The following is a 57,671-nucleotide window of genomic DNA, read 5'->3' on the forward strand; positions in this document are numbered from 1 at the left end:
TCAAAGATGTGGCAAGAGAAGCAGGGGTGTCAATTGCAACCGTATCCAGAGTATTAAATGACGTGGATGTAGTTAATGAAGAAACCAAGAAAAAGGTTATTGAGGCTATAAATAAATTAGGATACAGACCAAATATAGTAGCTAGAAGTTTAAAAACTCAAAGAACAAAAACCATAGGAATTATTATTCCTGACATATCCATACCTGTTTATCCAGAAATAGTAAGAGGTGCAGAGGACGGAGCCAATATATACGATTACAATATAATGCTTTGCAACACTGATCTGGATCCAGAGAAGGAAAAGGAGTATTTAAGGGTTCTTAAGGAAAAGATGGTAGATGGCGTTTTATACATGAGTAATTCACTTGAACAAAGTGTTATTCAATTAATTAAGGAACTTCAGCTGCCAACAGTACTTGTTGAAACCAGGGACAAAGAAGAGGAATTTCCAAGTGTAAGTATAGACAACACAGGAGCAGCTTTAGATGCAGTACAGTATTTAATAAATAAGGGAAACAAGAGCATTGGATTCATTGGCTCCCATGAGGACGAATTAAATGCCTCAGCTTTAAGATATTTAGGCTATAAAAAAGCTTTGGGGGAAAATAATATAGATATAGATGATTCCATAGTTTCATTTGGCGGCTTAAAATCAATTGACGGCTATACCGGTGCTAATAAAATATTTGATAATAAGAAGGTTGATGCATTATTTTGTGCTAGTGACGAAATTGCAATGGGTGCAATTAATGCATTGAGGGACAGAAGAATAAAGGTCCCAGAAGAAGTAGATGTAATGGGCTTTGGCAATATAAATTCAGCTTCTGTTTTTTATCCTAAGATTACAACAATATCTCAGCCTATGTATGACATGGGATCCTTTGGAATGAGAATGCTGATAAAACTTATTAACAAACAGCCTGCTGAAACAAATAATTATGTTCTTGACTATGAACTGGTAGAAAGAGATTCATGCAAATAAACAAATAAAAAAAGTGATATGCCATTATTGCATATCACTTTTTTTTGCAAAAAATAGTCTAAAAATAATGTCATTAATAAATAAATATTGTATAACGATTTTTTTGAATATATGGAGCTATGATGGTATAATCTTACATAAAAGTAAATAGTATATAGGTTGGTGGTGGGACTATGGAAAATAGAAATAAAATTAAGGACATTTTTAATTATCTTTTGCAGATTAAAAGACTTAGCAATAAAAAAATAAGGAATGTTTCTGACTATGATAAAAGCTATTGGGAGTCCGACTTAAACCATATGGGAGGATGCATTGTATCAAGGGACAGCTCAAAAGAATGGTGGCTGAAAATAAATAAAAAGGCCAAGGGAATATATGATCAGTTTTTTAGAATATTACTGGATAAAGAAAAGAATGGTGAGAAAACCGAAATTATATGGGGACATGGACTGTTTGAATGGGACACAGGCGAACAAAAAATAATTCATCCATTTTTTATAACTAAAATGGAAATTACTTTTGATGAAAAGCTGGAAGCTTTGTTATTAACTCCAATTGGTAAAACAAAAATGGAAACCAACTTTTTAAGAGGTATTAATGAATTTCCCATGGATGAATTAATTAATATTGAAAAAGAGTTTAATTTTATGTGCATAGACCCAAGGAAATTTGATGAAATAAAGCCTGTTTTGGATGAAATCGTAAAGAAATGCAAGGCTTCAGATTTTAAAATATCATATAATGATAATTTTGCAGGGATAAGTAAGGTAAATGCAACAGATGAGCCTTATATTTATAATTCACCAGTAATTATTGTAAGAAAAAATAATATCAATTTATGGGAGAAAGAGTTAGAAGATACAATAAAGTATATAGATGATGATTATGATATACCTAAGCCCGTTGAAGCATTAGTGGAGGAGAAGGAGATTGTACAAAGCGATTATGATAAAAGTCAATGGAATGAAGTGAAAAAGAATATATTATTCCCATTACCTTCAAATGAAGAGCAGAGAGAAATTGTGAGAAGACTCTGTGACAATTACGGGGTTGTGGTTGAAGGGCCTCCTGGAACCGGCAAGAGCCATACTATAGCAAATCTAATATGTCATTTGTTAGCCCATGGGAAAAAAGTTCTGGTAACTAGTGAAACAGATAGAGCACTTAAAGTATTATCTGATAAAATACCAAAGGAAATAAGACCCCTCTGCATGAATGTAACCAGTAATGAAACTGGCTCCATAGAGAATATGGATTTAAGTGTAAGACAAATTGTAGATAATTTATCTGTTGATAGGGAAAGTCTATGTAATGATATAAAAGATCTGGAGGAGGAGTTAAGAGAAAATAAGAAACAACAAAGAGAATTGGAAGAAAAGCTTAGAAATTACAGTAAAGCCGAAGGTTCAGATATTAATGTTAACGGTAAAAACTATAAAATGGCAGATGTGGTTAAATGGATAAAAGACAACGAAAATGAATATTCTTATATAAAAGACAAAGTAAACATAAGCCAGGTGAATCCGTTATCAAATGAAGAATTTAATAGAATTATAGAATTATTAACTTTCTTAGGGAAAGATGATATTAAGCAGATAAATTTAATGAAGCCTCTATTAGATAAACTGCCATGTTATGAAGAAATATCTGATAAAATGCAAAATTTGAACAAGCTTGCAGCTGATGTGGACAAGTTTAAGGAGAACTTAACAGGATGGCAGATACCTAGAAGTACTAAATGCAATTTGGACAACCTTTGTGAATCGGCATACAATGCAATTAATTGTTTAAATAAATTTGAGAATTGTGGTATGGAAAACTTTATAAGGACATTTAGAAAAAGCAAAACTGTAAGAGATAATGTACGCAATATTTTGTATAAATGCAATAGCTATTTGCTGAAGATAAGCAGATTAGACGAAGAAACAGGTAAACATCTAATAGAAATCCCAAGTCAGGTGCCAATGGCAAAATTCACTGATGATTTTGACAAGGTATATGATAAATTTATATCTAAAGGTCATATTGGAGTGATTTTTAAAGCTATTAATAGAAATTGTATGTATATACTGAAGGATTGCAAAGTAGATACAGAAAGTATATGCACTACAGATCAGATTATTGCTGTGAGATTATATTTAGAAAGAAAGGAAATTCAGCAGCAGCTTATCTGCACATGGAATTTATTTGCAAGTCAATATGATATGGAAAAAGTTAAAGTAAATAATCATGAGCCAATTATTAAAATAGAGCAGTATATTGAAAACATCAGTATGCTTTGCAGCTGGGATACTGATGTAAAAAAAGATATCATAGACAGACTTCATGACATTAGAATTCCTGAAAATTTAAACTGGTACAGCATTAATACTTTTAATAAAATAATAAAAGCAGTTAACAGCATTAAGAATATGGATGAATATGAAAATCTAAAGGCATATTTCATTGTGCTAAAGAAATTAATAATGTCAGTGAGGGGATTAGAGGAGCTTTATACAGCCATTGAAACCAACGATTTAAACAAAATTAAACACTGCTATGACAATATTGAAAGATTAAGAATAAGAAAAGGAGATGTAATAGAGCTTGATAATATTTTGGACAAACTTAAAAAAGTCTGCCCTGAACTTACAGAGGAATTGTTAAATACTAATGACTATAGAAAATATAAACACTTTAATAAGGCATGGAAGTGGAAACAGCTGTACTGCTATATTAATAAAGTCAACAGTATTGATAATGAAGCTTTAATTGATGAATACAGACAAAAGAAAAACCTTGAAAGCTTTATTATAAATTCATTAATTGGAAAGAAAACATGGTTAAATCAGATAAAGGTTATTTCACAAACTGAACAAAGAAAATTAATTTCATGGATGGAGGCTGTTAAGAGAATTGGAAATGGCAAAGGAAAGCTTGTAACCACTTATAGAAGAATAGCACAGACTGAAATAGAAAACTGCAGAAATATTATACCTGTGTGGATAATGCCATTTAATAAGGTAATAGAAAATTTTAAATTATCTAAAGAGAAATTTGATGTAATAATATTTGATGAAAGCAGTCAAAGCGATATATTTTCAATATGCGCACTTATGAGGGCCAAAAAGGCAGTTATAGTTGGAGATGACAAGCAGATTGGTCCTGAAAATATAGGAATTGAGGAGATTTCAGTAAACAGATTAATAAAAGAATATTTAAATGAAATCCCTCAGGCTCAGTGGTTCGATTTAAGGGCAAGCTTATATGATACTGCATTAAGAGTATTTCCTAACAGACTTATGCTTAAGGAGCATTTTAGGTCCGTTCCTGAGATAATTCAATTCAGCAATAGTTTTTACTATAACAAAAGCATAATACCTCTTAGAAAAGTTGACAGCAAAAACTCTTTAAACCCTCCAATAGCAGCAGTAAAGGTTGAAAATGCATTAAGGGATGAAAAGAAATCAGTAAATATAAAGGAAGCCACAGAGCTGGTGGGAAAGGTTATAGAGTGCTGCAATAATAAAAATTACAGTGGTATGTCAATGGGAGTAATATCACTGCTTGGAGATGATCAAAGCCAGCTCATAGAAGATTTATTAAGAAATAGGCTAGGCGAAAAAGAACTCCTTAGAAGAAAATTAATCTGCGGAGATGCGTATTCTTTTCAAGGGGATGAAAGAGATGTTATGTTCCTGTCTATGGTAGTTGCAAATAATATGAAATTTGCTCCTTTAACTAAGGAAAGTGACAGGAGAAGATTTAATGTAGCTGGAAGCAGAGCAAGAAATCAAATGTGGGTATTTCATTCTATTGATTTAAAGGATTTAAACCCTAATTGTGCCAGATATGCACTTCTTAAATATTGTGAAAACTATGGAGAGTACAAATATGAATTTAATTTAAATTATATATTTAAATATAAGCTTCAAAGAGAAATATACAGCAGAATAAAAGAAATGGGCTATAAAATTATTCCCCAAATTAAAATTGGAGTTTATAACATTGATTTTATCATTGAAGGGGAAAGCAATAAGGCAGCTGTAATATGTGAAGGCGACAAGGATAATAATATGGATATAGCTAGTGCACTAATGCAGCAAATTAACCTGGAAAGGATAGGGTGGAATTTTATTAGAATAAAAGCCAGCGAATATTATTTAAATAAGGAGGATACACTGGAGAAAGTCTGTGATAAGCTTAATGAATTGGGAATAGAAAAATGTACCAGCAATGAGTCAGTTAAAAAACTTCAAATAATATAAATATAAATTGTTCCATTTTCACCTATTGGCCATGTTTTACATATGATAAGATATAGCATTTTTGGGAGTGAACATTGTTGTTATATGCACTAATTCTTGCAGGAGGAAAAGGAACAAGGTTATATCCACTATCAAGAACAGAAAATCCAAAACAATTTTTAAAGATAATAGATAATAAGAGCTTTCTAAGAGCAACTGTGGATAGAATAAAGCCAATTGTAAGTAAGGAAAATATATATGTTGTTACAAATGAGCAGTATATTGAAAAGATATACCAGGAGTTACCTGAAATTGATAGAAAGAATATATTTGCAGAACCTGAGAATAAAGAAACTGCAACATGTATTGGTCTTTCAGCTGTAAAGCTGTTAAAAAAGGATAATGATGCAACAATGATCGTTCTTCCTTCTGACCATTATATAGAAAATGAAAAAATGTATACTGATACCATAACTCAGGCAATTGATATAGTGGATAAAAGAAGGGGGCTTATTACCATAGGGGTTGTACCCACTAGAGCTGAGACTGGTTATGGATATATCGAAATGGGAGAGAGAACTATTGGTGAAATACCCACATACAAGGTAGAAAGATTCCTGGAAAAACCAAACATTGAAGTAGCAAAAGATTTGCTTTTAAAAGGAACCTATCTTTGGAACAGCGGAATGTTTATATGGAGAGCAGATGTATATTTACGGGAGATGGAAAGGTACCTTCCTAAAATGTACAAAAGCATGATGAATATTTATCAGGCACTGGATAGTGAAGAAGAAGAGCAGATAATTAGACAGGAATATTCACTTATCGATGGAATATCCGTGGATTTTGGAATCATGCAGAAGACAAGAAGGGCATATGTTATTAAATGTGAATTTGATTGGGATGATATAGGTAATTTCGACTCATTAAGCAGGTTTCTACAAAATTTCCGGGGAAATAATGTAGTAGGAAATACTTTTTTGGAACAAAGTGAGGATTGTATAGTATTTGCCGGGGAAAGACTTGTAATTGGGTTCGGAATAAAGGATATAGTAATAGTTGATGCCGGAGATGTGCTTTTAGTTATGAATAAAAGCAGAGATCAGGAGATAAAACATTTGATAAATGTTATGAAAGATAAGGATCTTAATAAATATTTATAAAGCTGGTGCTTCACCAGCTTTATAATTTTTTGATTAAGGTACCTGACCCTTAGTAAGAGTTGGAAACGGAGTTTACAATTTTTACTTTTTTATTAAAACTTAGAGGATATTAATTACCTTTGTGGAATATTTCATATGATAAAGTGATATTAATGAATATTTACGGTTCAGATGATGTCATTATATATGGCAGTTATAGATAAACTTTTTTAGAGAAGGGGGGAAAAATTTGTTTTGAATGAGAAAAACTTTTTTAAAACATTTCTATTATCTAAAAAAGGAATATGGTCAATAGTATGGCAATGCTGTTTTAGTCTCATAGAATCAGGCTTAGCAATTTTTTTAATTTATAAAATTGCTAGTCTTACTGATTTTGTTGTTAATCATGATTATGATAAATTTATAAATGCTTTGCCTATCTCTTTTTTTGCAATAATAATGCAGGTAATTAGCTATTATCTTGAACAATATATGAAAATTAAATGCAAAGCTGAATTTTCAAACAATGTGAGAAACTTAATAGGAGTAAAAATCATACATACTCCACTATCACTAAAAGAGAAGTATAGTTCAGCAAATATTCTTTCTGTTTTTAATAATGAAATTGAGTTAATACAAGATTATGTTGGTAATATAGCAGGTATAGCAGCTAACCCCATAATTGCTATAGTTAGTTGTATTTATTTTGCAAATATTAGTTACAAATTATTAATTGTTTCATGTGTGTTAATTCCTGTTTCAACTGTAGTTTACAATCATTTGTCTAAGCCAATTCAAAGAAAAACAAGAGGAATACTGGATGAAAAATCTAAATTAAATACAATTACAAAAGATGTAATCAGTGGTTTTTATGTAATGAAAGCATTCGGACTGCAGCCATATTTTTTAGATAAATATTCAAACCAAGTAAATACTATTGCTAATAAGGAAAAAGAAAAAGACAAAATGAATTCTATATTAGGCAGGATATTTATTTTGCTGAGGTATATTCCACAGTTAATTATTCCTCTTTATGGCGGTTATTTAAGTTTTTCCAGTGAAATAACATTAGGGCAGCTCATTGCTTCAAATGTGATTATTTGGTATATTATATCACCAATAGAATCATTTCTTGATATTATAAAAGGATTACGTGAAATAAAGCCTGCATTGCAAGACATTCATATAATAACCAAATTTGAGCAAGAAGAGAATATACAAGCTAATTTTGGACAAGCTAATAATGAGATAAAAGAGATAGAGATTCACCACCTTTCTTTTAAATATGATGATATGAAAGCTAATATACTGAATAATATTAATTTGGAATTGAATAGAAAAGATCATGTTAAAATAATTGGTGAAAGCGGCGCTGGGAAAAGTACTTTACTAAAAATAATATGTGGATTATACACTAAATTTCAAGGGAATATCAATGTTAGAGGCGTAATGCTGACATCAGAGAATGCTGCATCAATAAGAAAATTAATATCATATGTACCACAGCACCCATATATATTTCGAGGTACAATAGAAGAAAATATATCAATGGGTAAAAATGTAAGCAGGCAATATGTTATTAAAGCTGCTAAGTTAGCCTATGCAAATGAATTTATTGAAGCACTGCCTGATGGTTATGATACTTTGGTAGGAAGTGGAGGAGTGAAACTCTCTGGAGGACAATGCAAAAGGTTAGCCATAGCACGAGCAGTAATAAAAAATGGTTCAATATTCATATTTGATGAACCAACTTCTATGCTTGATTTGAAAAGTGAAGAGAAGGTCAAGGAAGGTTTTTATAAAATATGTAATGGAAAGTGCTCTATTATAGTTACACATAGAATGGGGATAGTTGATGATAAAGATAAAATTATGATATTGAACAGAGGGAATTTATATGAACAATAAAAATGGAATGAAGTACTTTAAAAAAATCATGCAGATTATGAATAAAAAAACTCCAATATACTTTATCTTTACAATAGCAGATAGTGCAATTATATCAATATGTTATAATATAGTACTAGCTTTTATACTTAAGGAGGTTATTGACGCCATTGCATATCATAATATTAAATTGATTCGAAAGGCCTTCTATATAGCAATTGTTTCATTTTTAATAGCATTTGTTTTTGAGCCCATTATAATGAAAATTAAAAATTATTGTGTAAGAAGTACTATTGGGGCGATTAAGAAGGATTCATTTGGTCATATAGAAAACATTAAAGTTGATACTTATGAAAAATATAGTTCAGGTGATATATTATCAAGGATGACTAAAGATATTGATACACTTGAAGATGTTTATTTAAAATACATTCCCAATTTATGTTTTGCAATCATTCATGGTGGGGTTGCCATGGTATCAATGATCTACATAAATTATTTTCTTGGAATTCTTGCAATTATGCTGGGGTTATTTTCTGTTTTAGTGAATTATTTTATCAGCAGAAAGGTAAATGCATATTCAGGTGAATATCAGAAAGAATATGGTAATCTGTATCAAAATATAATTGATATTTATGATGGATTTATTGATATTAAAATGAATGGCAGTGAGGGATATTTTTACAACAAATTCAAATCAGTTACAAAAAAATTACAACATGATTATGAAAAACGTGAAAAATACAATGCATTATTAGAAACAAATAATACTTTTTTTGAAAATATCAATAACATTGGTTTAATGGCAGTGGGATTGTTTATGGCACTAAAAGGATATACTACTATAGGAGCTGTTATATCAGTCATTAAGCTTCAAGGTAATGCAAGCTATTTGTTTTAAAACTTTTCAACTTTCTTAGGTGAAATACAGAAAGCATCTCCTTCTGTTGAAAGGCTATTTGAGATTTTCGAAATGAAAACTGAAAAAATTTCTAATACAAATTTATTATACAAGAATGAAACAAAAAAATATAAGGAATGTATTGGTATCAAAGACCTGGTTTTTAGTTATGATGGAATGAATAATGTAATAGATGGTATATCAATGAATATTGATTATGGTGATTTTGTTGAAATTACAGGGGAGAGCGGAGAAGGCAAAAGTACATTTATTAAAATCCTATTAGGATTTTATCATCCTGCTTCTGGTATATATAAATTGAATGGAAAGTATGTAGACGATACAGATATTTCGGGATTGAGAAACCAGATAGCTTATGTAGATCAGGATTGCCATTTATTTCAGCTGACTGTTAAGGAAAATATTAGGCTTGGGAATCAAAATGCAACGGAGGAAGATATTTTAGAAGCATGTAAATTGGCTAATGCTCATGATTTTATTATGAATCTTGAAAATGGTTATGATACAGTTATAAATGAAACTTGTGACAATATTTCTGGTGGACAACGTCAAAGAATAGCTATTGCAAGGGCATTAGTTAGTAAAAAAGAAATTTTGCTTATTGATGAGGGTACAGCAGAATTAGATTCAGAAACAGAAAAAATGATTGGCAATACAATTAGTAACTTAAAAGGAGAAAAAACTATTATAATTATTACGCACAAGCCATTCATTATAGATAATGCATATAATATAAATAATGCATATAAAAAGTATAAATTTGTTGCAGGAAAAATTGAATAAAAAGATTGTGTGAATATAAGTAAATTGTGCAAAAAATTTATATAGAAAGGCTCAAAAAATACTTCCTATGGGTGAGTAGATATGGGAAACTCTTTATGTGCTTAAAGTTTTCTACTGTGGGAGTTACTTCTTCTATTTTGATTGTCATCTCATCTATCCCTATTGTATTATGTGCTCCCACAAAAGGCTGTACCTCAACTGACCCTTCTTTTGGAGTATATTCATAAGGTAAGCCTAATTTTGCATCAGGTATTTGTTCAAAACCTTTTACTGGCAATTGAAAAGAAGGATTAATGCAATTATAATTAAAGAAGTTATTGAAAATCTTCTTCCCATAACGTAACCTCCAGCGCTTATTTTATATTAGTGTTCCCTGTGATACCAATAGTAATGTATTAATCAGCTATATATTAATTACTAATAGAAGAAAAAAACTGGATTGGAGTGAGAAAGAATGGATAAAAAATATACGGAAGTAAACTCTAAATTTTTTGATAAATGGATTAATGAAGGCTGGGAGTGAGGACAACCTATTAATCATAAAGTTTTTAAAAAAGCAAAAAATAATAATTGGTTTGTAATATTAACACCTACTAAACCCGTACCAAATGATTGGGAAATTCAATTTTCACATACCATTGAGAAACAAATTGGCGGACAATTACAAGCAGGGTTTGTTCTTACAGATATATTCCAGGATACAAACGGTACAGGTAAACTTCATGAATTCAATGTCCCGACTTTTTATGCTACAAGGGCAGTCAAACCGTTATAAACAAATGGCCGTAATCCTTAGTTAAGTATTCCAAAAAAGTTAAAGTCATCCATTCCTTTGCCTTGTGAGTTTGATATACCCATAAAATATGAAATTAAATTTTTGATATGAACTTAATTCTGCAATAATACTTTAGTTTGTAATTTTCAATTTATGACGAATTAGTTGAATATTGTTCACTAATTGTATTTTAAAATATAATTAAATTTCATAAATATGGAGGTTTGTATATGTCTAACAAAAGAAAATTAGTTTTATATATTGCAACAAGTTTAGATGGCTATATAGCAACAGAAAATGACTCCTTGGAATGGTTGTTTAAAACTGAAGGCGAAGGAGATAATGGATATTCTGAATTCTACAGCACAGTTGATACTATTCTAATTGGGAGAAGAACTTATGACTGGATTATTGAAAAAGAAAAAGGTGAATTTCCGTATAAGGATAAAAAGTGTTATGTATTTTCTAAATCAGAAAATGATAAAAATGAAAATGTAGAATTTATAAATCAAGATGTAGTTGAATTTACAAACAAAATAAAAAGCCTGGATGGAGGAAACATTTGGCTTGTTGGTGGAGGAAATCTTTTACACTCTTTTATTAAAGAAAAGTTAGTTGACGAATTTATCATTACGATTACACCTACACTAATAGGTAGTGGAATTTCTTTATTTAATAAAAATGATTTTGAGTTAGAATTAAAATTAACGGATATGAGGAGATTCAATCAATTTGCTGAACTTAATTACGAGATGAAATAAAAAAATCGATAGTTGGTTCGCAATCTTCTTCTTATCCGTTACAGCGGTAAGGTATGACGAAGTAAAAATTATTTAATTAATTGAATTAGGATGTGATATTATGAAAAAGCCAAAGCCATTAGTTAAAGGAGATAAAGTTGCACTTATAAGTTTATCAAGTGGTATGCTTGGTGAAGATTTTGCAAAACATGAATTAAATTTAGGACTAAAGAGATTAAAAGAGTTTGGATTAGTACCTGTTATTATGCCAAATGCATTAAAGGGAATAGAATATCTAAAAAATAACCCAGAAGCCAGAGCACAGGATCTAAAAGATGCCTTTCATGACACATCTATAAAAGGGATTATATGTGCCATTGGTGGAGATGATACATTTAGAACATTGCCATATCTAATGGAGGATAATGATTTTATAGATGATGTTCATAATAATCCTAAATTATTTACTGGATTTTCAGATACCACGATAAATCATTTAATGTTTTATAAACTTGGAATGGCTACTTTTTATGGACCTTGTCTTGTTTGTGATTTGGCTGAATTAGATAAAGAAATGCTGCCTTATACAAAAACTGAGTTTTTGAAATACTTTGAAAATCATAATGAAAATTGTATTGAATCCAGTAATGTATGGTATGAGGAACGGACAGATTTTTCTGAGGAGGCAGTTGGAACTGCCAGAGTAGAACACTTAGAAGAAAAAGGATATGAAGTTTTACAAGGAAAATGCAAGTTTAATGGAAGGCTTTTGGGCGGTTGTCTTGAAAGTTTATATGATATACTAACCAATACACGCTATGATAATGAAAAAGATACTTGTGAAAAGTATGGTTTGTTTCCAACTTTGGATGAATGGAAAAATAAAATATTGTTTATTGAAACTTGCGAGGAAAAACCCAAGCCAGAAGTATTTGAAAAAGAATTAATTACATTAAAGAGTACAGGAATTTTTGATGTAATTAATGGTATGATCATTGGAAAGCCTCAAGATGAACAATATTATGAAGAGTATAAAGAAATTTATCATAAGATTATTGAAAATAAAGATTTACCAATAATCTATAATGTAAACTTCGGACATGCATATCCAAGATGCATCATTCCGTATGGAATTGAAACGGAGGTGGATTTAAGCAGAAAATCCATTACGTTTAAAGAATCTTTTTTTGAGTGATATTATTGTGCCGTTATTATTATTAGCTGCATTAATAGAGGCTTTTATTACACCAAGGTTATCAATATTTGTAAAATAACTACTTTAATGAATGTTAATTTGATTGGTATGATATAGGTAATTTCGACTCATTAAGAAAATTGTGACTGGAGAACTCTCCAGTCACAATCAATTTTTTATTGTTCTTTCATTATTGATTTAATATGTGTTACCAGTGGATCAGCAGATGTACCCACAACAATCTGGAAATTGTTTTTACCCATCTTCATAACGCCGGTAGCTCCAAGTTTTTTAAGTTTATTTTCATTTACTAATCCAGGATCTTTAACGCTTAATCTAATTCTTGTAATGCATGCATCTATAGTATCAATATTTGATTTTGCACCAATTGCATCTAAGATATCTGCTGCTTTTTCACGAAGCTCTGAATTATTTAAGCTGGTAAATGAAGCTACCTCTTCATCTTCATCCATTCTGCCAGGTGTTGGTATGTCAAATGCTTTAATAGCAAATAGGAATACAAAATAGTATATAACTGCATAAGCTAAGCCAACAAATAATAACAGCAATGGTTTAGTTGAAATTCCCCAGTTTAGCGCATAATCAAATAAACCGGCGGAGAATCCAAATCCTGTCTTAATTCCTAAAAGTGAGGTTATTGCCATGGCAGATCCTGTTAATAATGCATGGATAACATATAATACTGGTGCTAAGAACATAAAAGTAAATTCTATAGGTTCTGTAATACCAGTTAAGAAAGATGTAAATGCTATACCAAGTAACATACCAGTAACAGCTTTTCTATTTTGCTTTTTAGCAGCGCTTATCATAGCTAAACAAGCTGCTGGAAGGCCAAACATCATAATTGGGAAGAAACCTGTCATATATGTTCCTGCACTTGGATCTAAAGCAAAGAATCTATTTAAGTCACCTGTAACTACTTTTCCAGCTGCATTTGTAAATGTACCAAACTGGAACCAGAATAATGAATTTAATACATGGTGAAGTCCCACTGGGATTAATAATCTATTAAAGAACCCAAATAGGAATGCACCAAATGCACCTGCACCTGCAATAGCATTACCAAATGCATTAATACCATTTTGAATTAGAGGCCATACATAACCTGCTGCTACACCTAATATCAGTGTAACAAATGAAGTTACTATTGGTACGAAACGTTTACCGCCAAAGAATCCTAAGAAATCCGGAACCTTGACTGCCTTATATTTATTATATAAATTACCTGCTAAAATACCTACTATGATACCAGCCAGAACACCCATATCAATGTCTTTGTTAAATGTGACTGCAACCTTTGTAAGTACAAAGTATCCTACAACAGCTGCCAAACCTGCAACACCGTTATTTTCATCTGCCAGACCTACAGCTATACCTATTGCAAAAATAAGTGCTAAATTATCAAATATTGCACTACCTGCAGCGGCCATCCATGGTAAATTTAATAAATCCGGCTGACCAAGTCTTAATAGAAGTGCAGCTGCTGGTAATACAGCTACAGGAGTCATAAGAGATTTACCAAGCCTTTGAGCTCCAGCTAAAACTTTATTATTACTAGCCATAAAAACCCCCTAAAAATTAATTTTATATTTAATTATAATAATTAATGCCGTACGCTCATCAAATTATTATAATTAAACTTACCAGGGACTTATTTTATATATTACTATATGATAAAATATATTCTGAAAATAAAAAAATAATTACTACAGGAGTTAAAAATGAAAATATTATATTATGATTGCTTTTCTGGAATAAGCGGAGATATGAATTTAGGTGCAATGATAGATCTTGGAGTTGATAAGGACTATATAAATAAGCAGCTGGCAAAATTAAACATTAATGAATTTGAATTAGATGTTAAGAAGGACTCTCGAAAGGGTATAAGCGGAACAAATTTAAATGTTTTAGTTAATCATAATCATGAGCATGATCATCATATGGGTCACCACCATCATAGAAATCTGGAGGATATTACAAATATTATTATGGGAAGCCAGCTTAATGATAATATAAAAAATATAAGTATGAAAATATTTATGCAGGTTGCAAAAGCTGAGGCTAAAGTTCATAACTGCGATATTAACAGCATTCACTTTCATGAAGTTGGTGCAGTGGATTCTATAGTGGATATAATAGGTGCTGCCATATGCTTTGATTATTTAAATGCAGATAAAATAATCAGCTCTCCAATTGAATTAGGAAGCGGTTTTGTAAAATGTGCTCATGGCCTGATGCCTGTACCAGCACCAGCCACTGCAGAAATACTTACAGGAATGCCTGTAACCACAGGTAAAGTAAGTTTTGAAGCTACTACTCCAACTGGGGCAGCTATTTTAAAAACAATGGTAAATGAGTTTTCAATGAGAAATCATTTTAAGACTATAAAGGTTGGCTATGGTATTGGGAATAAAGACATAGGGGATATTCCGAATGTTCTTAGGGTAATGCTTGCAGAAGATTATGAAAATGAAGAAAATGATTTTGAAAAAAGCCAGGCATATATAATTGAATGTAATTTAGATGATATGAATCCGGAAATTTATAATTATATAGTTGAAAAAATGTTTAATTTGGGTGCTTCAGATGTATACCTTACCCCAATTATAATGAAAAAGGGAAGACCTGGAACAAAGATTTCTGTACTCTGCAGTATAGAGAAAGAAGCTGTTATAAGCAGTACTATGCTAAGGGAAACGACTACCCTTGGTATAAGAAAATATAAAGTTACTAAGGATATGCTTCAAAGGAAATTTAAGAGTATAGAAACAAAGTATGGTGATATAAGTATAAAAGTTGGCTTGATTAATGGAAAAGAAATTAAGTATAAACCAGAATATAAGGACTGTAAAACTGCCTCTGAAAAGTTCAATGTGCCGATAAAGGACATTTATGATGAGGTAGAAAGAGAATTAATTAAGGTTAATATATATAACGAAACGGGGAAATCAAATGAATAGTGAGGAGTTAAAAAAGTTACTTCAGGATATAAAAGCGGGAAATATAACCATTGATGATGGAGTAGATGCATTAAAGGATCTTCCTTTTAAGGATTTGGGTTTTGCAAAAATAGATAACCACAGAGAACTTAGAGTTGGTTATCCTGAAGTTATATACTGCGCCGGGAAAACTATAGATCAGGTAAAGAAAATTGTAGAGTTCATGCTGACTAAAAACTGCAATATACTTGGCACAAGAGCATCGAAAGAAATGTATGAAGCTGTAAAGGCTTTATGCCCTGAAGCAGAATATAATGAATATGCCAGAACAATTGTGATAAAAAAGAAGAAAACAGAGGAAACAGATACATATATTGCTGTGGTTACAGCAGGAACTTCAGATATGCCTGTCAGCGAAGAGGCAGCAGTAACTGCAGAGATATTTGGAAACAAGGTTGAAAGAATATATGATGTTGGAGTAGCCGGTATACACAGACTTTTCAGCAGGCTTGATTTAATAAGAGGAGCAAAGGTAGTTATTGTAATTGCAGGAATGGAGGGCGCACTTGCCAGTGTAGTAGGCGGATTAGTTGATAAACCTGTAATTGCTGTGCCAACAAGCGTTGGGTACGGGGCCAATTTTTCAGGGCTTTCAGCGCTGCTGTCAATGCTCAACAGCTGTTCCAGCGGTGTTAGCGTAGTTAATATAGATAATGGATTTGGAGCAGGCTATATAGCAAGTATGATTAATAAATTATAGTTAAATAGTTAGAAAAATGTCATAATTCATACTATGGCATTTTTTTAATCGTCAAATTTAGACTGGTTAGCATAAAGTATTGGAATATTATTAAAACTTATTAAAACTTTGTTAACTATGGCCCAATTCTGTTGACAAAGGCATGTGGTGGAATATAATGTAATTATATTTTATATATCTAAATATATATAGAGTGTACTTATATTATAACTTTGTGCGAGGGGGAAGTTTTATGAATATTAAAGACAACTTAGAGAAATCAGCTAAGCAGACGGTAGTAAATACTATTGTTGGAATGCTTGAAAAAGACCCGGAAAAAAACGTAGATAGGATTTTTGCTGCAGTTAAGAAGTTAGCAAAAGATGAAACTCAGATGAAGCAGATAGAGGTAGTTCAGGATTACTATAATAAACAGGATGCTACACATGAACTAATCCAAAACATACTAACACAAACTGACAAGAATTGCCTAAAAAAATTCTTTGTCAACTTTTTTGCAAATGCTAACTGGTATGGCGGACCTAAAAGAAAAAAGTATTTGGAAACGGAAAATACAAAGATACCATTTGTCCTTCTTATAAGCCCATCTATGCAATGCAATTTAAGATGCAAGGGATGTTATGCTACAGATTTGCTTGATCAGCCTAAAATGCCAATTGAAGAGGTAGACAGAATAGTTGGTGAAGCAAGGGATTTGGGAATCTATTACATCATAGTGCTTGGAGGAGAACCATTTTTCTATAAAGAATTACTGGACATATACAAAAAATATGATGATGTAATGTTTACACCATTTACAAACTGCTCTTTAATTGATGATGAACTGGCAGATAAACTTAGGGATTTAGGAAACGTAGTACCAATGCTCTCAATTGAAGGTAATGAAGAAGCTACAGATGGAAGAAGAGGTATTGGCGCTTACACCAGAGTTATGAATGCCATGGATAAACTAAAAGAAAGAGGAGTACTGTTTGGTGTTTCTACAGCTGTTACTAAAATGAATATAGATTCAGTGCTTTCAGATGAATTTGTAGATAAACTTATTGAAAAAGGTTCTAAGATGAACTGGTATTTCTTATTTATGCCAGTAGGTGCAAGAAATCCTGATTTCAATATGATGCTGTCACCTGAACAAAGGGCATATTTAGGTAAGAGAACAAGAGAAATCAGAACTACTAAGCCATATTTTACAATTGACTTCTTTAATGATGCACCATATGTTGGAGGCTGCATAGCAGGTAAGTTTTATATGCATGTTAATGTTCATGAGGACTGTGAGCCATGTATTTTTGCTCATTTTGCTTCATCAAATCTAAAGGGAAAGCATCTTATAGATGTATTAAGAGAGCCTTTCTTTAAAGAATTAAGAAGCAGACAGCCTTATAATGAAAACATGTTAAGACCATGTATGATGATTGATAATCCAAATGTTGTAAGGGAAGTATGTGAAAAGACTGGTGCTAAACCAACTGATGAAGGCGGAGATGCAATGCTGCATGATAAGAAGTTTATAAATACATTAGAGCAGGTTGCTGAAGACTGGAGACCATATGCAGAAAGAGAATGGAAAAATGTATTCCATGAAAAAGGCAACGAAAAGTTTTCAAGAGGTTAGGCATTATAAGGGTATTTTAATTTAATAGATTATATTTTGGCTTCAGGCAATTAATCATGCCTGGAGCTTTATATTTTTAATTTAAGCCATAACATATACTTTTAAATTTATGTAGTATTGAAAGAAACCTATTTGTCTGATAACATAATATATAGCAATTATTAAAGTCTTTCTTTTATAGGAGATGATATCTTTTGAAGAGGTTCAGCAGAGCAATAGCAGTTTTTGCATCAGTCTGTTTAATTTCACTTATGGGGTGCGGTAAAAATGCAGAGGTTAAGAAACCAGATGAATTATCAGGAACTATTTCAATAGCCGCAGATACTAATAATGATCAAATCATTAAAACTGCTGCAGAAGATTTTAAAACCAGCAATCCAAAGGTGAATATAAATATTCAGCCCATGGATACAGCTTCATTATTGAGCTCTAAGGATGAAAAGTATAAAAAATATGATTTATATATAACCGGAGAAGAAAATATGCAGGAGATTTTGAATTTAAATTCAAAATTGTTTTATGATTTAGGAAGCAGCATAACTGATGGAAAAGGAAGCATTCTTAAAGGTTATATACCTAATAACAGTTATAATGGAAAGACTTATGGATATCCATGGTATACATATGCCTATGTGATTTATTACAGGCAGGATTTATTTAAAGAAGCAGGGGCCCCTGCAGAGGATATAAAAACCTGGCAGCAATTCATAGATGCAGCTGTAAAAGTAAATAAGAGCACTGGCAAAAGAATTGTAACACAGGAGAGTACCGGAAGGCTTTATTCCATATTACTTAATCAATTAAGGGGAGGCTATGTGGATAAGAACGGAAAAAGCTTAATTTCCTCTAATGTTTCGATAAATGCGATAGGTGTTTTAAACAGCTTATATTCAGAGGCACTATTGTATAATTCAAATAACATTAGTAACGAAATTAGAAATGATAAAGTTAGTGCAGTTATAGGAAATTCATCAAATATGACAGCAGTTTCTAAAAGCAGCCCCAATATGAAAGGCAAGTGGCAGATAATTCAGTTACCAGCTTTTGAGCCGGCAGGGAATAGATCTGTAACATTTGGGGGAAGCAGCCTTCTTTTAAATAAGGATTCAAAAAACTCTAAATTAGCATTAGATTTTTTGAAGTTTTTAAGTAATGATAAGGACGTAAATGTGAAGCTTTCTCAGAATTTTGGAACTGTGCCAATATGTATAGATGTGTCACAAAGTATTGATTTAAAGAAGGAAAATAACTTTTTTAATGGCAATGAATATAAATTATATGAGGCTATTGCAAGACTTTCTCCAGTAGTTAATTATACAAGCAGATATAGTACAATCAATGGTATACTTGAACAGAATTTAGATAAGCTGCATGGAAGTAATGCTGATATAGACTCCATTGTTATTGATATGGATGAGGAAATAAATGGGATATGATTTTAAATAAAAAAAGTATTTTAATTTTGGAAAAACGTTTACAAATTTGAAAAGAAGTACTATAATAATAAATGAAATAGGGATTAATCAAGGGAAATATAATATAAAGGAAAATCTCCAGATTGCATGGGCGTGTAGTTGCAATTTGGAGATTTTTCTATTGTTTTAAAATAGCTAAGACTATACAATTAAACAAATGAAGCTACAGTTTTATAAATTTCAAGAGTTTTTAATGCTGTTTTTTCCCAGGAGAATTCAGAGGCCCTTTTTAGGCCTTTTTCAATATAATCATCTTTTACCTTTGGATTGTTCAGCATAATAAGCAAAGCATTTATCAATTCATCAGTGCAGTAAGGATTAATTAATATTCCAGTATCCTGAACTACTTCAGGAATAGAAGTTAAATTTGAAGTTATAACTGGTGCTCCACAGCTCATAGCCTCCAGTGGAGGAAGACCAAAACCTTCGTAAAGCGATGGATATACAAATATCTCACATCCATTATATAGAATGGGAAGATGTTCTTCAGGTACATATCCGGTAAAAATAATATCAGAAAATATACCCAGTCTTTTACTTAATGATATTAAAGAATTGCTGTCATCTCTGGTAGCCCCCACAATTACCAGGGATATTTTATCATTGATTTTATTTTTTATTTCAGAAAAGGCAATAAGCAGGGATCTTACATTTTTCCTCTGGCTGAAGCCTCCAATGTAGAGTATAAATGGATTGCTTACAGCATATTTCTCCTTTAAAAAACCTCTGCACAAGTTTTTATCCAATGGTTTATATTTGGAATCCGCAGCAAGAGGAGTTACAAAAACTTTATCTTCATTTATTGGGAAAAATTTTAGTATATCTCTTTTTGAACATTCAGAAACTGTTATTATTCCATCTGAATTTTCTATTATTTCAGGAATATCCCTTAGAAAGTTTTTTAAATATCCACGTCCAACAGTTTCTGGCATTAAATAAGGAATTAAATCATGAATCGTTACAATTTTTCTGCATGTTATGTCATTATTAAGTCCTATACCATTTTGAGGTATATGATAGATATCTATATTTTCTTCTATTAAATTATTAGGGAAATAAATCTGTTCAAAGAATTTATGATGCTTTCTTGAAGACATAATAATTTTTGTATTTGAATCAGTTAAGTTCTCGTAATTGTTTCCTGACCAATATATATGAAAATAGTCCTGTTTATCTATTTTTAAAAGATTATTTAATAAATTACAGGTGTAAGTTCCAATTCCTGTACCCCTGTACCAATTAATGCCCCTGGCATCCAGTGCAATCCTCATGATAACTCCTCACAAATATTTCTTAATTATTATTATATTACTATTATGAAGAAAATGTGCTATTTAGCACATACATAAGAGATACGCATATAATACATATAGAATTAATATTTTTAGAGGATACAAATGGACATTAAAGCACTGTCCTCCTTAATAAAAGAGGAATATGATATTAATGCTTCCTCCATAGAAAAGCTTAAGAATGTATACAAAATAGAATCGGATTCAGGGAAGTATTGTCTTAAAGTAATAAAATATGACTATGGTCATTTTATTTTCATTTTAAATGCAATTAAGCATCTTCAGGATAATAATTTTAAAAAAACACCAGATATTATAAGTACAATTAAATCCAGTGATTTTATACAGTTAGGCAATAATTATGCATATCTTACAAAATGGATTGACAGCAGACAGTGTAATTATAATAACCCTATTGACATTGTTATAGCAGCAGGGAAGCTGGCAGAGCTTCATAAAAAAAGTGAAGGATTTCAAATTACTCCTGAAATGAATCCACGTATAGGATGGCTTAAATGGATTGATAATTTTAAAACCAGGAAAGATGAGATATATGATTTTAAAAAAAGAATTTTAAATAAACAAAAAAAGTCACAATTTGATTCTATGTATGAAAATTGTATTGATGAAGAGATTTTAAGGTGTGATAGTTCTATTAATAATTTAGTCAGCAGCGATTATATTGAGAAAGTTAAAAGTGAGATTGCATTAAGTGGTTTTTGTCATCATGATTTTGCTCATCACAATGTTCTCATAGAAAAAAACGGAGAAGTAAATATAATTGATTTTGATTACTGTATCCTGGATTCCCATCTTCATGATTTGTCAAGTCTTCTGCTGAGGATAATGAAGAACAACAAATGGGATATTGGCACTGCGTCATTTATATTGGATAGCTACAATAATGTAAAGACAGTTGAGAGTACAGATATACCTATAATCTCTGCATTTATGGAGTTCCCTCAAGACTTTTGGCAGATTGGAATACAGTACTACTGGGAAAAGCAGCCATGGGGAGAAGAGTTCTTTGTTAAAAAATTAGAGAAAATACTGGAGGATAGAGAGGATAAACAAAATTTTATAGATGAATTTAGATTTTTTAATTATAGACCATAATTTTAATAAAGCCTAAGGAGGGAATATAAAAATGAGCAAAGAGATACTGGAAACATCTGAAGAGTTTGATACTGCTAATTTAGAAGGATATAGAGAAGAGATAAAGAACCTGAAGGAATCTATTAAAAATATGAAAAAATTTAAAAAGGAAAGAGAAAAGATGGGAAAACTGAGACATAAACAAAGGAAAATAATGAAATCCATGAAGCATAAATAATATTTTAGGGGTGAAGTAATGCAGCAGGATTTTATAAACTATCTGGAATCTAACAAAATTGCAGTTGTAAAATATTTTGAAAATGACATGAGAAATTTAAAAAATATAAGCGATGAAATGGTAATAGAGCATATAGATATTATTGTGGAATTTCAAAACAGGGTGAGAGGTTACAATGGATATATGAATAACAGAATAAATAATAATACAGGTAAATTAATTGAAAAATATAAAGTTGATCTAAAAAAAGTAAAAAAAGCTGTAACCTCATTAAAGACATCAGCTGGGAAAAACCAAATTGAAAAATTAATTTTATCAAATTCAGATTATAATATTAAAAAAGCTGAAGAGAGTATAAATAATATACAAAAGCTTAATTATACAGGACTTTTGATGAGAAGTATGAAAAATGAGGAAGTATGTTTAGGCAGAACATATTTTGATAATTTGAGAAAAAATGAAACCATTGAAATAATTGATGCAGATAAGTGCTGTTACGATATGGTTGAAACAGATATTATATATTTATTTGAAAAGTTACTTAGAAAAAATATTGATTTAAACTATAGTACATTAATAAGATACTTTTGTGATAAAGCAGATTTAGGGCAAGACAGCTGCGAATTTATAAAATCATCTTTAGGATATCCTGAATATTACTTCAAATATTTGTTAAGATACAGCTGTAATAATTTTCAGGAGAAAAATATTATGAAAAAAATAAAAAAATCCTGTTCATGTGCAAACAATTTGCTTTAGGAGTGTGATTGATGGTAAATAAATATAAAGAAAAAAGCTATTTATCTCATTACGATCTATCTATAGATTTATTTAAAGAATTTGGAGTAAATGTTACGGATGTAGCCCCTGTGAGAAATGTTTTTATAGTATCCACAGATAAAGGTGATATGATACTAAAGAAAATTGATTATTCAGAAGAACAGCTTAAATTTATATTAAGCGGCATAAAATATGTAAAAAATAAATTCAATAGAGTTATGGATTTTGTCAAGTTGAAAAACGGAGATATATGCCTGCCCTGGAAATCAGATTTATATTGTTTGATGTATTTAGTTCATGGAAGAGAATGTGATTACAGCAATCCAGTGGATATAAAGATTGCATCTGAGGGATTAGGAGAATTTCATAAGTCTTCTGAGGGATTTAGATCAACATATATGCATAAATACAATAATGGAAGAATAATTGATAATTTTAAAAGAAGACTTGAAGAAATCAATTTTTTTAAAAGTATAGCAAATATGCATGATACAAAAAATGAATTTGACACTATATTTTTATCTAATGTAGATTATTATATTGGAGAAATAAAAAAAAGCATAGATATTCTGGAGAAATCCCCTTATTATAAAATATGCAGCGAAGAGGACAAAATAGTGTTATGTCACCATGATTTAGCTCATCATAATATAATAATTAAAGATAATGAAGCATATTTTATTGATTTTGACTATTCAATTATTGATATAAAGGTGCATGATTTATGTAATTTTATCAACAAGGTTATTAAAAATTTTGCTTTTGATGTGGAAAAAGCAAAGCAGATAATTAACTGCTACAATTCAGTAAATAACTTAGATTCAAGAGAACTTAAGGTTCTATATGGAATGCTGACTTTCCCGGATGATTTTTATAATATTTCCAAGGATTATTATACAAGGCTTAAGCAGTGGGATGAAGAAGTATTTATATCAAGATTATTAAAGAAGTGCCAGTATAAGGACTATAGGGAAGAATTTTTAAAAAGTTTTTATGAATTTATAAATCATCCTATATAACCAGGCAGAGATGCTTGGTTATTTTCATATATAAAAATAATAATTTGCAGTTATAGCTGCAAATTATTATTTAGAAGTATTTTTAATTATTTTATTATATGAATCTAAAGTATCTTCTGCAGTTTTATTCCAGCTGAAACTGGAAGCTCTTAAAAGTCCCTTTTTTACTAAAGAACTTTTTAAATTGTTATCTGTAAGCACATTGTACATAGATTGCGAAAGGCAGTCTATATCATTTGGATTCACAAGCAATGCAGAATCACCTAATACTTCAGGGAGAGAAGTAATGTTTGAAGCTATTACCGGTATACCGCAGGCCATAGCTTCAACAGGAGGAAGCCCAAAACCTTCATAAAAAGAAGGATAAACAAATAATTCAGAAGCATTATAAAAAATAGGCATATGCTCCATTGGAATAAAACCTGGAAATAGAACTTTATCGGATATATTTAATTTAGCTGCACGATTCTTGTATAATTCATAGGACAAACCATGCTGGCCGATAATAATTAAATTTAAGTCTTTTATTTGTCTGGAAACCTTACTAAAAGCATCTAAAAGACCCATTATATTTTTTCTTGGACTGAAACCACCAACATAAAGAATAAATTTACTGCTTATAGAATAAAATTTATTTAAATAGTTTTTACAGATGTTTTTATCCATAGGTTTATATATGTCCTCACTGGCCAGGTGAGTTACAAATATTTTATCTGATGGTATTCCAAAGCTTTTCATTATATCCATTTTTGAAAATTCTGATACGGTTATAATTCCATCGCAAAGTGATATAATACCTGGTATTTCTTCAGAAAAGATTTTTAAATATCTATCACTAACCGTTTCAGGCATTCTATAAGGGATTACATCATGAAGAGTAATTACAAATTTACAGTTTTTTTCACTTGGAAGTCCTACACCATTTTGGGGTACATGATAAAGTTGTATATCTTTATCGTATAATATATTTGGAATATTAACTTCGTCCCAAAAACTGTTTTTTACCTGTTCATTTATATTGTTTATATTAAAATTATTATTAAATTTTATTGTGGAAGCACAGTTCTCTGACATAAAAAGAAGGTAGCTATTGATGTTATCCATCTTATTTAATGAATTTATTAGCTGGTATGTGTAGGTGCCTATGCCTGTTCCCCTATACCATTTTGCTGCACGGCCGTCAATACCTATTTTCATGCAGGTAATCCTTTCAAACTTACTATATATCATTATATTAAATTCATTTTAAAAGTGTTAATAACATTCTAAATCAATTTTTAGACTCATATAGATTATAAGGGGTGATAACGATGATGAGAGAATTTGAGATCGAGAGGCAGTTTGATATTAAAATTGAAAGTATTAAACCTAACAAAGGAGTATATTTGCTTAAAACTAATAAAGGGATGAGATGTTTAAAAAAAATAAACTATGGAGTTCAGAAGCTACTTTTTGTATATGGAGCTAAAGAACACCTTATGAATAATGGATACACCAGAGTAGACAGATATTGCTGCAATATTGAAGGCAATCCTTATGCTATAGTAAACGAAGATATATACACCCTTTCAGAATGGATAGAAGGAAGAGAATGTGATTTTAAAAATAATTCAGATATTATAAATGCAACAAAAAATCTTGCTGATCTGCATTTATTATCAAAGGGCTACGAGCCGCCTGAAAACAGCAAGCTGAAAAGTGATCTTGGAAGATGGCCAAGGATGATGGAAAAAAGGCTTAAATCATTTGATAAGATGAGAGATATGATTAGAAAAAAGGGAAACAAAAGTAATTTTGATTTAAACTATATAAAATCAGTGCAGTTTTATAAAGATTACGGGAAAAAAGCCATGGATGTATTACAAAATTCAAAATATACAGAGCTTTGCTCTATAGCGGAAGAAGAAAAGAGTTTCTGTCATCACGATTACACATATCATAATATTATTATTGATAATGATAATGTTGTAAATGTAATTGACTTTGACTACTGTAAAAGGGAAGTCAGGACATATGATATTTCTGCATTTATGATTAAGGTATTGAAAAGGTCGGACTGGGATATTGAAATAGCATCTGATATCCTTAAGGCATATAATGAAGTGGATAATATAAAGAAAGAGGAATATAAAGTTTTATATGCTTTCTTGTTATTCCCACAGAGATTCTGGAGGTTAGCAAATAGATATTATTACAATGAGGTGAACTGGCCTGCAAATACATTTAATAATAAACTAGAGGAACTTATTTCAGAGCAGGAAAAGTATGTTAAGTTTATCAATGAATTTGAAAAGGTTTATGGAAGCAATTGGTGCCAATAATTAATTTTCAGGCATACAGAGTTAAATACAAATCTGTATGCCTGAAACTTTTCCGGGGTACTTTAAAAAAGAGTATATTGATTCACCTAAATCCAATAAAATCATAATATATACTATGATTTTATTATGGAGATGAAATTATGGAAATAGGGGATACAGTGGTAAGAAAGTCTTACGGAAAAGATGTAACCTTTAAAATTATTTATAAAAAGGAAACTGAACAAGGAATAATATTTACCTTAAAGGGAATTAATCTAAGAATAGTTGCTGACTCCCCAGAAGGTGATTTGGAAATAGCTACTGAAGACAATATGAGTGAAAGTGAATTGGTTTTTAACAGGAAGGTGAATACATCAATTAAAAAGATTTTATTAAGCAGATTAGTATCTAAAGATCAATATAGAAGTTCAAAATCACAAAGTGCATTCAGGGATGAATTATCATTTGGGAGACCTGGTAAAATACTTCATGTGGATGGAGATAAAGACTATCTGGAGACATGCCTAAAGGTATATAAACAATTAAACCTGGAGGCTGTTGGTAAAATGATATCGGAAAGCGAGCAGCCTCAGAAGGTGTTAGAAATGGTAAAGGCAATTAAACCAGATATAGTAGTAATAACAGGTCATGATGCAATCTCAAAGGGAACAACTAATTATACGGATTTAAATAACTATAGAAATTCAAAGTATTTCGTGGACACTGTAGTGCAGCTGAGAAATTATGAATCAAATTATGATGATCTGGTAATATTTGCAGGAGCGTGCCAGTCATGCTATGAAGCTATTTTGGATGCAGGTGCTAACTTTGCAAGCTCCCCAAGCAGGGTATTGATACACTGCCTTGATCCAGTGTTCTTATGCGAAAAAATAGCATATACAAACATAGAAAAGGTTGTTTCAATGAAGGAGGCCTTGGAAAACACCATAACGGGAACAAAAGGTATAGGAGGACTTCAGACCAGGGGAAAATACAGAGAGGGATTTCCCAAGTCTCAGTTTGTCTAAGTAAAATTATATAAATCACTGCCAATATGATTGCAGGGGGAGCCCCTTTATTTGTAGAACTTAAATAAAATATGAATATTAATAATAAAAGGGGATATAATAACAAACATAATAGTGGCTATATAGATATTTATTTCCTATTATAAGCGAGAATTAACTAACTTTATAGCGGATAATCAGGGATAATGGTACCTTATTACATGTGTTAACAAAAAATTAATATTGACAAAATAATTTGTTTACTATAAAATAGAATGTTTAGTTGACATTGGCGAGCTTATAATATATAATATAATATGTGGAAAGAGGGTGTTTGTTGTGGAAAGAGGCAATGTATTGGCTACAATTAAAAGAGATATTGAGAGCCATGTTGGCGATAAGGTTACATTGAAGGCCAATGGTGGAAGAAGAAAAGTTTTCGTAAATACGGGAACAATTGAAAGGGCCTATCCAAGCATTTTTGTTATCAGATTAGAAAACGACGCCCAGAGGACAGTGACATATAGTTATTCAGACGTTTTAACGAAGACAGTACAATTAGTGTTTTCTGCTTAAGACAGTACAATTTTTGTACTGTCTATTTTTTTTACATTTTTTTATAATTAGAAACAAAAAGAAAGATGGTGGGTTTCCATCTTTCAACTATGGTATAAAAGGGTATTGAGAATTTATGAGAGGTTATATGGTCAACAACCACGTACTATGTTACTCTCTTTTTATTTTCATGTCAATAAGCCAAAATTGTTTTATTGCACATAAAACACAATTATAAAACATTATGATGAAATTTGTAATAATTTGATACGAAATGCTTGTGTAATTACTTTATGTAAGAGAATATATTTTTATAATAATTCTTAAAGATCAATCATATTTTATATGGAATGATTATATAAATTATTAGTAGATAATTTAGGAGGAGGATTATTGTATGGCCATGGAGCTAATTAAAGAGGATATAGAGTGCGAACAGCTGCTTGGTGAAAACTTTTCTGATACAGTGGTAAAATCGGAATACGTTATACCAGATACACATCCGGATGTATATGAAATTTTAATGTTAGATGCTAAACCAGTTATAACAAGCAAGGAAGTAATGCAGGACAAGATTTATTTGGAAGGACAAGTAGAATATAATGTTTTATATCTAGCCAAGGAGGATGAAGGTATTCAGGTGCACAATGCAGTTTACACCGGAAAGTTTACCAATTACATTGAGCTTAATGGAGCTGAACATAAAATGGAATGTGAGGCAGAGTGCTATGTAGAACATATGGAATGTAATATAGTAAACGAAAGAAAGATAAGCATTGAGGGGATTATAAAATTAAAATCTTCCCTGTATAAAAATTATCAGTTCCAGGTTGTAAAAGATATAGAAGGGGAGCAGGATATCCAAATGCTGAAAAACCCTGCATCTATTGATAAGATTGCTGGTATAGTTGATGCTGATTTAATTGCAAAATGTCATATACAAATACCAAATGAAAAGCCTGAAGTTGAAAATATAATTAAACATGATATTTCCATTCACAAAAAAGAAGTAAGGGTTTTGGATGGCAAGATAAGAATAAATGCATGGGCTTTAATTGGCATACTATATAAGGGCAAAAATACCAGGGACTTAATTTATATTGAAAATGATGTGCCTCTTGAAAAAGAAGTTGATGCAGACAATGTTACTTCTTTGATGGATAATTTTACTGATTTCAGAGTTGATGCTGATGAAATAAATGTTGGAGAAGACGATTTAGGAGAAAGCAGAATTATTGATGTTGAGTCTTTAATTAAAGCAAATGTTAAAGTAATGAACAAAGAGGACATGGACATAATTGAAGATGTATATACTCCAACAATGCTTACTAATATGGATAAAAAAGATTACGTATTAAATGTAATGCATGGACATAGGTTTACAGACACAATAATAAAAGGAGATATTGAAATACAAGGGAATATGCCAAGGGCTGCTCAGATAATTATGGCCTGTGGTCAGATCTGTGTAACAGATAAAAAAATAGTTGAAGGTAAGGTAATAGTTGAAGGAATTCTAAAAACTGATGTTCTTTATAAATCTGTGGATGAGGAAAATTATATTTGTACAGTGAAAGAGGAGATACCATTTAACTGCTCTGTAGATATGCCGGGTTCAAAGATAGATATGCAGTGTATAACAAAGGCTTATCTGGAAAGCATAGAAGCTTCCATAGAAGCTAATAATATTTCCATTAAAGCAATTGCTCAGATATATACAAGAGTCAATTATATTACTCACAAGGAATTTATAGTTGATATAAGTCAGGCTGAGGGAGAAGTCCCAGAGAAGAAATCAAGTATTACTATTTATGTGGTTCAGCATAGTGACACCCTTTGGAAAATAGCAAAAAAATATAATACCACTACTAATGTTTTAACTACTGTGAACAATATTGAAAATCCAGATGCCATTAAACCTGGAGAAAAATTGATTATTCCAGGAAGGGCGATAATTTAGAATTGGTAATCTGCCAGCTTAGCTGGTAGATTTTTTTTTGAATAATAAAAGGGATATATGTTAAAAATAATTGATGTGTATAAGAAGGAGTGAAATACATGGGAAATAAGGTAAGTGGTAACTTAATAATAATAGGCGGCGCTGAAGACAAACAGGGCGATAAGATTATTTTAAAAAATGTATGCAGCAAACTTAAAGGGAAAGATGATAGCCTGGTAGTGGCAACAATTGCATCTCAGGTTCCTCATGAACTTGAAATACAATACAAAAAGGTTTTCGGAGAAATGGGTGTCAAAAATATAAACATACTAAATGTAAAAGAAAGAAGTGATTCAGAGGAGCAAAGCAATTTGGAAATGATTGATAAAGCTTCAGTTATTTTTTTTACAGGTGGTGATCAGCTGAGAATTACAAGCTTTATAGGAGGAACTAAGCTATACAACAGCATTAAGAATAGATATGAAAATGGATGCACACTGGTTGGAACATCAGCAGGGGCATCTGTAATGAGCGACACAATGATAGTTTCCGGGCCGGATGAGGAGTCGCCAAAAAAGTGTACTCTTAAAATGGCTCCAGGGCTTGGTTTAATAAAAGGAGTTATAATAGATCAGCACTTTGCACAGAGAGGAAGGATAGGAAGGATTTTGGTAGGTATTGCTGAAAATCCGCAGAGCATAGGCATAGGAATTGATGAAGATACTGCAATTGTTGTGAATGAAACCGGGGATTTACAGGTAATAGGGTCAGGAGCTGTTTATGTAATTGATGGCAGCAGAATTACCAATACCAATGTATCAGAAGAACATCCTGATGACATATTGTCAATTTATAATGTTTTACTTCATGTTCTTAAAAGTGGAGATAAATTTAGTTTGAATTATAGAGAGCCAATTCTATAAAATGGGAGGATTTTAATTTCAAATGAAAATAGAGAACACCAGAGTATTCAAAGGAAGAAATATACATGCTCATAAAAAGTGTATTGCTTTAGAAGTTAATTTAGAAGGCTATGAAAATATACCTAGTAATGAGATCCATGGATTTAATGAAGCTTTACTTAAAGTATTGCCTGAGCTATATGAACATAGATGTGGCATAGATGAAGAACATGGCTTTGTAAAAAGATTAGCTGAGGGAACTTATCTGGGGCATATATGTGAACATATAATTTTAGCATTACAAAATAAAGTTGGTATAACTGCAGCATATGGGAAAACACGAAGAATAAAAGATGACTACTATACTATTGTTTTTCAATATGAATATGAAAAAACAGCTTTAGCTTGTGCAAATATAGCTGTTGATTTGATTAATGCCATAATTGGCAGTAAGTCTTTTAATTTTGAAGGTAAAATTGATGAATTGGTAAACATTTTAAGAACAGAAGAAACAGGGCCCAGCACTAAAGCAATTGTTGAAGAGGCTCAAAGGAGAGGAATACCTGTAATAAAAACTGGGGAAGGCAGTATGTTCCAATTAGGATATGGGAAAAGCAGCAGGATTATTGAAGCCACCATAGGCTGCAATACCAGTGCAATTGCAGTGGATTGCGCCTGTGACAAACTCATAACCAAGGAAATTCTGTATAATCAGTATATCCCTATAGCAGATGGGGGAAAAGTAAGAAACCTCATTGATTTAATATATATGGCTGATAAAATAGGATTTCCTGTAGTGCTGAAACCAAGATTTGGTAATCAGGGAAAAGGTGTATATGTTAACATAAAAAATGAAAAGCAGCTGGCTGAATATTATAATGAACTAAGTAATACATATAAGGAGATAATTATTGAAAAATATATACAGGGCAATGATTATCGAGTATGTGTTGTAGACGGTAAGGTGGTAGCTGCAGCTAAAAGAATACCACCTTTTGTAACTGGAGATGGAATTAACAGTGTTGAGAAATTAATAAAAATATTAAATGAAGATCCAAGAAGAGGTGAAGGCCACGAAAAACCGTTAACTAAAGTAAAAGTTGATGAAGAGTTAATAAATCATATAAATAAGCAAAATTATAATCTAAATGATGTTCTGCCAAAAGGGGAAAAATTATTTTTAAGGGAAAATGCAAATTTATCAACAGGCGGTATATCAATAGACTGCACGGATGAAATATGCAGGGAGAATGTTGAACTCTGCCAAAGATGTGCCAGTGCAATAGGACTTGATATATGTGGAATTGATGTGTGCTGTAGGGACATAAAAGAATCAATCAGAAATAACGGGGCTGTTATTGAGGTTAATGCAGCACCTGGTATCAGAATGCATCACTATCCATACAGCGGCAAAAGCAGAAATGTGGCAAAGGCAATTGTAGATATGCTGTTTAAGGATATCAAAAGGCAAATACCACTAGTGGCTGTTACAGGAACTAATGGGAAAACTACAACTACAAGACTTATAAGCTATGTGTTAAAAGCTTCAGGATATTCAGTAGGTATGACATCTACTGGAGGAATATATATAAATGATGAATGTATAGATATGGGAGATACCACTGGATATGACAGTGCCTTAACTATACTTATGAATAAAAATGTGGATGCAGCAGTTTTAGAATGTGCAAGGGGAGGATTAATCAGAAATGGTTTAGCTTATGATCTGGCAGATGTTGGAGTAATAACAAATATTACTGAAGATCATTTGGGGTTAAATGGTATTGAAACACTTGATGAACTTGCCTCAGTGAAATCCCTTGTGGCAGAAGCAGTCAAAGATGATGGATATGTTGTGCTTAATGCTGATGACTATATGAGTATGAAGATACTGCCAAGAATAAAGAGCAAAATAATAATGTTCTCTAAATCTAAGGATAATGAATACCTAAAGAATAATTTAAAAAATGGCGGTATGGCAATTTATATTAATGACGATTATATGGTGCTGGAGCAGAATTCAAATATCTATCCTATGGTAAAAATAAATGAAATTCCAATTACGCTGGATGGAATATTAGAATATAACAGTGAAAATGCAATGGCAGCCTGTGCAGCTTTAATTGGACTAGGCATAGATAAGGAAATTATTAAGTATGGATTAAGGAGCTTTTACGGAAATGAACAATGTAACCCTGGAAGATTTAATATTTTTGATGTACAGGATTTAAAGGTTATATTGGATTATGGGCATAACATTGAAGGATATAAGGCAGTACTTAAGGGAGCAAAAAAAATACCTCACAATAGACTTATAGGAGTTATAGGGGTACCTGGAGATAGGACTAACAGCAGCGTACTAGAGGTAGGAAGAATTGCTGCAGATAATTTTGATTATATATATATAAAGGAGGATCAGGACAAGAGAGGAAGAAAATGTGGTGAAATTGCTGAACTATTGAAGCAGGGAGTGCTCAGTACAGGCTTTGATAAAAATAAGATAAAGATAATAATAAGTGAAGAAGAAGCTTTAAGTGAGGCTGTTGACAATGGAAGTGAAAATGATCTGATAATTACTTTCTTTGAAAAATATGAGCCTTTACTAAGGCTGATTAATACAAAGCAAGAGAAAATTAATAAGGAATTAACGAATTTTGCATAAAACATACCGCACTAAAATAAATTTAAGATATAACCATAAAAATATGGCTATATCTTTTTTTATGTATTATACTATTTAGGTATAAATTATAATTAAGTTTACTGGAGGAATAAAATGTTAGTAAGGGCTTATGCCAAGGTAAATATTTCTCTTGATGTTGTAGGTAAAAGAGAAGATGGATATCATTTATTAAAAATGATAATGCAGAATATAGATTTGTTTGATGAAATCACTATTAATTCAATTGATTCTGGAATTAAATTAGGCTGCAATAAGGCCTTTATTCCACTGGATAACAGGAATTTGGCATATAGAGCAGCAGAGCTTTTTATAAATGAATATAATGTAAAAAAAGGTGCGGCAATATATATAAAAAAGAATATTCCGGTTTGTGCCGGCTTAGCAGGAGGAAGTACCGATGCAGCAGCTGTGCTTCGGGGGCTTCGGGATATTTACAAACCTGAAATCTCAGACAAGGATCTTATGGCATTAGCACTGAAGATTGGTGCAGATGTGCCATACTGTATATTGGGACAAACAGCACTATGTGAAGGCATTGGAGAGATAATAACAAAGCTTAACCCATTTACAGATAAAATAATGGTATTAGTTAAACCTCCATTTGGTGTATCAACAAAGGAAGTGTATTCAAAACTGGATATTAATAAAATAGCTAAACATCCAAAAACAATGGAAATAATAAGAGCAATGGAAAAAAATGATTTAAAGTTTATAGGCAGTAATTTAAAAAATGTTTTGGAAAATGTAACTGTAAGAAAATACAGGATAATTTCAGAAATAAAAAAACAAATGATTAATGCCGGGGCACTGGGCGCACTTATGAGCGGAAGCGGGCCAACAGTATTTGCCCTATTTGATAATATGCTTTATGCTCAAAACTGCTATGATTTAATGAAAAAGAAGTTCAAAGAAGTATATATTACCAAAACAGTATAGAAAGAGGATTAAACCTAAAAAGAGTTTAATCCTCTTTTTTATATATGAATAAATAACTGGATAAAAGATAAAAATAATCTAGAATTAAAAATAATACATATAAACAAAATGGATAGTTAAGGGGTATGAATAGCAATGAAGGAACAAGTGAGAGAAGAAATATCTGCAAGTGTAAACGATAATACTTCATATCTAAAAAGTTTATTTACAGATGCTTCAGACATTGTATACAGAGAATTTTTAGTATGCAATATAAAGGCATTAATAATATATGTGGATGGCATGGCAGATAAGATATTAATTGATAATTTTGTAATGGAAACACTGATGGATAACAATGGGAATCTAAATAATATTGAAAATGTAAGTGAAATAAAAGATAAAATATTAACAGTTTCTGATATTAAAGCTGTAACAAAATTACCTGAAGGTGTGGATTCAGTTTTATCAGGGGATACAATGCTGTTTATTGACGGGTTAAAAGAATGCTATGTGATTTCCACCAGGTTCTGGCCTGCACGAGGTATTACGGAACCATCCGGAGAAACTGTTGTCAGAGGCGGGAGAGATGGCTTTTCTGAAACTATCAGGTTTAATACTGCTCTTGTTAGGAGAAGGATAAGGGATACCCGTTTAAAAATGGTTTCCAAGAAAATCGGGGTAAGGTCTAAAACTGATGTTGTAATTATGTACATAGATGATATAGTCAATAAAAAAATACTGGAGGAATTAAATAAAAGAATCTCAGAAATAAATATTGATGCAATTCTGGACAGCGGGTATATAGAACAAATGATACAGGACAACAAGTGGTCATTATTTCCCCAGACTCAAAGTACAGAAAGACCTGATGTGGCTGCAGCTGCATTGTATGAAGGCAGAGTTGCCATTCTGGTTGATAATTCACCATTTGCAGTAATAGTTCCAGCCACACTTCCAAGCTTATTTCAATCCCCGGATGATTATTACCAAAGATGGATTTTCGGATCTGCCATGAGGATAATAAGATTATTTTCAGCAATACTTGGTATTATTCTTCCAGCATTATATGTAGCCGTAACATCATTTCATCCTTCAATAATACCTACAAAGCTGGCTTATTTTATTGCTGCTTCAAGGGAAGGAGTTCCTTTTCCTGCATTTATAGAGGCTATAATAATGGAAATCAGCTTGGATCTTTTAATAGAATCAGTGGTAAGGCTGCCTAAGCCCATTGGGTCTACTATAGGTATTGTGGGGGGTCTTATTATAGGGCAGGCTGCTGTAAGTGCTGGAATTGTAAGCCCAATAATGATTATCATTGTTTCAGTAACTGCTATTACAAGTTTCACAACACCAAATTATGAAATTGCATCGGCATTCAGGTTAATAAGATTTCTTATGATTATTGCAGCAGCAATAATAGGACTTTATGGAATAGTATTATCTCTTATTTTACTTTTGATACATCTGGTAAAACTAAACAGCTTTGGAGTACCTTATCTAGCACCTGTTGTTAATCCTGATATTGATGATTTTAAGGATGTTTACATAAGGATGCCCTTTAATTACTTTAAAACCCGTCCTGGATATATGAAAACCAAAGACAAGATAAGGCAGAAATGATGTATACAAGGAGGATAAAAATTGGATAATAATAGAACCATTAAGGATTTTGGATTATTTTCCACTGTAATAGTTGTTGTAATTGGGGTAAGGGCGTTTTCATATGCAAGAGTACTGGCTGATTATGCAGGTAATGATGGATGGTTAATTACAATAATCAGCGGATTAATAAGTTTGTTATTAATTCTATGTATATATAAATTAATTTTATTAAATAATTTTAAAAGTTTCTCTGAAATCTGCACAAATAATGCAGGAAGATTCATAGGAAGCATATTTCAGCTCAGTATGATGATATTTATTATTTTAAATATATCATTTGGCATGAGAGGATTCATAGAGGAAATAAAAATGTATTTACTTGAGAACACTCCTACTGAATTTTTAATAGCAATTACAATATTAATTGCTTTATGTTTAGTAACCAGTAATGCAAATGTATTAATTAAATTTAATGAGGCAGCATTTTGGATAATATTTATCCCAACCATAATAATATTTATATTTTCGCTGTATCAGGCTGATCTCACAAATTTGCTGCCAGTATTAAATGAAAAGCCTGTAAACTATTTTACAGGTACCATAAGAACCATAAATAGATTTGAAGGCATAGAGATAATATTTTTAGTACTGCCTCTACTTAAATCCAGAGATAAAATCAGAAAAACTCTTGTAAACAGCATTTTTTTTATTACTATATTCTACACTTTAATAAGCATGATTGTTATTGCAGTATTTACAAAAGATCAGGCAAAGATATTAGTTTGGCCTGTAATAACCATGGTTAAGTCAATAAATATTCATGGAGCATTTATTGAAAGATGGGACGGAATTGTATTATCTGTCTGGATATTTTTCTTTTTTACAATGTTTACAAGCGGGTATTATTTTTCAGCAGACATATTAAAAAATACATTTAAAATAAGAAATAACAAAATAGCAGTTTTATTATTAATTCCATTTATATATGCAATATCCCTATATCCTGGTAATGTTGCAGAAAATGAACTCATTTCAAACTGGATACTTCCGCTTTTATTTTTTATAAATATAGTGTGTATCCCATTGCTTTTACTTATAATTACTAAAATAAAAGGTAAAGGGGTGGAAAGTAACTCTAACCCTGCATAATGCTATGTGGATAGGGTTACTAAATAATATGAAGAAGATATTTATAATTATATTATGTATAATACCTGTTATGCTTTCAGCATGCTGGGATAAAGTTGAAATAGATAAAAGGGTTTTTATATCAACAATTGGAATAGATGTGGGAGAGGATATTTCAAAAACAAATACATTAAAGAAATTTGAAAAAGGAGATCCCTTTCAGGAAATTGAGTTTAAGAAACTGAAGGTTACCTATGCATATCCTAATATAAGCGCATTAACTCCTCAAATGGGAGGAACTGCTGAAACAAAATATATAAATGTTGAAGCATATTCACTTCAGGATGCTGTTTCAAAGGCAACAAATAAAAGCAGCAGAAGTATAAGCTTTGGTCATCTTCAGCTGCTTGCAATTAATAAAAATGTATTACAGCAGCCTGATACTGTAAAGGAAATAGTAGATTATCTGCAAAGGCAGCCTGCAATTAACAGAACCATGCTGGTGGCAGTAGTAGAGGGAGATATTGAAGGATTTTTAAAGTATAAACCTGAAATGGAGAAAAATATAGAAAGTTATTTAAGCGGTTTAATGGAGAATAATGCAAAGTTTGGCTCCATAAGAAAGCTAACACTGGATGATCTCCTTAAAAGCTTAAGTGCAAATGGTAATACCATAATCCCTTATATAACATATGACAGAGATAAAAATGAAATGAATCTGCAGGGAGTAGCTATGATAAAGGACTATGCACTTAAAGGATTTTTAACAGCAAGGGAATATTCAGATATAGAATTTTTAAGGGGCGGTGTAAGCGGAGGCAAAAAGGTAGTATTTGTAGAAGGCCATCCTGTAGACTTTTCAATATCAAATATTAAAAGAAAAATAAAAACCACCAGACAAGGAGATAAATTAATTTTTAATATTTATTTGACTATTGAGGGTGAAATCAAGGAATACTATGCTGGAAAAGAGGTTTTTAACAATAGTTTTATAAAAGATATTGAAGAAAATTTTGATGAATCACTAAGCAAGGAGTTTCAGGACATTATAAAAATTACTCAAAGAGAAAATGGAATAGATGTAATAGGTTTAAGAGAAAATGTAGAAAAATATCATCCATTCATTTGGAAAGAGTTAGGAAGTAAGTGGGATACAGTATATAAAAACTCCGAAGTAAATGTATTTGTAACAACTAAAATAAGAAGAGTTGGAGTTGTAAAATAAATAATAGAAGTATGAATATAACTAAAACAATTGGCAATAATATCTATTAAGAAATTGTATTAACAGTGGGGGTTTGGAAAGATGAAAAGGTTAATCTGTTTATTAATTAGTGTTTTAGTTATATTTTCGCTTTTATTTAGGAATGATAAGGTAGTTAGTCAAAGTGAAATATCAGACAAGCTAATAAGATTTCATATTATTGCAAATAGCGATACCATAGAAGATCAGGCATTAAAATTAAAAGTAAGAGATAAAGTTCTTGCATATATATCACCAAAATTAAGTAATTCAAAAAGTATAGATGAATCCAGATTAATTATTAAAAATAATGATGATGAAATGAAGAAAATAGCAGAACAGGTTGTGAAATCAAATGGATACAGTTATAAAATAAGTTCCAGCCTTGGAAGAGGGAATTTTCCCATAAAAACCTATGGAAATATAACACTGCCCCAGGGTAATTATGAGGCATATAAAATAATGATAGGTGAGGCAGAAGGACAGAACTGGTGGTGTGTGATGTTCCCTCCATTATGCTTTGTTGACATTAGCAAAGGGGAAGTTTCATATGAGGAAACCGAAAAAGAAATGAGGACTGTATTAACCCCGGAAGAATACAGTGCTGTTGATAATACTAAGGGAAATAAAATTCAGATAAGATTTAAAATATTGGACATAATCAGCAAAATAAGAAACCCAGTATAGTTTTACTATATTGGATTTTTTATGCTTTTTTTTATTAATGTTTTTGCTAAGTTATATATATCATTTCCGCAGTTTGGATTAGAGTATTTGGCGCAATTTCTTTTTAATTCCTCAAGTTTGTCTTTTGACTGTAGTAGCTTGTCAATTATCTCATGGCATTTATCCACATCATTTAGATTGATTGCTAAATCATGTTTTAACAGGAATTCAGCATTTTTTTCTTCCTGCCCAGGTATAGGTGAGAATAAACCTAAAGGTATGTTGCAGCTAAGAGCTTCAGTTATTGTAAGTCCACCTGGTTTTGTAAGCAGCAGATCACTTGCCTGCATATATTTATTAACTTTATCTGTAAATCCAATTATTCTGGTTCTGGTTTGAGGAAAAGAAGTCCTGCTAAGATCAGTTAACGTTGAATAAAGCTTTTTATTATTACCAGTAATTATTATAATCTGTATCTGTTCTTTAACTAATGTTAACTGTTCATATACCTCAGCAATTTTTCCCATGCCAAGACTGCCTCCCATTATTAAAATGGTATATACATCTGGATCCAGATCAAGCTCAGCTAATGTGTCATTTTTATTAAATTTTTCGTAAAAACTTGGTTTTACTGGTATGCCTAAACTATGTATAGTTTCTCTTTGAATTCCTTTTGATTCCATTTCTTCAATCATGTCTGAATTTGAAACTACATATGCATCAATATGTGGATGAAGCCAGAAACTATGAGATGCATAGTCAGTAAGTATTGCAATAACGGGAATATCAGTTTTATTTTTGCCCTTTAATATTGACATCATTTCTATGGGAAATGGATGAGTGCAAAAAATTATTTCTGGAGAGAAATCCTCTATTAACGGTAAAAGCTTATATGTCATAGCCTCATTGATTTTATTACTTAATGTAGCAATTCCATAGTCATTTTCAGAGTAATCATAAAGCTTACCAAAAAGGGATGGTGTTACCTTTAATGATTTTAAATAACTTCCAATTACAACTTTATCAATTATGGGATTTATATATTTAAGGGTATCTATTACCTTTATTTCAGATTCCGGTTCGTTCAATAAAATATATTTTTTTACTGCCTCGGCGGCACCAGTATGACCTCCACCTGCGGATACTGATAGTATAAGTGCTTTCATTTTAATCACCTTCTGATTAATAATAGTTAAAATAAATAAATTTTGAGCGTAATAACATTATATAGGAAATATCTATTTTAATAAATAAAATAAAAAAATAATTAAGAAAAAATTAATACTTCAACTTGGAATTTAAAAAATATATAACAATGAGCAACTATTATTCATTAGCAGGAATAATGAAAGAGATAAATACAGATAATATTGTTGACAAAGGAGGGAAATTTATTATGAAGGCTACAAGAAAGAGAATCATCTATACTGCCATTGTAACATTAATAGTGGTATTTTCAAGTACATTTGCTATATTAATGACTTTGGAAAGGACAGATTACAGGAATTATTTACAATCTGAATATAGTAAAAATATGTTTGAACTAATAAATTCTGTCCAAAATATAAGGGTTAACTTAGCAAAAGCAGGTGTTGTTGGTTCAAGAGAACAAAGTATTGTTGTATTTGAGGAAATATTCAGGAATGCATCTATGGCCAATGATAAGCTTAACTCACTTCCAATTCCTCAGGAAATTTCAGCAGAAAGCAGTAAATTTATATCACAGATCGGAGACTTTTGTTATTCCCTTGGAACCTCTGCCTCTGAAGGAAAACAGTTAACGGAACAGGATTATGCTTCAATAGACAGGCTAAAAAAGCAATCATTGGCTTTGGAAGAGCAATTAAATAATATCTCATCAAATATAAACCGTGGGAATATTAAGTGGGGGGATATAAGGAAAAAAGTTACCGGAGTTCTTGCAAAGCAGGATGGGCAGCTGGTATCTGATAAATTCTCAGGAATACAAAAACAAATTGCTCAATATCCATCTTTGATTTACGATGGACCTTTTTCTGACAACAATTTAGATATTAAACCTAGAATTAATGAACAAAGCTTAATATCACTGGAGGAAGGAAAAAAGGCTGCTGTAAATATAATAGGTGCGGATAAAGTCAGCAGTATAGATTATAAAGCCAATGAGGGTAATGCAAAAATCGGATCCTATAGATTTGACATTAAAATTAAAGGAAGAGATAATAAAAATGGATCTGTTATATGTGAAATAAGTAAAAAGGGAGGAAAGGTTATTTATCTTTTAGACAGCAGATCAGTTGTACAGCCAAAGATAGACACAGCTAAAGCTTTAAATATTGGAACAAAATATTTAAGTGATATAGGATATAAGAATATGAATCCAATGTATGTGTTAAACTATGGTAATATTGCTGTGATAAATTTTGTATATAAACAGGATAATATTATTATGTATCCAGATCAGATAAAATTAAAAGTGGCATTAGATAATGGAGATATTATCGGCATTGAATCAGAAAAGTATTTAGTATCACATATAGATAACAGAAAATTAAATACACCTAAAATTACTGAAGCACAAGCTAGAACTAAGGTTGGAAAAAAATTAAAAATAAGTTCGGTAAAATTAGCTTTAATACCAACTGATACAAATAAGGAAGTACTATGCTATGAATATTCGGGAGCTTATAATAATGATAATTTTAAAGTTTACATTAATGCTGAAACAGGATATGAGCAGAAAATTGTGCAGATAATTAATACTCCTAATGGTCAGCTGACAATGTAGAAAAATATTTCATTAATAAAAAGTATAAAGTATAAGGATAATGTTATGAAATTTTCCTTATACTTTTTTATATGTACATAAATAGTTGCGAAAAAATACAAAAACAAATAAACTATATCATAGAAAATATTATTATTGTACATAAATAATTTTAATGCAATTATTATATTGAAAGCAAATATCTATATAGAAGGGTGATTTAAAATGACAAGAGCTTTAGCAATGATGTCAGGCGGATTAGACAGTGTGCTTGCTGCAAAATTAATTAAGGATCAAGGCATTGAGGTTATAGGAATATGCTTCAAATCTTATTTTTTTGGAGAAAAGAATGCTGAAAGAATGGCTGAACAAATAGATATACCATTAGTGGTTGTTGATTTTTCTAAGGAACATTTTGAAATGGTTAAAAATCCAAAGCATGGATATGGAAAAAACATTAATCCATGTATAGACTGTCATGCTATGATGATGAGGTATTCTGGAGAACTTCTTGATAAATACAAAGCAGACTTTATTATTACAGGAGAAGTTTTAAATCAAAGGCCAATGTCACAGAATAGAAACAGCCTTGATGTAGTTAAAAATGAGTCTGGATTTGCAGAGAAAATTTTAAGGCCTTTATGTGCAAAGACAATAGAACCTACTCAAATGGAATTGGATGGTTTAGTGGACAGAGATAAACTTTTAGATATTAAAGGGAGAAACAGAAAAGCACAAATGGAGCTTGCAGAAAAGTGGGGAATTAAAGATTATCCGTCTCCAGCAGGAGGATGCAGGCTAACTGAACCTAATTATGCAAAAAGGTTATTTGACTTATTAAAATATAATAAGAACCCGGAAGAAAGAGAACTGCATTTGTTAAGGATAGGGAGACACTTTAGATTATCAGAAAAGGCCAAAGCAGTGTCTACCAGAACTGGAGAAGAAGGAAATGAAATAAAGGAATTTTTAAATGATAAAGATTTATTATTTTGTTCAGAGGATTACAGCGGATCGGATATAATAATAATAGGAGAACCAGGGGAAAATGATATTAACATGGCAGCAAAAATAGCAGCAAGGTATTGCAAGGGTAAGCATGAGGATAATTTAAAAATAAAATATGGGTATTTTAATAATGGCTTAAACAAACATATTGTTACAGAAGCTGCTTCAGAGGAAGAATTAAATAAATACCTTATATAAAAGTACTATAGAGAGGTAAGTTATGAAGAAAAAAGCAATTATTACTGTTTCAAGCAGGCAGATTAATGAAGAAAATAATGATGAAGATGTTGAAGTAGTAACACCTGGAAACTTTTATAAAAAAGAAGATAGTTACTATGCTGTTTATGAAGAAACTGAGATTTCCGGCATGAAAGGAACTACTACAACACTTAAAATTGAGGACAATAAGCTATCCCTCATAAGAATTGGAAGTACAAGTTCAAAGATGGAATTTGATGAAAAAAAAGAAAATGTTTCAATGTATACTACTCCATATGGAACTTTGCAATTAAAAATTAAAACCAGTGATCTGGACGTGGATGTGAATGATTATGGAGGGGATGTAACTGTTAATTATGATTTAAGCATTGTAGGACAGGTACCAGTAAAAACAGTTCTTAAAATTAATATTAACCCTAATAAAAACTAATACAAACAGGCTGGCATATTATATATAAATTATAGTAGGCTGGCCTGTTTATTTTATTGCTATATACTTTTCAGGTTTAGAAATATATTATCTGGATAGTATTATTATTGAGAAATACAATTATAGTAATTTTCGGAGGGCAGCATTATGAATGATTTTAAAAACAAAGAAAATACTTATAAGAGAATAATAAACATTTTATGTGAGCATATGGACATAAATAGCAGCGAATTAATAAAGATTATGAAGGATAAAGAATGCAGATATATTCTTTTCCTGCTATTAAAAAAATATGACTGCATAAACATGGAAAACTTAAATAGAGACTTTTTAATAGATAGTAAGAAGAAAATAACCAGCAATTTAAGAAAAGCCGAAGAAAAAATGCTAATAAATAAAAGAATAAGAGATATGTATTTTGAAGCAGAAAATATTATGGAAAAATACAAATAAATTTTTATAAAAAAACAAAAAAAAGTATAGCACTAATTTAAAAACTGTGTTAATATATTTAATATGTTTTTAAACACAAAAATACCATTTTATTTATAGGGTAATATCTATTATAAAAGGTTTAATAATAATTGTCAATATAATTTTATAAGTTGTTTAAGGCTAAATATATTAAACAGGAGGTGAAAACTGTTTTAATGGTTATTAAAGCAGGTACATATGAGTACTAAATACATTTTTGTTACTGGAGGAGTAGTTTCATCATTAGGTAAAGGAATTACAGCTGCATCACTTGGCAGGCTATTAAAAAATAGAGGACTTAAGGTTTCAATACAGAAATTTGACCCGTACATAAATATAGATCCAGGTACAATGAGCCCATATCAGCATGGGGAGGTTTTTGTAACTGATGACGGTGCAGAGACAGATTTAGATTTAGGACACTATGAAAGATTTATAGATGAGAATTTAAGTAAAAACAGCAATGTTACAACTGGGAAAATCTATTGGTCGGTAATTACAAAGGAAAGAAAAGGCGATTACTTAGGGGGAACTGTACAGGTAATCCCGCATATCACTAATGAAATTAAATCAAGGGTATACAGAGTAGCCAAAGAAAAAGATGTAGATGTTGTAATAACTGAAATTGGAGGTACAATCGGAGATATTGAATCACTTCCATTTTTAGAAGCAATAAGACAGATAAAATATGAAGTTGGAAGAGAGAATGTATGCTTTATCCATGTCACATTAATACCTTACCTTAGTAAATCAGGTGAACTAAAAACTAAGCCTACTCAGCATTCTGTAAAAGAGCTAAGGGGAATCGGAATACAGCCTGATATTATTGTATGCAGATCTGAAAAGCCTATTTCCAATGAGATGAAGGATAAAATAGGATTGTTTTGTAATGTAGATAAAGATGCAGTAATTCAAAATCTTGATGCAGAAAATTTATACGAAGTACCATTATTGCTGCATGATGAAGGACTGGATACATTAGTATGCAAAAAGTTAAATTTAAAGTGCAGCGAAATTGACAATACTGAATGGATCAATATGGTTAATAAAATAAAGAATTTATCCAAAAATGTTACTATAGGGCTTGTTGGAAAATATGTAGAACTGCACGATGCATATATTTCAGTTGTAGAAGCATTAAATCACGGTGGATATGCAAATGATTCAAATGTTGAAATTAAATGGATAAATGCTGTTAATGTAAATAGTGAAAACGTAGATGAAATGCTGAAAGATGTAGATGGTATACTGGTTCCAGGAGGATTTGGAGACAGGGGAATAGATGGCAAAATTGAAGCTTGTAAATATGCCAGAGAAAATAATATACCATTTTTGGGAATCTGCCTTGGAATGCAGTGCTCTGTTATTGAGTATGCAAGGGATGTTTTAGGACTTAAAGAAGCTCATACTTCGGAAATAGATCCCGATACAAAATATCCAGTTATAGACTTAATGCCTGAGCAAAAGGATATTGACGATAAAGGCGGAACCATGAGACTTGGAATATATCCATGTAAGCTTTCTAAAGATACTAATTCATATAAAGCATATGGAGAAGAAATTATTTATGAAAGACATAGGCACAGATATGAGTTCAATAATGAATTTAGAAAGCAGTTAACAGATGCAGGTTTAATTTTGGCAGGTACCAGCCCAGATGAAAGACTGGTTGAAATTGTAGAAATTAAGAATCATCCATGGTTTGTTGCAGTTCAATTCCATCCTGAACTTAAATCAAGACCTAACAGGCCGCATCCTTTATTCAGAGATTTTATAAAAGCATCTCTTGAAAATAACAGAATGTAATTTAAAAGCTATGTTTTAAGTGTTAATTTAAAACATAGCTTTTTTAGCAGGATTTTAACAAGATATATAGAATAATATATTATGTATTAATAATAAATATTACTTTGGAGGTGAAACCTGATGTTGATTAATTCTGAATTGAGCATAGCAGTTAAAAACTACTATGGACAGTATAGATTAAGAAATTTTTCAATATTTAAAATAGATGACTTAAATAATTGTTTCACTCCGTTTAAGATTACAATTAACAAAAACAGAGAAATCGTAATAAAGATAAAATGCCCTATATGTGACTGTTATCATTTTTATAGATATTCTATAAGTGATGTGCTGGATAGAAACATTTTAGTTGGTGGTTGTGAATCTTTAGGAGTCCCGCTATTTTATATAGGGAAAAATAAAAATGTTACTAATAGAGTAAAAAGATACAATGAGGTAAATAGAAAATTATTTGCCATGATATAAACTTTGCAAAGTTGAAGGCTAAACATATTGACATATTAAAGACTGTGGTGTAACATTTAAGTGTAATTTGTATTTGAAAACGTTTTGCTAGGTGTAAAACCAAACCATTAATTCCAAACAATAATCAAAATTCCGAACTAAAATCCCATAGTTTTTCTATGGGATTTTAGTTTTAGTTAAAATTTTATGGATTAAAAATACAAAATGGGGTATAATCAAATGTAAAATATACTTTTCTTATGCAATTCTAAATAAAATCCCTTTTATTTACATAAGTAGTTTTAAGTTTAATGTGAGGTGTAAAATTAGTGAATAAAGAATTGGAAGAGACAACTCTTTCAGAATTAAAAGAAATAGCTAAAGGCTTGGGAATCAAAAATATTTCCAAATATAGAAAAAGTGATTTGATTGAAAAAATCAAAGAGATTTCACCAGTGAGTATAGAAAAAGATGGTATTGTTTTGCGGGAAAAAATAATTCCTAAAAGTGAAATAAAAACAAATGATGATATTAGTGAAACAGTTAAAACAGATACAACGGAAAAAGTACATGAAAGTGAAAAGAAAAGTAATATTGATGAAAACCATCTAAGGTATGAAGAAAAAAAAGAAAAGCTGAAAGAGATGATAAATGACTCTGAAACAGCAAATGGGGTTTTAGAAATTGTAGAAAATAATAACTATGGTTTTCTAAGGGGAAAAAATTATCTTTCCGGACCTGATGATATCTATGTATCACCTTCACAAATCAGAAGATTTAATTTGAGAACCGGTGATAAGGTAGAAGGCAAAATCAGAATAGCAAAAGAAGGAGAAAAGTTCCCGGCACTTCTTTATGTTCAAAAAGTAAATGGAGAGGATCCTGAGAGAGCTGTTGGAAGGATACCTTTTGAAAATTTAATTCCTATATATCCAAATGAAAGATTAAGGCTGGAAACAAATAGGGAAGAATTATCCATGAGAATGATGGATATTATATCACCAATAGGCAAGGGACAAAGGGGAATTATAGTAGCTCCTCCAAAGGCAGGAAAGACAACACTTTTAAAAATGATTGCTCAAAGCATTACCAGGAATTACCGTGAGGTAAAGCTTATTGTAGTACTTATTGATGAAAGACCTGAAGAAGTTACGGATATGCAGAGGTCAATAAATGGTGAGGTTATTTATTCTACTTTTGATGAAGAACCTGATCACCATACAAAAGTTGCTAACATGGTATTGGAAAGAGCAAAAAGAATGGTTGAACAAGGGCAGGATGTAATTATTTTACTTGATAGTATCACCAGATTAGCAAGGGCATATAATTTAACAATTACCCCTACTGGAAGGACACTTTCAGGAGGACTCGATCCAGGAGCTTTAATGATGCCTAAGAAGTTTTTTGGGGCAGCAAGAAATATTGAAAATGGCGGCAGCTTAACTATTTTAGCCACTGCTTTAATAGAAACGGGAAGCAGAATGGATGACATGATTTTTGAAGAATTTAAAGGTACAGGTAATATGGAAGTCCATCTTAACAGAAAGCTTCAGGAGAGAAGAATTTTCCCTGCAATAGATATATATAAATCTGGTACGAGAAAAGATGACCTGCTGTTTAAAGATCGTGATGAAAAAGAGGCAGCCTATAATATTAGGACTCTCCTTTATGATGAAAGCAATGTGGAAAATATTACTGAAGATTTAATTAATATGTTGTCTAAAACAAGAAATAATTATGAATTTGTTTCATTGATATCAAAGATGAATCTTGGAAAAGAAAGAACAAAAAGATAAATAAAATGAAAAAAACTCGGTCGAAAAGATCGAGTTTTATCATACCAATTTATTTTTCTTCTTTTAAGTTGAATTTCTTCATGAACTTTTCAACTCTTCCACCAGCATCTACTATCTTTTGCTTGCCAGTGAAAAATGGGTGGCATTTAGAACATATTTCAACCTTAAGTTCTTTTTTGGTAGAACCTGTAATAAAAGTATTTCCACATGCACACTTAACTACAGCATCATGGTAGTATTCTGGATGTATGCCTTCTCTCATTTTTTTCACCTCTTTAAATTTAAACATTAATTATTAACCTCTAGATTATAGCATATGTTAAATAACCCAGTCAACAACGAAAGCTAATATAATTAATATTAACTTTAATAGATTAGAATAAAGATTTTTATACTGATTTAATATATAATATAATTGTTTATAAATCATAAACTAATTTTAATATAAAACAATGTTAAAAAATTCGGAGGTAATTACTACAAGATGAGTAAGCTATATTTTAGATATGGGGCAATGAATTGCGGAAAGACAACTAGTTTAATGCAGGTTGCACACAATTATGAAGAAAGAGGCATGAAAGTAATTATTATGAAGCCAATGACTGATACAAAAGGTGCAGATAAAGTTGTATCCAGACTTGGCATTACAAGAAAGGTAGACATGCTTCTTGATGGACACGAGGATGTTTATGAAAGAGTAAATAATTGGATTAAGGAAAATGGAAAAGTTCATTGTATTTTAGTAGATGAGGCGCAGTTTTTTAAAAAAGAGCAGATAGATGAGTTTTTCAGGATAGCAGTAATGATGGATATACCTGTAATATGTTATGGATTAAGAACAGATTTTCAAATGAATGGTTTTGAGGGCAGTTCCAGGCTTCTGCTGCTTGCACATAGTATTGAAGAATTAAAAACAATATGTACCTGCGGCAGAAAAGCTATATTAAACGGAAGAAAAATGAATGGCAAATTTATTTTTGAGGGAGAGCAGGTTGCAATAGACAAATGTAATGACATTGAATATCAGTCTTTATGTGGAAAATGTTATTTTAAATATAAGGATGAGTATACACATATAAAATAATGTTATTGGAGGAGAATTAATGAAGAGGAAAACATCTGTAGGCGGCCAGGCAGTAATTGAGGGCGTTATGATGAGGGGAACCCATGGCATTGCTACGGCGGTAAGAAAGAGTGATGGACAAATCGTTATAGACATGCAGAATACTGTGCCTTATACAAAAAAAAATAAATTCTTTGCACTGCCTATTATCAGGGGATTTGTTTCACTTATTGAATCCCTTGTTATAGGAATAAAAACCCTGAATTATTCATCTTCATTCTTTGAGGAGGATGAGGAAGAGAGTAAATTTGATAAATGGTTTAAAGATGTTTTTAAGGAAAAAAGCAATGATGTGATTACAGCTTTTTCACTTATAATTTCCCTTGTGCTGTCAGTGGGAATATTCTTTATTTTACCAACTCTTGCTGCAAATTTATTTAAAAAAGTGGGAGTTAATAATACTATAATGCTTAATATAGTCGAAGGTGTAATAAGGATAATTATATTTCTTTTTTATATTTATTTTATAGGTAAAATTGAGGATATAAATAGAGTATTCCAATACCACGGAGCTGAGCATAAGACTATATTCTGCTATGAAGATGGAGAAGAGCTTATTCCTTTAAATGCCAAAAGTTACTCCAGATTTCATCCCAGGTGCGGGACTAATTTCTTATTTTTGGTTATGATAGTTAGTATAATGGTATTTTCATTAACAGGATGGAGTTCTCTGGGTGAAAGAATATTTTACAGGATAATTCTTTTCCCAGTTATATCAGGAATAACCTATGAACTGATAAAATGGTTAGGCAGAAGTGAAAGTAAGCTGGCCAGAATAATTGCATATCCAGGGCTTATGCTTCAAAAGCTTACTACAAGAGAACCTGATTTACAGCAGCTGGAAGTTGCAATAGCTGCACTTAAAAGTGCAGAAGGAATCGAAGACAATGATGACATGGAAAATAAAAAGGAACAGGAGATATAGTGCACATAGATGGATAATAGTATTCAGAGCCTGCTGATACAATCCTATGATTTGTTAAAAAATGCTGATATAGAATCATATAGATTGGATGCACAGCTTCTAATGGCAAAGGCTATTAATAAAGATAAATTGTTTGTAATGACAAACAGAGATTACAAAGTTGACATAAAACAGCAGCAGGAATTTTGGAACTTTATAAATTTGAGGATTAAGCATATGCCTGTAAAATATATTACAGGTGAATGTGAATTTATGGGAATGAATTTTATAATAACTCCCGGGGTACTAATACCAAGGCCTGACACTGAAACTTTAGTGGAATCAGCAATTGATGATATTAAAAAAAATAATGTGACCAATGTTTGTGATGTATGCTGCGGCAGTGGTGCTATTGGAATTTCAATTGCAGATTATATACCTGAAGTTATAGTAAATTGTTATGATATATCTGATACAGCATGTGATGTAACAAAAAGAAATATAGATAAATTTTTACTTAAGGAAAGAGTTTTTGTAGAAAAAAGTGATATATTAAATTTACCTGTAATTGAAAATAAAAAGTTTCAGATGATTGTTTCTAATCCGCCTTATATAAAGGATGAGGATATATGTAAATTAATGAGCGATGTAAAAGACTATGAACCATATGAAGCTTTATATGGTGGGGAAGACGGCGTTGAATTTTACATCAAAATTACTAAACAAAGCCTTAAACTGTTAGATAATTATGGTATATTGGCATTTGAAATTGGAGATACTCAAAAAAACCAGGTGATGGATATAATGAAATCCAATGGATTTAGTAATATTTACTGCATAAAAGATTTAGCTGGGAGAGACAGAGTTGTTAAGGGAATTTTAAAAAGATAACAAAATTAAAATAAAGAAAATTAGTGAAATTTGATGAAAACTTTGAATTTTGTTGATATGCTTTATTTAATTATGTTATAATAATAAATTGTTAAATTATTATTACGGAGTGATATAATAAATGTTAAAAAGATTAGATTTCATTGAAAATAAATATGAAGAATTATCTCTTAAAATTAGTGACCCTGAAGTTATGGCAGATCAAAAGGAGTGGCAGAAGCTTTGCAAGGAGCATGCTGAACTTGAGTCAATAGTAATTAAATACAGGGAATATAAAAAAGCTGAAGAAGAATTAAATGAAGATAAGGAAATGCTTAAAGAAGAACAAGATAAAGATATGAAAGATATGCTTCAGGAGGAAATTAAAGATTTAACCTCAAAGATTGAAGAAACATACAATGATATAAAGATTCTTCTATTACCTAAGGATCCTAATGATGAAAAAAATGTATTTATAGAAATACGTGCAGGAGCTGGTGGAGAGGAAGCTGCTTTATTTGCATCAAATCTTTTTAGAATGTATACAAGATATGCAGAAAGACATGGGTTAAAAGTTGAAACCATCAGTGCAAATGAAACAGATCTTGGGGGTTTTAAAGAAGTAGTATTTATGATTAAAGGAGAAAATGCATATAGTAAATTAAAATACGAAAGCGGTGTACATAGAGTCCAAAGGGTTCCTGATACAGAATCCAGTGGAAGGATTCACACATCTACAGCTACTGTTGCAGTGCTTCCAGAGGTAGAGGATGTGGATCTGGTTATAAATCCAAATGATTTAAGAGTAGATGTGTACAGGGCATCAGGACATGGCGGCCAGTGTGTAAATACCACAGATTCAGCAGTTAGAATAACCCATATTCCAACAGGACTTGTAGTTACCTGCCAGGATGAAAAATCACAGCTTAAAAATAAAGAAAAAGCAATGAAGGTTTTAAAGGCCAGATTGTATAAAAAAGCTGAGGCAGAAAGAAGTGCCGGTATTGCTGAAGATAGAAAAAGCCAGGTAGGAACAGGGGACAGAAGTGAGAGAATAAGGACATATAATTATCCTCAGGGAAGAATCACAGACCACAGAATAGGATTAACATTATATAAACTTGAATCCTTCTTAGATGGAGATATTGATGAAGTAATAAATGCATTAATAACTGAAGATCAGGCTGAAAAGATGAAAGCCATGGGTAATGAGGAAGTATAAACATTTATAAGAAGAGAGGTATAGTATGAATATTAATAAAGCTATTAGAAAGCAAAAAAGATCTTATAAAAGATTTATGCTGTCTATGTGCTTTATTTTTTTACTGCTTCCTATAGTTTTGCTTGTGCTCAAGAGTTTTAAAATTTTTTATATAGTATATTTAATTATAATTCAGCTTCTTATTTTAGCTGCCATGTTAATAAGAAGCAATAATGAAACATTGAAATTTGAGTATAATAACTATAGACTAAAGATAAATCAGGGAAAGATGAGGCAGGAGTTAAATATATTATGTGAAAAGGTAGTTTATGTACATACGGAGAGTATAGAAGATGAGGAAGATTTCAATATATATTTAATATGCAGTTCAAAGTTTAGAAGCAAGCGTTTATTTCCAATCAGCCTTAACTTTTTAAAAAATCATCCATATATTTCTTATTATTACAGTAAGATAAAAAAGCAGTACCCCGAAAAGCAATATTATTACACTGTTATAAAAAGCGGCAGGCTAATTAAATATGCACTATTAGATGCTATTTATAAAAGCTGCGTTTATGCAGAGTATTCTGAAGATGCCATTGAAAAAATTAAAAGATACAGGGAAGACTCTTACAAAAAATGATTTAAATATAAAGAATATTTAGCGGCAAATTAAAATATTAATTATAGAATAAATTTTTTTTAGGTGAGATTTTGAATAATAATTATACAGTTATGGTAGTGCTGTTTGGAAGTTTAATATCATTAATCGGCACAATGATAGGTGCATCTATGGGAATAATGGTAAGAAAGCCTTCAAATAAATTGCTTGGAGCTACAGTAGGATTTGCAGGGGGATTAATGCTGTCTATAGTAGTATTTGATCTGATTCCTGAATCAATTACTCATTGGGGGCTTTTCAGAACTGTTTTTTTCTGCATTATTGGAGTAGTAACTATTATTTATATGGACAGGAAGGTCAGCTTAAAAGGCATGAACCAGCATATGAAGGTTGCTGTAATGACGGCTTTGGGATTGATGATTCACAATTTCCCTGAAGGAATAATCATGGGATGCGGGTTTGCAACTGGAGGAAGCCTTGGCCTTAAGATGAGCTTAGTAATAGCAATTCACGATATCCCGGAAGGAATATCAGTATCAGCACCATTAATGGCTTCAAAAGTAAAAGCTGGGAAGATACTATTATATGCTTTTTTAACAGCCTTTCCAACTGCTATAGGAGCATTTCTGGGAGCCTATATTGGTTCTATATCCAAGGATATATTAGGGGCATGTTTAGCACTTGCTTCAGGTATAATGCTTTTTGTTGTATGCGGAGAAATGATGCCGGAATCAAACAAACTTTGGGATGGATTAACCAGCACCTTGGGAGTGCTTGGAGGAATTTTATCAGGACTTATAATAATACAGTTTTTATAAAGGTGGGAAAAATATGATTACAAAAGTTGTTAAAGTGGATGACAATAATATCAGCAGAGATGCTATTAGTGAAGCAGGGGAAATTATAAGACGCGGAGGCCTTGTGGCATTCCCTACAGAAACAGTATATGGCTTAGGAGCAAATGCACTTAATGAAGAAGCAGTTAAAAAGATTTTTTTAGCCAAGGGAAGACCTCAGGATAATCCTCTTATAGTTCATATTTCAGATATAGAACAGATTTATCCTTTAGTAAAATCTATTCCCCAGGTTGCAAAAAAGTTAATGAAAAAATTCTGGCCTGGTCCAATGACTATAATTTTACAGAAAACAGATGTAATTCCTGATGTAACCAGTGCTTCATTAGATAGTGTAGGTATTAGGATGCCTTCAAATAAAATTGCACATGAGCTTATAAGCGCTGCCAATGTTCCCATAGCTGCCCCATCAGCAAACATTTCAGGGAGACCAAGCCCTACTGATGTTGAGAGATGTGTTGAGGATTTAGACGGTAAAGTGGATTATATCATTGGGGGAAGTATCTGCAAAGTTGGAGTGGAATCTACAGTAATTGACTGTACTGTGTATCCGCCATGTGTGCTTAGGCCTGGTGGAATCACACTGGAAATGCTAAGGGAAGTTGACAATAAAATATATGTAGATCCCGCAATTATGAAAAAGCCAAATGCAGATTTAAAACCTAAAGCACCGGGAATGAAATACAGACACTATGCTCCTAAGGCACCGCTGAAAATTGTTAATGGGGATTTGAAAAAAACTATTGCAAAAATAAATGAAATAGTGCAAAATTATATAGATGAAAATAAAGTAGTGGGAATAATGGCTACTGATGAAACTATTGCCCACTATAAAAATGGTATTGTAATATCTTTGGGAAGCAGAGAGGATTTAAGCACTATAGCTAAAAATTTATTTGAAACATTAAGAATTTTTGATGATAAAAATGTTGATTTAATATTGTCAGAGTCCTTCGAAGAAAACGGGGTTGGGCTGGCAATAATGAATAGGCTGAAAAAATCCGCAGGCTTTGATATTATTAACTTGAACTAGGAGGTAAGTATGAAAATACTTTTTGTATGCACAGGAAATACCTGCAGAAGCTGCATGGCAGAAGCTATATTTAACTCAATGAGCAATAGAGGCAGAATCACTGCCCAATCTGCAGGGATTTTAGTGACCTCACACAATAAAACATCAAAAAATGCTTCATTAGTAATTAAGGAAAATTTAAACACTGATATTTCTGATAGATTAGCTGTTCAGCTTATGCCTGAAATGATACGCCAAGCTGACTATATTTTCACAATGACTGCAGGTTTAAAAAATTCTGTTTCATCTAATTTCCCAGAATATAAAAATAAAATTTTTTCTTTACCTGAGTTTGTGGGCGAAAGTGATGACGTTATTGATCCCATGGGCGGGGATATAACTGTTTATAGAAAAACATTTGCTCAATTAAAGGTTTATATAATTTTTTTGATTACAAGATTAAAAGAAGATAGGGGTATTTATTAAGTACTGATATCTTTTTTTTGTGTAAAAATTTCATACATTAACAAAAATTTAATGAGAACAATATTAAAGTGTTTCAAAGTTTTATAATACTTATATTAAGTATATTAAATATAAATAAAATATTTTGGAGGTGTAAAATATGAAAATAGCTTTAGGCAGCGATCATGCAGGACTACCATTGAAAAATGAGATAATAAAGCATTTAAATGAAAATGGAATAGAGCTTAAGGATTTTGGAACATATACTGAGGAATCCACTGACTATCCTGATTATGCTCTTAAAGTTGCAGAAGAGGTAGCAGGCAGAAGATATGATTATGGTATACTGGTTTGCGGTACTGGCATAGGAATAAGCATTGCTGCTAACAAGGTGCCTGGCATAAGAGCAGCACTCTGCAGTGATACTTTTAGTGCACATGCCTGCAGAGAACATAACAATGCTAATATATTGGCTATGGGCCAGAGAGTAGTGGGACCAGGACTTGCTATTGATATAGTTGATACATTTTTAAATGCCCAGTTTCAAGGCGGCAGACATGAAAGAAGAATAAATAAAATCACAGCAATTGAAAAAAAGTATTCAATAGGGGGAAAGTAAAATGAGTAAAGTTACACAAATAGCACATCCACTAATATTACATAAGCTGGCATTAATAAGAGATAAGAATACAGGATCTAAAGATTTCAGACAGTTAGTTGAAGAAGTAGCAATGCTGATGGCTTACGAAGTAACCAGGGATTTACAGCTGGAAGAGGTTGAAATTGAAACACCTATATGTAAGACTAAATGTAAGATGTTGGCAGGGAAAAAGGTAGCTATCGTACCAATACTAAGAGCTGGTCTTGGAATGGTAGATGGTATGCTTCAGCTGATACCAGCTGCTAAAGTAGGTCATATAGGACTTTACAGGGATGAAAAAACTCTTAAGCCTGTAGAGTATTTCTGCAAACTTCCACAGGATATTGAGGAAAGAGAAGTAATTGTTACAGATCCTATGTTAGCTACTGGAGGCTCAGCAGTTGATGCCATATCTCTTTTAAAGAAGAGGGGAGCTAAGTATATAAGATTAATGTGTTTAATAGCAGCTCCGGAGGGAATAAAAGCAGTAATGAATGCTCACCCTGATGTAGACATTTATGTGGCTTCCATAGATGAAAAGCTAAATGAAAATGGATATATTGTTCCTGGTCTTGGAGATGCTGGAGACAGACTATTTGGGACTAAATAATAAATAATTTATTATAATTTGGCATAATTTCTACATTAAGTATATTTTACATGGAGAAAATAACTTAATAAGATTTTATGCCTTATTTATTACAGTCTGTTTTTAACCTGAAGTACTTTAAATTGTAATAGTTTTATTATAGAATATAAATTATGAGTAACCTGATTTACAACTTAATTGTATTAAATATTTGGAGGAACTATGGAAAGGATAGGAAAACAAAATTATTATTTAGATATTTGTGAGACAGTTTTAGAAAGAGGAACTTGTTTAAGAAGAAATTTTGCTGCAATTATTGTAAAACAAGATGAAATTATTTCTACAGGCTATACAGGTGCTCCAAGAGGCAGGTTGAACTGCTGTGATATTGGGAAATGCAGGAGAGAAGAACTAAATGTACCAAGGGGAACCAGGTATGAATTATGCAGATCAGTACATGCAGAGCAGAATGCTATTATTTCCGCCAGAAGACAGGACATGATAGGAGCCGCAATGTATCTTGTAGGCAGGGAAGTTAAAAGTGGTGAATATGTACAAAATGCATCACCATGTTCACTTTGTAAGAGATTTATAATAAATTCAGGAATTGAAAAGGTTATAATAAGGGACAGCAAGACTAGTTTTAGGGAAGTGCCTGTAAGTCAGTGGATAGATAATGATGACTCTCTTGAAGGTGACTCTTCTTATTAGGACTTAAAAAATTCAAGGAAGGTAAGTTTATGAAGTTAATATTTTTATGGAGCTGCATAGCATTCGCATTATCTTTGATATTCACTCCAATAGTAAAAAAGTTTGCAATATACATTAAGGCTATTGACGTTCCAAAGGATAAAAGAAGAGTGCATTTAAAACCAACACCTCTTTTAGGCGGGTTAGCAATTTATTTTTCATTTATGCTGACGGTTATAATTAAGGCTGGAAATATTAGTCATGCTGAGGTAGGAATACTACTAGGAAGTACAATTATAGTTATTGGTGGATTTTTAGATGATAAATTTGACTTGAAGCCATGGCAGAAACTTATATTTCAATCAGCAGCCACTGTGTGCCTTATTATATTCGGAGTAAAAATTCAGCTGATAACAAATCCGCTATTTGATAATAAACAATACATAGATATAGGAGTTCTTGGGATACCGCTTACTTTTCTTTGGATAATAGGTATTACAAATGCAATAAATTTAATTGACGGATTGGATGGGTTAGCAGCAGGGGTAGCCTTCATTGCATCAGCCACTTTGTTTTTTGTAAGCATATTGAATTATAGAACAGAAGCTGCATATTTAACTGCAATATTGTGCGGTTCAATACTGGGATTTCTGCCATATAATTTTAACCCTGCTAAAATCTTTATGGGTGATACCGGTGCCCAGCTGTTGGGATTTTTACTGGCTTCTATTTCCATTGAAGGAGCTATTAAATCAGCAGCTGCTTTTGCCATTGCAGTACCAATATTAGCTTTGGGCCTGCCAATATATGACACACTATTTGCCATGATCAGAAGAAAATTAAATGGAAAACCAATAATGCAGGCCGATAGGGGACATTTGCATCATAGGCTGCTTGATATGGGGTTAACACAAAGGCAGACCGTTATCATAATGTATTTAATCA

At 31.5% G+C, this 57,671-nt stretch carries 52 protein-coding genes (2 of these 52 only partly in view); 46 read left to right on the plus strand and 6 right to left on the minus strand.

Features of this window, described 5'->3' with window-relative positions; all coding sequences use genetic code 11:
- From EQM05_RS00885 to EQM05_RS00910, 6 genes are all read left to right on the plus strand, one after another.
- Window positions 1–983, plus strand: partial view of a LacI family DNA-binding transcriptional regulator gene (locus tag EQM05_RS00885; RefSeq protein ID WP_128748054.1) — the 3' portion only. 13 nt of this gene lie to the left of the window's left edge; only the last 983 of its 996 coding nucleotides appear in the window; its start codon lies off the left edge, out of view; its stop codon occupies window positions 981–983.
- A 173-nt stretch (window positions 984–1,156) separates the two neighbouring features.
- Complete coding sequence (locus EQM05_RS00890; protein ID WP_128748056.1) at window positions 1,157–5,230, plus strand: AAA domain-containing protein; 4,074 nt, start codon at window positions 1,157–1,159, stop codon at window positions 5,228–5,230.
- Window positions 5,231–5,307: 77 nt separating this feature from the next.
- Entirely contained in the window at window positions 5,308–6,372 is a 1,065-nt protein-coding gene (locus EQM05_RS00895) for a mannose-1-phosphate guanylyltransferase (protein ID WP_128748058.1), read from the plus strand.
- Window positions 6,373–6,606: 234 nt separating this feature from the next.
- Window positions 6,607–8,259: an ABC transporter ATP-binding protein gene (locus EQM05_RS00900; RefSeq protein ID WP_128748060.1), complete on the plus strand. Its 1,653-nt coding sequence runs from the start codon at window positions 6,607–6,609 to the stop codon at window positions 8,257–8,259.
- Window positions 8,249–9,139: an ABC transporter ATP-binding protein gene (locus EQM05_RS00905; protein WP_128748062.1), complete on the plus strand. Its 891-nt coding sequence runs from the start codon at window positions 8,249–8,251 to the stop codon at window positions 9,137–9,139. The genes EQM05_RS00900 and EQM05_RS00905 overlap by 11 nt, the downstream gene beginning before the upstream one ends.
- A gap of 72 nt (window positions 9,140–9,211) precedes the next feature.
- Window positions 9,212–9,943, plus strand: a complete 732-nt coding sequence (locus EQM05_RS00910; RefSeq protein WP_128748064.1) for an ATP-binding cassette domain-containing protein — start codon at window positions 9,212–9,214, stop codon at window positions 9,941–9,943.
- Between the two features lie 37 nt (window positions 9,944–9,980).
- Here the strand turns inward: EQM05_RS00910 and EQM05_RS00915 are convergent, their stop codons facing one another.
- Window positions 9,981–10,220, minus strand: a complete 240-nt coding sequence (locus EQM05_RS00915) for a DUF3888 domain-containing protein (protein ID WP_164917157.1) — start codon at window positions 10,218–10,220, stop codon at window positions 9,981–9,983.
- 728 nt (window positions 10,221–10,948) lie between these two features.
- On the opposite strand from EQM05_RS00915, the gene EQM05_RS00925 reads away from it, so the two are divergent.
- Both EQM05_RS00925 and EQM05_RS00930 read left to right on the plus strand, forming a co-directional pair.
- Window positions 10,949–11,479, plus strand: a complete 531-nt coding sequence (locus EQM05_RS00925) for a dihydrofolate reductase family protein (RefSeq protein WP_128748068.1) — start codon at window positions 10,949–10,951, stop codon at window positions 11,477–11,479.
- Window positions 11,480–11,579: 100 nt separating this feature from the next.
- Window positions 11,580–12,653, plus strand: a complete 1,074-nt coding sequence (locus EQM05_RS00930; protein WP_128748070.1) for a S66 peptidase family protein — start codon at window positions 11,580–11,582, stop codon at window positions 12,651–12,653.
- A gap of 176 nt (window positions 12,654–12,829) precedes the next feature.
- Here EQM05_RS00930 and nagE read toward each other — a convergent pair whose 3' ends face one another.
- Complete coding sequence (gene nagE, locus EQM05_RS00935) at window positions 12,830–14,236, minus strand: N-acetylglucosamine-specific PTS transporter subunit IIBC (protein ID WP_128748072.1); 1,407 nt, start codon at window positions 14,234–14,236, stop codon at window positions 12,830–12,832.
- 159 nt (window positions 14,237–14,395) lie between these two features.
- On the opposite strand from nagE, the gene larC reads away from it, so the two are divergent.
- From larC to EQM05_RS00955, 4 genes are all read left to right on the plus strand, one after another.
- Entirely contained in the window at window positions 14,396–15,634 is a 1,239-nt protein-coding gene (larC, locus tag EQM05_RS00940) for a nickel pincer cofactor biosynthesis protein LarC (protein WP_128748074.1), read from the plus strand.
- On the plus strand, window positions 15,627–16,373 hold the full coding sequence (gene larB / locus EQM05_RS00945; protein ID WP_128748076.1) for a nickel pincer cofactor biosynthesis protein LarB: 747 nt from the start codon (window positions 15,627–15,629) through the stop codon (window positions 16,371–16,373). Before larC ends, larB begins: the two co-directional genes overlap by 8 nt.
- Before the next feature lie 232 nt (window positions 16,374–16,605).
- The gene (locus EQM05_RS00950; protein WP_128748078.1) at window positions 16,606–17,988 is read left to right on the plus strand and encodes a radical SAM protein; all 1,383 of its coding nucleotides are present in this window, start codon (window positions 16,606–16,608) and stop codon (window positions 17,986–17,988) included.
- A gap of 194 nt (window positions 17,989–18,182) precedes the next feature.
- On the plus strand, window positions 18,183–19,424 hold the full coding sequence (locus EQM05_RS00955) for an extracellular solute-binding protein (protein ID WP_128748080.1): 1,242 nt from the start codon (window positions 18,183–18,185) through the stop codon (window positions 19,422–19,424).
- Between the two features lie 188 nt (window positions 19,425–19,612).
- Here EQM05_RS00955 and EQM05_RS00960 read toward each other — a convergent pair whose 3' ends face one another.
- Window positions 19,613–20,734 carry a glycosyltransferase family 1 protein gene (locus EQM05_RS00960; protein ID WP_128748082.1) on the minus strand — a complete coding sequence of 374 codons (1,122 nt, stop codon included), beginning with the start codon at window positions 20,732–20,734 and terminating at the stop codon, window positions 19,613–19,615.
- Between the two features lie 126 nt (window positions 20,735–20,860).
- Between EQM05_RS00960 and EQM05_RS00965 the strand changes: the two genes are divergently transcribed.
- The 4 genes from EQM05_RS00965 to EQM05_RS00980 are packed head-to-tail and all read left to right on the plus strand — an operon-like array spanning window position 20,861 to window position 23,887.
- The gene (locus EQM05_RS00965; protein WP_128748084.1) at window positions 20,861–21,871 is read left to right on the plus strand and encodes a CotS family spore coat protein; all 1,011 of its coding nucleotides are present in this window, start codon (window positions 20,861–20,863) and stop codon (window positions 21,869–21,871) included.
- Between the two features lie 31 nt (window positions 21,872–21,902).
- Entirely contained in the window at window positions 21,903–22,088 is a 186-nt protein-coding gene (locus tag EQM05_RS00970; protein ID WP_128748086.1) for a hypothetical protein, read from the plus strand.
- Between the two features lie 18 nt (window positions 22,089–22,106).
- Entirely contained in the window at window positions 22,107–22,847 is a 741-nt protein-coding gene (locus tag EQM05_RS00975) for a hypothetical protein (RefSeq protein ID WP_128748088.1), read from the plus strand.
- An 11-nt stretch (window positions 22,848–22,858) separates the two neighbouring features.
- Window positions 22,859–23,887: a CotS family spore coat protein gene (locus EQM05_RS00980; RefSeq protein ID WP_128748090.1), complete on the plus strand. Its 1,029-nt coding sequence runs from the start codon at window positions 22,859–22,861 to the stop codon at window positions 23,885–23,887.
- Window positions 23,888–23,953: 66 nt separating this feature from the next.
- Here EQM05_RS00980 and EQM05_RS00985 read toward each other — a convergent pair whose 3' ends face one another.
- The gene (locus tag EQM05_RS00985) at window positions 23,954–25,084 is read right to left on the minus strand and encodes a glycosyltransferase family 1 protein (RefSeq protein WP_128750994.1); all 1,131 of its coding nucleotides are present in this window, start codon (window positions 25,082–25,084) and stop codon (window positions 23,954–23,956) included.
- Window positions 25,085–25,197: 113 nt separating this feature from the next.
- Between EQM05_RS00985 and EQM05_RS00990 the strand changes: the two genes are divergently transcribed.
- The 11 genes from EQM05_RS00990 to spoIIR all read left to right on the plus strand — a co-directional run bounded on the left by EQM05_RS00990 (window position 25,198) and on the right by spoIIR (window position 38,854).
- A complete protein-coding gene (locus tag EQM05_RS00990) occupies window positions 25,198–26,208 on the plus strand; it encodes a CotS family spore coat protein (protein WP_128748092.1) in 1,011 nt (336 codons plus the stop codon).
- 140 nt (window positions 26,209–26,348) lie between these two features.
- Window positions 26,349–27,215: a sporulation peptidase YabG gene (yabG, locus tag EQM05_RS00995; protein WP_128748094.1), complete on the plus strand. Its 867-nt coding sequence runs from the start codon at window positions 26,349–26,351 to the stop codon at window positions 27,213–27,215.
- Between the two features lie 318 nt (window positions 27,216–27,533).
- A complete protein-coding gene (locus EQM05_RS01000; RefSeq protein WP_128748096.1) occupies window positions 27,534–27,770 on the plus strand; it encodes a Veg family protein in 237 nt (78 codons plus the stop codon).
- Window positions 27,771–28,146: 376 nt separating this feature from the next.
- A complete protein-coding gene (locus EQM05_RS01005; protein WP_128748098.1) occupies window positions 28,147–29,709 on the plus strand; it encodes an SPOCS domain-containing protein in 1,563 nt (520 codons plus the stop codon).
- A 98-nt stretch (window positions 29,710–29,807) separates the two neighbouring features.
- Window positions 29,808–30,611, plus strand: a complete 804-nt coding sequence (locus EQM05_RS01010; RefSeq protein WP_128748100.1) for a cyanophycinase — start codon at window positions 29,808–29,810, stop codon at window positions 30,609–30,611.
- A 22-nt stretch (window positions 30,612–30,633) separates the two neighbouring features.
- A complete protein-coding gene (gene cphA / locus EQM05_RS01015; protein WP_128748102.1) occupies window positions 30,634–33,252 on the plus strand; it encodes a cyanophycin synthetase in 2,619 nt (872 codons plus the stop codon).
- A gap of 114 nt (window positions 33,253–33,366) precedes the next feature.
- On the plus strand, window positions 33,367–34,209 hold the full coding sequence (gene ispE / locus EQM05_RS01020) for a 4-(cytidine 5'-diphospho)-2-C-methyl-D-erythritol kinase (RefSeq protein ID WP_128748104.1): 843 nt from the start codon (window positions 33,367–33,369) through the stop codon (window positions 34,207–34,209).
- A gap of 135 nt (window positions 34,210–34,344) precedes the next feature.
- Window positions 34,345–35,814: a spore germination protein gene (locus tag EQM05_RS01025; RefSeq protein WP_128748106.1), complete on the plus strand. Its 1,470-nt coding sequence runs from the start codon at window positions 34,345–34,347 to the stop codon at window positions 35,812–35,814.
- A 21-nt stretch (window positions 35,815–35,835) separates the two neighbouring features.
- Window positions 35,836–36,945 (plus strand): endospore germination permease, encoded by a 1,110-nt coding sequence (locus EQM05_RS01030; RefSeq protein WP_128748108.1) that lies wholly within the window; start codon window positions 35,836–35,838, stop codon window positions 36,943–36,945.
- 28 nt (window positions 36,946–36,973) lie between these two features.
- On the plus strand, window positions 36,974–38,149 hold the full coding sequence (locus tag EQM05_RS01035) for a Ger(x)C family spore germination protein (protein ID WP_164917158.1): 1,176 nt from the start codon (window positions 36,974–36,976) through the stop codon (window positions 38,147–38,149).
- An 81-nt stretch (window positions 38,150–38,230) separates the two neighbouring features.
- On the plus strand, window positions 38,231–38,854 hold the full coding sequence (gene spoIIR / locus EQM05_RS01040; protein WP_128748112.1) for a stage II sporulation protein R: 624 nt from the start codon (window positions 38,231–38,233) through the stop codon (window positions 38,852–38,854).
- Between the two features lie 5 nt (window positions 38,855–38,859).
- Here spoIIR and EQM05_RS01045 read toward each other — a convergent pair whose 3' ends face one another.
- Window positions 38,860–39,999, minus strand: coding sequence for a glycosyltransferase (locus EQM05_RS01045; protein ID WP_128748114.1), 1,140 nt, complete (start codon window positions 39,997–39,999; stop codon window positions 38,860–38,862).
- Window positions 40,000–40,229: 230 nt separating this feature from the next.
- On the opposite strand from EQM05_RS01045, the gene ypeB reads away from it, so the two are divergent.
- From ypeB to rho, 7 genes are all read left to right on the plus strand, one after another.
- The gene (gene ypeB / locus EQM05_RS01050) at window positions 40,230–41,600 is read left to right on the plus strand and encodes a germination protein YpeB (protein WP_128750995.1); all 1,371 of its coding nucleotides are present in this window, start codon (window positions 40,230–40,232) and stop codon (window positions 41,598–41,600) included.
- A 204-nt stretch (window positions 41,601–41,804) separates the two neighbouring features.
- Window positions 41,805–42,785 (plus strand): DUF814 domain-containing protein, encoded by a 981-nt coding sequence (locus EQM05_RS01055; protein WP_128748116.1) that lies wholly within the window; start codon window positions 41,805–41,807, stop codon window positions 42,783–42,785.
- A 22-nt stretch (window positions 42,786–42,807) separates the two neighbouring features.
- Window positions 42,808–43,236: a DUF1934 domain-containing protein gene (locus tag EQM05_RS01060; protein WP_128748118.1), complete on the plus strand. Its 429-nt coding sequence runs from the start codon at window positions 42,808–42,810 to the stop codon at window positions 43,234–43,236.
- 147 nt (window positions 43,237–43,383) lie between these two features.
- The gene (locus tag EQM05_RS01065) at window positions 43,384–43,689 is read left to right on the plus strand and encodes a ribose-5-phosphate isomerase (RefSeq protein ID WP_128748120.1); all 306 of its coding nucleotides are present in this window, start codon (window positions 43,384–43,386) and stop codon (window positions 43,687–43,689) included.
- Window positions 43,690–43,908: 219 nt separating this feature from the next.
- On the plus strand, window positions 43,909–45,516 hold the full coding sequence (locus tag EQM05_RS01070; RefSeq protein WP_128748122.1) for a CTP synthase: 1,608 nt from the start codon (window positions 43,909–43,911) through the stop codon (window positions 45,514–45,516).
- 120 nt (window positions 45,517–45,636) lie between these two features.
- On the plus strand, window positions 45,637–45,981 hold the full coding sequence (locus EQM05_RS01075; protein ID WP_128748124.1) for a hypothetical protein: 345 nt from the start codon (window positions 45,637–45,639) through the stop codon (window positions 45,979–45,981).
- Between the two features lie 308 nt (window positions 45,982–46,289).
- A complete protein-coding gene (gene rho, locus EQM05_RS01080) occupies window positions 46,290–47,756 on the plus strand; it encodes a transcription termination factor Rho (protein WP_128748126.1) in 1,467 nt (488 codons plus the stop codon).
- A 49-nt stretch (window positions 47,757–47,805) separates the two neighbouring features.
- Here rho and rpmE read toward each other — a convergent pair whose 3' ends face one another.
- Window positions 47,806–48,018: a 50S ribosomal protein L31 gene (gene rpmE, locus EQM05_RS01085; RefSeq protein WP_128748128.1), complete on the minus strand. Its 213-nt coding sequence runs from the start codon at window positions 48,016–48,018 to the stop codon at window positions 47,806–47,808.
- A 222-nt stretch (window positions 48,019–48,240) separates the two neighbouring features.
- On the opposite strand from rpmE, the gene EQM05_RS01090 reads away from it, so the two are divergent.
- From EQM05_RS01090 to EQM05_RS01145, 12 genes are all read left to right on the plus strand, one after another.
- Window positions 48,241–48,840, plus strand: coding sequence for a thymidine kinase (locus EQM05_RS01090; protein WP_128748130.1), 600 nt, complete (start codon window positions 48,241–48,243; stop codon window positions 48,838–48,840).
- A 19-nt stretch (window positions 48,841–48,859) separates the two neighbouring features.
- Window positions 48,860–49,804: a DUF1385 domain-containing protein gene (locus EQM05_RS01095; RefSeq protein WP_128748132.1), complete on the plus strand. Its 945-nt coding sequence runs from the start codon at window positions 48,860–48,862 to the stop codon at window positions 49,802–49,804.
- A 9-nt stretch (window positions 49,805–49,813) separates the two neighbouring features.
- Entirely contained in the window at window positions 49,814–50,674 is an 861-nt protein-coding gene (gene prmC, locus EQM05_RS01100; RefSeq protein ID WP_128748134.1) for a peptide chain release factor N(5)-glutamine methyltransferase, read from the plus strand.
- Window positions 50,675–50,795: 121 nt separating this feature from the next.
- On the plus strand, window positions 50,796–51,875 hold the full coding sequence (gene prfA, locus EQM05_RS01105) for a peptide chain release factor 1 (RefSeq protein WP_128748136.1): 1,080 nt from the start codon (window positions 50,796–50,798) through the stop codon (window positions 51,873–51,875).
- A 25-nt stretch (window positions 51,876–51,900) separates the two neighbouring features.
- Window positions 51,901–52,497: a hypothetical protein gene (locus EQM05_RS01110; protein WP_128748138.1), complete on the plus strand. Its 597-nt coding sequence runs from the start codon at window positions 51,901–51,903 to the stop codon at window positions 52,495–52,497.
- Between the two features lie 92 nt (window positions 52,498–52,589).
- Entirely contained in the window at window positions 52,590–53,294 is a 705-nt protein-coding gene (locus tag EQM05_RS01115; protein ID WP_128750996.1) for a ZIP family metal transporter, read from the plus strand.
- Between the two features lie 13 nt (window positions 53,295–53,307).
- Window positions 53,308–54,363, plus strand: coding sequence for an L-threonylcarbamoyladenylate synthase (locus tag EQM05_RS01120; protein ID WP_128748140.1), 1,056 nt, complete (start codon window positions 53,308–53,310; stop codon window positions 54,361–54,363).
- A gap of 9 nt (window positions 54,364–54,372) precedes the next feature.
- Window positions 54,373–54,828: a low molecular weight protein arginine phosphatase gene (locus EQM05_RS01125; protein WP_128748142.1), complete on the plus strand. Its 456-nt coding sequence runs from the start codon at window positions 54,373–54,375 to the stop codon at window positions 54,826–54,828.
- 139 nt (window positions 54,829–54,967) lie between these two features.
- Window positions 54,968–55,426, plus strand: coding sequence for a ribose 5-phosphate isomerase B (rpiB, locus tag EQM05_RS01130; RefSeq protein WP_128748144.1), 459 nt, complete (start codon window positions 54,968–54,970; stop codon window positions 55,424–55,426).
- 1 nt (window position 55,427) lies between these two features.
- Window positions 55,428–56,057, plus strand: coding sequence for a uracil phosphoribosyltransferase (gene upp, locus EQM05_RS01135; protein WP_128748146.1), 630 nt, complete (start codon window positions 55,428–55,430; stop codon window positions 56,055–56,057).
- A 201-nt stretch (window positions 56,058–56,258) separates the two neighbouring features.
- On the plus strand, window positions 56,259–56,747 hold the full coding sequence (locus EQM05_RS01140; protein ID WP_128748148.1) for a cytidine/deoxycytidylate deaminase family protein: 489 nt from the start codon (window positions 56,259–56,261) through the stop codon (window positions 56,745–56,747).
- Window positions 56,748–56,776: 29 nt separating this feature from the next.
- On the plus strand, window positions 56,777–57,671 hold the 5' portion of the coding sequence (locus tag EQM05_RS01145; RefSeq protein ID WP_128748150.1) for an MraY family glycosyltransferase. Its footprint extends 134 nt past the window's final position; 895 of the gene's 1,029 nt are visible here — the first part of the coding sequence; it begins with the start codon at window positions 56,777–56,779; its stop codon lies off the right edge, out of view.

It is taken from the genome of Clostridium sp. JN-9 (assembly GCF_004103695.1).
In the GTDB taxonomy this organism is placed as follows: domain Bacteria; phylum Bacillota; class Clostridia; order Clostridiales; family Clostridiaceae; genus JN-9.

Bases quoted from the DNA above. Each gene is read 5' to 3' on its own strand.
- EQM05_RS00910 (WP_128748064.1), top strand. From the start codon at position 9,212: ATGAAAACTGAAAAAATTTCTAATACAAATTTATTATACAAGAATGAA.
- cphA (WP_128748102.1), top strand. From the start codon at position 30,634: ATGAAAATAGAGAACACCAGAGTATTCAAAGGAAGAAATATACATGCT.
- EQM05_RS00975 (WP_128748088.1), top strand. From the start codon at position 22,107: ATGCAGCAGGATTTTATAAACTATCTGGAATCTAACAAAATTGCAGTT.
- EQM05_RS00965 (WP_128748084.1), top strand. From the start codon at position 20,861: ATGGACATTAAAGCACTGTCCTCCTTAATAAAAGAGGAATATGATATT.
- larB (WP_128748076.1), top strand. From the start codon at position 15,627: ATGAATAGTGAGGAGTTAAAAAAGTTACTTCAGGATATAAAAGCGGGA.
- EQM05_RS01055 (WP_128748116.1), top strand. From the start codon at position 41,805: ATGACAAGAGCTTTAGCAATGATGTCAGGCGGATTAGACAGTGTGCTT.
- EQM05_RS01035 (WP_164917158.1), top strand. From the start codon at position 36,974: ATGAAGAAGATATTTATAATTATATTATGTATAATACCTGTTATGCTT.
- EQM05_RS00950 (WP_128748078.1), top strand. From the start codon at position 16,606: ATGAATATTAAAGACAACTTAGAGAAATCAGCTAAGCAGACGGTAGTA.
- EQM05_RS01005 (WP_128748098.1), top strand. From the start codon at position 28,147: ATGGCCATGGAGCTAATTAAAGAGGATATAGAGTGCGAACAGCTGCTT.
- EQM05_RS00990 (WP_128748092.1), top strand. From the start codon at position 25,198: ATGATGAGAGAATTTGAGATCGAGAGGCAGTTTGATATTAAAATTGAA.
- rpiB (WP_128748144.1), top strand. From the start codon at position 54,968: ATGAAAATAGCTTTAGGCAGCGATCATGCAGGACTACCATTGAAAAAT.
- EQM05_RS01070 (WP_128748122.1), top strand. From the start codon at position 43,909: ATGAGTACTAAATACATTTTTGTTACTGGAGGAGTAGTTTCATCATTA.
- EQM05_RS00925 (WP_128748068.1), top strand. From the start codon at position 10,949: ATGTCTAACAAAAGAAAATTAGTTTTATATATTGCAACAAGTTTAGAT.
- EQM05_RS00905 (WP_128748062.1), top strand. From the start codon at position 8,249: ATGAACAATAAAAATGGAATGAAGTACTTTAAAAAAATCATGCAGATT.
- EQM05_RS01065 (WP_128748120.1), top strand. From the start codon at position 43,384: ATGAATGATTTTAAAAACAAAGAAAATACTTATAAGAGAATAATAAAC.
- rpmE (WP_128748128.1), bottom strand. From the start codon at position 48,018: ATGAGAGAAGGCATACATCCAGAATACTACCATGATGCTGTAGTTAAG.
- EQM05_RS01125 (WP_128748142.1), top strand. From the start codon at position 54,373: ATGAAAATACTTTTTGTATGCACAGGAAATACCTGCAGAAGCTGCATG.
- ypeB (WP_128750995.1), top strand. From the start codon at position 40,230: ATGAAGGCTACAAGAAAGAGAATCATCTATACTGCCATTGTAACATTA.
- EQM05_RS01060 (WP_128748118.1), top strand. From the start codon at position 42,808: ATGAAGAAAAAAGCAATTATTACTGTTTCAAGCAGGCAGATTAATGAA.
- EQM05_RS01115 (WP_128750996.1), top strand. From the start codon at position 52,590: ATGGTAGTGCTGTTTGGAAGTTTAATATCATTAATCGGCACAATGATA.
- EQM05_RS01010 (WP_128748100.1), top strand. From the start codon at position 29,808: ATGGGAAATAAGGTAAGTGGTAACTTAATAATAATAGGCGGCGCTGAA.
- prfA (WP_128748136.1), top strand. From the start codon at position 50,796: ATGTTAAAAAGATTAGATTTCATTGAAAATAAATATGAAGAATTATCT.
- upp (WP_128748146.1), top strand. From the start codon at position 55,428: ATGAGTAAAGTTACACAAATAGCACATCCACTAATATTACATAAGCTG.
- EQM05_RS01025 (WP_128748106.1), top strand. From the start codon at position 34,345: ATGAAGGAACAAGTGAGAGAAGAAATATCTGCAAGTGTAAACGATAAT.
- ispE (WP_128748104.1), top strand. From the start codon at position 33,367: ATGTTAGTAAGGGCTTATGCCAAGGTAAATATTTCTCTTGATGTTGTA.
- larC (WP_128748074.1), top strand. From the start codon at position 14,396: ATGAAAATATTATATTATGATTGCTTTTCTGGAATAAGCGGAGATATG.
- EQM05_RS00980 (WP_128748090.1), top strand. From the start codon at position 22,859: ATGGTAAATAAATATAAAGAAAAAAGCTATTTATCTCATTACGATCTA.
- EQM05_RS01075 (WP_128748124.1), top strand. From the start codon at position 45,637: ATGTTGATTAATTCTGAATTGAGCATAGCAGTTAAAAACTACTATGGA.
- EQM05_RS01045 (WP_128748114.1), bottom strand. From the start codon at position 39,999: ATGAAAGCACTTATACTATCAGTATCCGCAGGTGGAGGTCATACTGGT.
- EQM05_RS01110 (WP_128748138.1), top strand. From the start codon at position 51,901: ATGAATATTAATAAAGCTATTAGAAAGCAAAAAAGATCTTATAAAAGA.
- EQM05_RS00890 (WP_128748056.1), top strand. From the start codon at position 1,157: ATGGAAAATAGAAATAAAATTAAGGACATTTTTAATTATCTTTTGCAG.
- nagE (WP_128748072.1), bottom strand. From the start codon at position 14,236: ATGGCTAGTAATAATAAAGTTTTAGCTGGAGCTCAAAGGCTTGGTAAA.
- EQM05_RS01090 (WP_128748130.1), top strand. From the start codon at position 48,241: ATGAGTAAGCTATATTTTAGATATGGGGCAATGAATTGCGGAAAGACA.
- spoIIR (WP_128748112.1), top strand. From the start codon at position 38,231: ATGAAAAGGTTAATCTGTTTATTAATTAGTGTTTTAGTTATATTTTCG.
- EQM05_RS00930 (WP_128748070.1), top strand. From the start codon at position 11,580: ATGAAAAAGCCAAAGCCATTAGTTAAAGGAGATAAAGTTGCACTTATA.
- EQM05_RS00985 (WP_128750994.1), bottom strand. From the start codon at position 25,084: ATGAAAATAGGTATTGACGGCCGTGCAGCAAAATGGTATAGGGGAACA.
- EQM05_RS01120 (WP_128748140.1), top strand. From the start codon at position 53,308: ATGATTACAAAAGTTGTTAAAGTGGATGACAATAATATCAGCAGAGAT.
- EQM05_RS00960 (WP_128748082.1), bottom strand. From the start codon at position 20,734: ATGAGGATTGCACTGGATGCCAGGGGCATTAATTGGTACAGGGGTACA.
- prmC (WP_128748134.1), top strand. From the start codon at position 49,814: ATGGATAATAGTATTCAGAGCCTGCTGATACAATCCTATGATTTGTTA.
- EQM05_RS01095 (WP_128748132.1), top strand. From the start codon at position 48,860: ATGAAGAGGAAAACATCTGTAGGCGGCCAGGCAGTAATTGAGGGCGTT.
- EQM05_RS00970 (WP_128748086.1), top strand. From the start codon at position 21,903: ATGAGCAAAGAGATACTGGAAACATCTGAAGAGTTTGATACTGCTAAT.
- yabG (WP_128748094.1), top strand. From the start codon at position 26,349: ATGGAAATAGGGGATACAGTGGTAAGAAAGTCTTACGGAAAAGATGTA.
- EQM05_RS01140 (WP_128748148.1), top strand. From the start codon at position 56,259: ATGGAAAGGATAGGAAAACAAAATTATTATTTAGATATTTGTGAGACA.